The organism is Salegentibacter sp. T436 (assembly GCF_001932675.1).
Classification (GTDB): Bacteria; Bacteroidota; Bacteroidia; order Flavobacteriales; family Flavobacteriaceae; genus Salegentibacter; species Salegentibacter agarivorans.
This window is the reverse complement of sequence record NZ_CP012872.1, coordinates 1,381,302-1,438,972: the sequence shown is the minus strand read 5'-3', so window position 1 is coordinate 1,438,972 and position 57,671 is coordinate 1,381,302. Positions and strand designations below refer to the sequence as shown.

Below are 57,671 nucleotides of genomic sequence, written 5' to 3'. Positions count from 1 at the left end.
TCAAAGATTTTTAGAAGTTTAAATTTACAAAACATGAAAAATTATTTTTTGATCCTATTCATAGGGTTATCGACACTGTATAAAGTAGAAGCCCAGGGGCATGGCCCAATTTATGGATTACAAACCCCCACCCTGGCAAAAGGCGGTATAAACATGAACGCTTCCGGAATGAGTATAGCGACCGAAGACGAGGCCTCTTATATGCTTCGGTATACATTTTTCTATGGCATTACGGAAGATTTACAGGTTACCCTTACCACTCCTACTGTGATTGAGCGTCTGGAAAATGCTCCACGAACCCGTGGAAATAGCATGATGCCTTCCAATGGAGATATCGAGGCTGCTTTGTGGTATCGTTTTTTTTCAAATGCTTTTGGGGTAGGAAAGAGGTTTGAATCCACAGCAATTTTAGGTGTATCTGCCCCTACTGAGGATGTTCGCGGACAGGTGAATGTAGGGAACTCTATCCATGGGGCCATTTCTACGGGATATGCCTCACGTACCTGGTACGCCTGGTTAGGTGGCGGTTACCAATATTATTTTGAAAAGGACAACGAGCAATTAGGCGATTTACCCTATGCAAGCATGGTGATAGGTTATCGTCCCGATGTTTTTATGGGGGATTATCCTAAACCCGACTGGCGGATATTTGTAGAATCACTGGCCGAATTTCCCGGAGATAATAAAGTTAACGGACAATTTTTTTCTACAGATGAACGGAGTAAAAAAGTATTGGTTGGTCCTTCAATTTTAGGACTTACCGGTCCCTGGGGAATTTCCTTCGGGGCATTGTTCCCGGTATACCAGGATCTTATTCCGAATACGCCCCGTGAAAAATATAGGGTCTCACTGAACATAAGTTATTGGTTATAACAGATATTAAAGAAGAATTTTAAACATAAAAAAAGAGTAAAATGAAAAGAATAGCATTAATTATCGTAGTGACAGTGTTTGGAATCATAAGTTCCAACGCCCAAATCACCAAAGTAGATCAGGAAGTTTTTGGAATGGATTGCGCACCTTGTGCCTATGGCCTTGAACGCGGACTCAAAAAAATGGATGGTATAGAAAAGGTACAAGTAAGTCTGAATGAAGGCAAAGCTTATTTAGATCTGACTGCAAACAATAATTTAAGCTTGAAACAAATTCAGGAAGAAGTGAAAGTGAATGGTTTTTCAGCTAAGAATGCCGAAATAGTTATAAAGGGCAACTTCGTTGAGCAGGATGGCACTTATGCAATACAAACCGGGAAAGAAACTTTTAAGATAGCTGAAGCAACTTCTACCAACTTACGTTCCAGGTTAAAACCCGGAGTCCTTACAGTTAAAGGGATAGTTCAGGATGAAGAAGACGGGGAGCTAACCACTAAGTGGGAAATTGAGCTTACTGAAATCCTTTAATTAAATGAAGATTAAAAAATACAGCTTATTGGGCGCAAGTTTTCTTAGTGCAGGGGTTCCATTTTTATGTTGCTGGACCCCTGCTATATTAACTGGAGTAGCGGGAGTCACCGGTATTTCCTCTGGTTTTGAATGGTTACATCCAGTAAGACCGTATATGTATAGCATGTCTTTCTTATTCTTAGGTGTCGCTCATTATAGGGTGTATAAGGATACCAAATTCTCGACTTTAGAAAATAACAAAGATGAAAACGAATGTGGATGTAGTCAAAATCCTGAAAATTCAACAAAAAACAAATCGATATTATGGCTAACCACTTTTTTGGTCTTTTTTATGATGATAATAAACTACTTTCTGGAATGGTGAAGATTTCCGGGAAGAATATTATTATTACCTGCTTAATATTCATATTGGGTTTTAATATGAATGCTCAGGGCCCGCCTATTTTTACGGATACACCTATCATATTAGGTGTGCAGGGACGTGGAGTGCGTACTTTTGGCAATATAACTTCTAAGGAAAATGCCAAGGCTTACGCGCAGGTACTTATTGTTCCTTATAACATTACCAGTAAATGGCAGGTAGATGCGGTAATACCCTATGTCTCAATTTCGCCCGATGGCTTGGATTCCCAGTCGGGATTTGGAGATTTAAAAGTATTTACAAAATATCAACTCTTTCAAAAGGATGATAAAGGAGAGGCCTTAAGAAGTTTAATTAAATTAACCGAAACTTTTCCTACGGGAAATTCCAGTCAAATGCCTGCCCTGGGTGCCAGTGCTTTTCAAACTACCATAAGCCTTGTATTGACGCACAACCTTCCCGTTCCCCTGTAAAACCTTCCTAAAAGTTCGATTAACCACGATCTGATCACCGGGACATGATTCCAGGTATCCAGTATACCTTGTATATCAAGCTTTTCGCGGAACTGTGAAAGCAAATCTGTATCTTCGTCGATAGCCTGTAGCATACCAAATTCAATCCCATTGTGCACCAGCTTAGTAAAGTGACCTGCCGATGGAGGACCGGCATGTACATAACTCTACCAGTAGCAACAGAATAGCTGCCTTACGATAATCTTTCGCACATATTGTTCATTGAATCTCGAATGGTTTGTAATACTTCATGTGTATAGAATATGGTTATCCTTAAATGGGTATAATCCAAATCCCGCTAAATTACTTTCTTTCTTATTTTCAACAACAGTTGCGAGGTTAAAGCCAAAATTGGCAATTCAATTAAAGGACCTATAACTAATGACAATGCAACCAATGGTTCATAAGCAAATGCGGAAACTGCAATGGCCAATGAAATAGGTGAATTTCTTGCCATTGTTGTCAATGTGAGGCTTACCCTGTTTTGATAACTGAATTTAAAAAACCTGCTGACCAGCTGTGCCAGTAAAAAAGTAATGATAAAAAATATAATCACGGGAAATAGCAATTTGTAAATAACATCAGGATTTTCCAGTAGATTTCTTCCTTCTGAAGCAAACATTGCGACTACTGCCAATGATAAAAACAACACCTGGGATTTTACAAAAAAGCCGGTAAAAGACGTCCCTGAAGTATTGCTTCGGCTAACTATTTTTTTGGTAACTAATACTAATAAAAAAGGAATCAGGAGCACCAGAAGAATACTTTCAACCAGTGACCTGAATTCAACATTTCCTGATCTTCCAAAGAATAGTAACAAAAATATTGGAAGTAAAAGAATCTGCAATATCAGGTTGATTGGAAGAATAGAAGTAGATAGCGGCACATTTCCTTTTGCAACACCGGTAAACACCAGGTACCAATCTGTACAGGGAGTTACCATAAGCATCACAAACCCTATCTAGATGGCCAGCTCGTTATCCAGAAACAAGTATCCCAGCAAATAAGCAAACAGGGGAGTCCAGATAAAATTAATAACAAGGCTGCTAACTGAAAATTTGAGATTGAAGAAAGCACTTTTAAGCTCGCCGATGTTTATACTTAAGAATAAGCCGTAAAGCATTACCATAAGCAAGAGTACAATAAAGCTCGATGCATATCTCTCCAAAATAGCCAAATTCCCCAATAATAATCCCAGTACAACTGCCAATAAAATGACACCTGTTTGGTATTTATTGATTTTTTCCATTTACTCTTCTGTAACCAATTCTTGTGAGGACTTGTCTGCTTTTTGATTCAGATTCCTCCATTGGAAAAAAACTATAATACCAAGTACGAGGAGCTGCGCCAGGATAGACTGTAAATTCGGGTAAATCCCCAATAGTTCTATACGGGGAGCAAAATCTATGGGTGAAATGGGGATGTAACCTGCTTCCTGAAAGGCCATAATTCCTTTGCCTGTTAAAACAATTGCCAGGGCTGCTACCATATAGGAAGCCAATTTGAAGAATTTTCCTACAGGTAGTTCTTTAGTAAATTTCAGAAACACGATTGTTATAATGGCTATTATAATAACGGAAGTCAATAAGGCCCAGTTAATAGCAGAATTTGCGACATCGGGATTGCTCAGTTTCAGTGATGAAAGAAACAGAACCACTTCAAAAGCTTCCCTAAACACCACGATGAACGAGAAAATCAACAAACCTATCATATTTCCGGTTTCAGAAATGCGGTTTATTTTATTTTTTATGAAGTGTTTCCACTTCGATATCTCAGAATGGGAATGAAGCCAAATACCTGCAAAGAGCAATACCAGTACAGCCAGAATAGCTCCAACACCTTCCATCAATTCTCTTGACGCACCGCTTAAATTGATAAGTTTATCTACAAAAAACCAACTCACCACACCAGTTAGTACTGCGAAAATCCATCCGGAATGGACGGCTATCACTGCGCGTTTGATTTTCATAGGTCTTAGAACACGGAGAATAATGAGGATAATAAGCAACGCTTCCAAGGCCTCCCTGATAAGGATTGATAATGCAGCACCATATATAAATGCAAAGGAATAATCCTTTTCTGCTAAAACAGTTTTGGCAGAGGTTATTTTTTCTTTAAGGGCATTATAATAATTTTCCGCACCTATTTTGTTGTTGTTTTGAAGTGCTTTTCGGTAAGCAATCATATCCCGCTCAATACCCCTCACTAATGAAGGCGCAGATGCACCCAATATATTCTCCACCAGCTCAACGCCTTCAAGGTAGGATGTCAAGGCATATTTTTCGGCAATTTTATTATTGCCTTTTTGAAATTCCTGATATGAAAGATCAAGGTTGGTCATAGCAACATTTAGAGGTTCAGGCCTTTCAGGTTCATAATTCCGCACCTGGCCAACTGTTATATTGCTGAAAGATTTATTCAAAAAATGTTGCAATTCTTCATCGTTCCATTTGCTGATGCTGTCAAGATGCAAATTGGAAGGCAATGGAGCTCTTGAAATTTCTTCATTGTGCTTTAGTGACAGCACGTAAAAAGATAAGTCCCAAAGCTCTTCTTCTGTAAGACGGTTGTAAGAAGCCATCCCCGTGCCCTCAATCCCCAATTTGATGACATTGTAAGCCTGAAGTGGGGACAACTGGGCTTCGTGGAAATTGGTCGGTGCAGGATTTAAATTTCCGGCTAAAGCTCCGTTCCCATATCCTTTGCCTCCGTGGCAGGATACGCAATTATTCTGGTACAGGGTGGCTCCATTCTTTAACGAGGGATAACGATTAGGTGTAATTTTTAAAATTCCAAGATCGAGAATTTTGTTTTTGATATTTAAAGCAATTGTAGAAATCGCTTCTGGATTTTTTTTGTCCGCAACAGCTTGTTGCAATTCCCGCAGGGGTTCATCAAGCTTTTCAAACCTGGTATTATTAATTGTCGGCAATAGATCCTGCTGAAGTGCAATGGATTTTTTTGCAAACTCGCTCATTTCGGCGAATTCAAACTCATTGATTATTTCGCCATTCTCCACCGCTACTGGATAATCCTTGGAAATGTAATCCAGGAGAGTCACCAAAGTGCGCAAATCTGTGTCATTAGCCGTATTTTGCGAAAACGTATTTATTGAAATGAAAATGACAAAGAAGAAGAATACCCTATATTTATTCATACTAAATCTAAATAAGGGCAAATATACAGTTCTGTGATTTTATAAAAAAATTTATAATCACTAATACAGATTTTTTTTTTCGTTTAGCTCCAAAAGGATAATGGGATTCCTTTCGGTGCCTTAATCCGGTGGTACAAGATTTAATCCCTGGGGTTGTTAAAGAAAACTATCGGGTATTTCTTAATTTAAGTTATTGGTTATAGTATAAACAAACTTTAAAAAATTAACAGATGAAACATCCATGACAAGGGACTTGACACAAAGAAGAATGATTATTAACTTTGAGACAATTCCAAAGGGCGATTTTTACTGGAGGTTGAAATATCTTATTCAGGCCTTGAGCCATAGAAACCCCGAAGATGAAACTGCCCTCACACAGCTAAACACAAAGAAGTATTGCCTTGAGAAGGAACCTGAAATTTTCAAATTCTTAGCTGTATTTTTCTTACCAATTAGAGTTCCTGCTTTAGTGGGTAAGGGTACTTTTGTGATGGTTCCAGTTAGTAAAAATCCTACTTAATTGAAAAACTTCCGGATGGGAGTGTAATAATAGTTATTGTATTTGGAAGTTTTAGTTCCAATGCTCAGATTCAGAAAGTAGATCAGGAAGCGTTTGGAATGGACTGTGCCCCCTGTGCCTATGGTCTGGAACGCGGACTTAAAAATATGGAAGGTCTGGAAAGTGTAAAAGTGAGTCTTAATGACGGTAAAGCTTATTTAGATTTGGCAAAAAATAATGATTTGAGCCTTAGGCAGATCCAGGAAGAAGTGAATAAGAATGATTTTTCTGCTAAAAAAGCCGAAATTGTTATAAAAGGTACTCTCGTTGAACAGGATGGTAATTAAGCCAATTCAAACCGGGAAAGAAACTTTTACAATAGCTGAAGGAACTTCTACCAGCTTAAAACCCGGAATTGTAAAAGTGAAAGGAACAGTTCAGATGAAGAAGATGATAATTTGACTAATGAGTGGAAATTAAATATCATCCAGATTTATTAGCCACTAAAAACGTAGTAATAATGAACACTAATTAATGGCGGACTCCACATCGAGTCCGCCATATTTTTTTAAATTTTAGAAGTAGAATATTCTTTTCTGGTAACAATCTGATACACATAAAAGGAAAATATGTTTGGAAACTATAAAAACTAACGGATTACTAATCATTTACTTTATATGGCTATTTGTTATCATTTCTGAAAGTTAATTTAAATCATTAACCTAAATCTACCTGCCGGCTGGACAGGCTGGCTTTACTATTTCAGAGTTCAGTAAATCGATTATTAGTTATACGATACTCGGTAAATTACGCCATTGGTATCATCACTAACTAAAAGCGATCCATCGGGCAATTCTACCAAACCGGCTAACCTGGCGAATCGGGAAGTACCTTCCTCCATTAAAAAACCTTTTACAAAATCTTCAGCCTTTACAGGCTTCCCATTTTCGAAAGTTACTTTCATTATTTTGTGTCCGGAAGCTGGCCGTCTATTCCAGGATCCCCGAAAAGTTACCAGGGCAGTATTTTTATATTCCGAGGGAAACATTTTCCCTCTGTAAAACTTTAAATTCATTGGAGCGCTATGGGCTGTAAATAACATCTCCGGTTCTGTAGCTTTCTGCGCGTATTCTTTCCAGGTCATTTTTGGCGGTTCATCTGCCTTATTATATTTACCATCGTCGTAGATATACGGCCACCCATAATCAGCTCCCTCAGTGATACGATTTAATTCTTCTTTTTGTTCATCATCTCCCAGCCAGTCAATTCCGCTATCCATCCCAAAAAGTTCCCCCGTCTCAGGATGCCAGTCAAAACCAATGGTATTTCGCAGTCCCGATGCAAATATGGTTCTATTGCTCCCATCAGCATTAGTCCGTACTATAGTGGCATTTTCTTCCCGTGTTTCATCACAGGCGTTGCAGGTGCTTCCAATCGATATATATAGCATCCCATCTGGGCCAAAACCAATCGTGCGGTTGGGGTGCTGACCACCATCTGGTAGGTTCCCTATAATCTTTTCCAGTTCTCCAATAGTACCATCTTCTTTTAACTGTGCCCTGAAAACATCATTTACCGTAACAAGGTAAAACATATCTTCATGAAAAGCTACCCCATGCGCTCCTTCTTTAGTTACTACCGTTTGTTGATGGTCAGGTTTCCCGTCATCATTAGTATCCTTAAGCATCACTACGTCTCCCTCCCTTCGAGAAACATATATATTTCCCTGGGGGCTTACAGCCATCATTCTGGGTTCTCCCAGATTATCTGCGAATTTTTCTATTTTAAACCCCTGCGGTAATTGAAGTTGCGATATCCTCTCTTCGGTGGCCCCAACCATCTTAGGTTTATAAATATGTCCCGTAATATTTTCTGAAATAAGGCTATCCTTCTTTTGTGCCATGATTATACTCGTTGAAAGAAGGAGAAACAGTAAAGCTTTTTTCATAAGTGATTGATTTTCAAAATTTAAACTCATTAAAAATATAACATATGGTTTCGATGGATTGTTAATACATGGTTAAATGAAACTTATTTTTTTCATCATATAAGATTCTAATTGAGCTGTTCGACAGAGGAAAAAAAAATTTAAAACCAACTATATCCGCCTGTCCGGCTAGCAGTACCGTGGCGAAGCTATCGGGGAATTTTTAAGATTAAAAGTTTAAAAAAATTGAAACTAAACACCTGTTCGACGTTATCTTACCGTTCTAAAATAATAAAATCTGAGACCGGTAATAAATAATATTAGGGGGACAAACCCGGAGATAAAAACTAAAATTCTCCCCAGCATGCCTGCCATTTCTCCAATATGAATCGGATAAAATTGTGCTGCTATCTGTTCGCTAACCGGGTCGTCGTTAAAGGATGAGGAATAAATGGTATTACTATTATTATCTAATTTTAATTCCCTGGTTTTTCTTAGACCGGGGTTTATAAATCGGTTTTTGATATATCTAAATTGATACACTTCATTTCCATCTTGAGGAAAATAAATTGCCCGGAGTGCATATTGGTTGTCTGGAGTCTCCAATAAGTGCAGTATATCGATCCCGGTACCTGCTTCAATCTTTTTTTCAGGTTGTTTATTGCCTATAAAACCATCTATTAACTTCAAACCATCCTTATAGTAGCTGTTATAAGTAAAATATCCACCAGAAAAGGCCATTACAGCCAAAGGAAGGGAAAAAAATATTCCAAGTGACTTATGTACATCGTAGTTAAATCTTTTTCTATTTCGTTTCCATTTAATTTTAATTCCCTTTTTAAAATTTGATTTATACTTTTTCCACCATAGAAATAAACCGGAGGTAAGAAGAAACAAGAAAAATATAATAGCACTACTACCTACAATGTATTTGCCAATCTTAGGAATTCCAAGGCTTCGATGGATCTTCAACAAATCTTCAAACAATTTTATGGAAGCTGATTTTTTTCCTAAAGGTACTCCCGTCTCCGGGTGATAATAAAGGGTTTGACCATTCTTATAAATAATGGAAACCGTCTCCTGCTCTCGATAAGGTAGGAATATCTTTGCTATAGTATCTTTCTGACTCCTATAAAGTTCTGAGGAAGTTTTTAATAATGTCTTTTCCGAAAGAGTATTAGTAGATTCCCTTTGTAGTAAGCGTTGATTTAAGGCCGACGTTATTTCCGGCTGCCATACATACATGGAACCAGTAAGACCTGAAATGGATGCCAAAACCCCACATGTTATTCCTAAAAAAAGATGTACTTTCTTAACTATGTTTGAAAATGCTTTCAAGCAATAAATTTTAGTGTAAAATGGTAGTCGTTACTTCTGAATATCAATTCTTAATAACGACTACCACCCCTTTTAAAAATTATAAGTTACACCAAGACGGGCATTCGCTCCCTCCCCAGCTGTAGTAAAAGACCTTAATGGCGCCGCCCATTGAGATCTTGCCGGTAAATAATACTCATTAAGAAGGTTATTGATACCCAAGAAAACATCAATATTACTCTTAATTTGGTAGGTGGCCGTTAGATTTACCAGGGTATATCCATTTACAGGAAATTCCGTATGCCTAAAAGCATAATTTCCTTCCCCATCCTGAAAAGGAGAAAACCTGTTTCGATCTCCTAAACTCATAACATTCAATGAAGTATTAAACTGTTCTGTTGGCTTCCAGGTAACATAAGCCGTTAATTTTGGAGCAGAAATGACATCACCACCAACATAACTTAAATTATTTTCATCATCGTTTGGGTTTTTAAGCCCTTCCACATACGAATAAGAAGTCCCAATAAGTAGTTTATTGCTTGGGAGAGCATAATCTATTGCTACCTCTCCACCGAATATTTTCTGAGGTTGTTCAGAAGGTATAAACGAGTTTAGTTCATCACTAAATACAACACCAGTACCTAAATTAGAGGTACTGTAGTATCCTACAGCCTCTAAACGAAAATTATTAAATTTTGAAATAAACCCGAATTCATAGTTATTGGTAACTGCGGGCTCCAGTTGAATGTTGTCTATACTTTCAGCTCTTGCAGATCTTAAAATAGAACCTAAATCAGCTATGGAGAAACCCTGGGAATAACTAATGTAGGGAATGAATTCCTGATGTTCAATATACCGGACTCCCATATTAAATGCCAGATTATCGAACGCCAACTCTCCGCCCTGAACGGAGACCGAAGGATTAAAGTTACCATCTCCTTTAGGTGAATAGGGAAGTGTATTATAATTGGCAATATCCATTTTTAAATCATCGTATCGTAATCCAGCTTTAAAGGCCCATTTTTTATCTAGTTTTAAAGTGGTTTGTAAATACGGTGCTACGCTCATCAGTTCGATATTCGGCACCCAAAGCCTTCCATCTAACAGCCCCTGATTAGTCTTATCCCTTAAAAGATCCAGTCCATAGATCAGAGATATATTCATATCGCCATACAAATTGAACTGAGTATTAAAATTAGGTCTTAAGCCATACTTTTCTGAATTGATCACGGATTGCCCTCCGTCTTCGAATTTATCAGAATAAAAGAAAATACTTTTGGCTTTGGAATAATATAGATCGGTTTCAAAATCTGTGGTACCGGAGAAAATATTATTTAAATTGTATTTTAACCTCCCATTTATCAATTCGGAACCAGTTGGTTCCTGTCCAGGAATTGATCCTTCGATACCATAACCCGGTTCTAAAGAGTAATCCCCTTGGTCATTAAACACCTGAATATTTGCAAAAACCGGAATAAAAGGAGAATCCTGAAGTGATTTATAAAGATTCCCGTTAATGGTTATTTTTTGATTAGAAGAAAGGAGATATTCCAGTTTTCCATACGTGCTGTAAATATCGGTATTATCTAATCCATAAGTAGGAAGTAAGGGAATCCCTTCAGCATCGTATTTATTCCCGGTATGTTCTATACTTCCGCTTATATAGTAACTAAACTTATTAAATTGTCCGGAAAAGGATTGATATACCCCATATCCCAAGGCATCTTGGCTATTGGAAAGTTGGGAGGTTCCCCAAATATCAGTAGTGCCGCTCAATTTTTCTGAAGTGGTTGGATTTTTGGTGATATAATTGATAAAGCCTCCACTACCACCATTTCCAAATATTGAAGTAGCTCCTTTGATTACTTCAACTCTGCTTATATCGTTAGGATTAATACTTTTAATTCCCAATTGTCCATTACGTAGCGGGGTGGATTGAGGGATTCCATCTACCATAACGAGTAATGACCTACCTCTTAATGTTTGTCCCCAATTGGAAAATGTTCCTGTGCTTACAGCAAGACCGGGCACTGTATATGCTAGAATCTCGTTAATATTGGAGGAGATTTTAGTAAATTCCCGCAGCTTTTCTGAGTTCACCACAGTAACAGAAGCTGGAATTTCTGAAAGATATTCCGGGTTCCTGCTTGCAGAAATCACCACTTCATCCAAACTTCCATACGTATCCTGAAGGTTCACACTATAGGTTGTTAAGGAATCTCGTCCAATTTCTATAATTTGCTCTATAGTTTGATAACCCAACATTTTGACCGTTACCTTCCAGTTTCCAGGGGGAACCTCCTGGAGTTTATAAAACCCGTCAAAATTTGTAGTAGTTCCTTTTTGTAATTCCTCGATATAAATAGAGGCACCGGCAATAGGTTCATTTGTTTCATTTTTTATTTCCCCTTTTAATCCTGATTGGGAGAAAGCAGAGAGGCTTAAGGCCATTAAGGCGAGAAAAGTAATGTGTTTCATTATTCTTATTTAGATTTATTAAAAATAAATGCAAATATAGAAGCCTCTTTTAATTACACCAAGAAAATTTGATTTTTTTCAATGGAGTGGAGTGGAGTGATCACAGCCCTCTTGAAGATAATTGGTAGATTATTTTTTGATTTAATATAATGATTAAAAGCAATTTTTTACTCAAAAAGGATTGGCATAAAAAATATGATATTGGGAAACAACTAAAGTTACCATTCTATCCCTTTCTCAGTTTTTAATCGTTTCATTATGAAATGCTAAAATCCTATTATTTAACAATACCTGTTATCTGCGATGGATTTGTGGGCGGATGTATTTTTAATTATGATTTACAAATAGAGCAATTGGATTCTCCAATTAATTTGCCATCTTTATCAAACTCGTATTTACAACATTCATTGAATTTTTGTTTTAAAATATCTTTAGCTCTTCGTGTTCTAGCCTTGACATTTGTAAGACTTATTTCTAAGATTTCAGCCGCTTCCTTTTGTTTTAGTCCTTTGATATAAATCAATTCAATTATCTTTTTATAAATATCTGGTAGTTCATATACGAATTTATCAAAACAGCATATTGACTGATATTTTTCTAAAGCAGTTTCATTCTGTAAATTAACACTCGGTAAATAAACAGATTCTTTATTGAAGTAGTTTGCTATCTCGTTTCGAGCAATTTGAAAAATCCAGGCTCTTACTTTTTCATCATTCTCAAGTTGATGTAATTTTTTATGGATTTTTAAAAATGTATTTTGAAAAATATCATTTGTAGCACTTTCATTTTTTACTTTTTTGAGAATAAAGAAGAATAACTCTTCATTGAAATTGTGCCAAACTTTTTGAGTCTCCATAGTTCAAAAATAAATAAAGGTTAGCTTTTAAACCAACCTTTATTCAATTCAGCAACAATCGCATTTACCACATTCACATTTTGTACAAGGGCAATTGTTATCTAAACAATTTATGCAATTACATTTAGTGCAATCACAATTAGTACATTTACAATCATTCATACTTATAAATTTTATTGTTTACTACGGAGACCTTTAATTTTCTAAAAAGATACATTTAAATTGAATTTTCTTTTAAAATATGGCTGCAGACTCATGTTAAGCATTTTATTGACTAAGCTTTGCGCCTGGAACATTTTCTCCAACTTCTCTAAAAAACTGAGAAATTTTAAGCCTTCTGCTTCGTAATATTGTAATTATCCGAAAGATAAACTAATCATGCTACCCCGAGCAGCCCACTCCATTAGTTAAAAAAGCATATCATTCTTAAAAATAGGTGCTAAAACCTAGGTACCAGGTGGCCGTTTTTGTGGCTGGATTATTTAAAATGTCATTCTGCCACTGATAACGATAATTCAACCTTAAAACCGTTGCAGGTGACGGTCTAAAACTTATGGAAGGAGTAACCGCAATTAAATCATCCCCTATATTTGTATTAGTTTGAGTGAAGTTACCAATATTAAAATCAACATAATCTGTCCGAGCGGAGACGTTTAAGGATGCATTTTCCCAACCGAACATTTTCTTTTGCAACACTGGTTGAACTACATCCAGAAAAAATCCTGCTTGTTTATTTCCAAACTGTTGCGTAAATGTTTTTGGCACATCCACCCACACATAAGCGCCTTCTCCAACAATATAAGTGCCGGTTGATTCAATAGTAGTGCTAAGATCAATAGCGAAGACATCCACCCTCCTATTCTTTTCATCTATCTGTAGTCCATCTTCCATTACACGATTGTATGTACCGCCCATATAAGAAAAACCAACCTCACCTATATTTCTATTTCCTATAGCGAGTTTTGTAGTAATTAAAGGGTCACCGCTGAAATTTTCTTCAAAACGCTCTTCATTTTCTTTAACGGATGAAAGAGAGGTTCGATCTTTTGAATTATTAATTATACTATTGTCAAATCCATTTGAGAGGTATGCTTCATATCCGATAATCCAATCTCCAGTATTTGTTTTACCATACATTCCAAAACCTGCATTAGAAAAAGTGGCGGGTAGTAATTTTACTGCCACATCAGGTCTTTCTACAAACTCCCATTTAGGACCATCGTGATTTTGATTAAAAGCACCGATTGGATTCAAGATTATTCCACCTCGTAAATTGAGAAGAGGATCAAAGGAGATATCCATAGCAGCAAATTCTATGGCAATCTCTTTACCTCCCTCTTCAAACTCTACTTCCGTTAAAAATTTAATTCTTTTGTTAATTGAGGCAGACAGAAATAATGTTAAACGTCGTGCTTGAAAAGATAATCCTTCTGTCAATCCATCTTCCACTGCATATATCGAATTGGCTTCAAGATATCCCCCAATAGATACCGGAGCTTTATTTATTGTTAGAGCTGGTCGATTGTATACCGCATCCATGTTAAGTTGAGTATCTGTTGTATCTGACTTCGTTCTTTTAAGTATATCATCCTCGTTTTGGGCTATTAAATTTCCACTGAGGGTGAACAATATTAAGGTAATGATCAAATAATTAGGAGAATAAAATATAGATGTTTTCATCGTCTGTTTTCGTTGGAAATGTTTTTAGTTTTTGTTCAGCAGGTCCTTGTAATACGGTTCCTTCATTGGAAAATTGGCTTCCATGGCAAGGACAACTATAGATACCCCCACCAACATTAAGCTCGCACCCTCGATGAGTGCATTTTAGTAAGGAAGCTATATAGTCTTCACCAACTTTATATAGACAAATAGGGAATCTGTATTTGTTATTTTGTATAAGGACAAACTCTCTTTTAGACACCTTGTTATTTTTTTCAAGAATAAACTCATGCTTCGCTATGGTTAACTTATCTACCTCTTCCTTTGCTGTAGCATAGTAAATTCCACTGCATGAATGTAAAAAACCTAAACTTGGTATTGTTATAGCAACAGAGGAAAGGGTTTGGATAAATTTTTTTCTTTTCATCATAATGAATTTATAAATTCAAGTAGTTGCTTTTTTTCCTGATTCGATAGGGCATTGAACTCATCCCTTGAATTTTTGGCTTCACCGCCATGCATCAAAATGGCTTCCTCAATACTTCTTGCCCTGCCATCATGTAAAAGAAACAAACCTCCTCCTTGTGAGTTTTCAGAAAGGCCAATTCCCCATAGCGGAGGGGTTCTCCATTCGGATGTTTCAGCAAAACCTTCGGTATATCCATCGTCCAGACCAGGACCCATATCATGAAGTAGTAAATCTGTATAGGGATGAAATCCTTTATTAGATAGTGCTTCGATAGGCGAATATCCCGTTTTCATGCTTGGGGTATGGCAGGCAGCACATTGAATTCGGGAAAAAATTTGTTTGCCAGATACAACATCAGGATCATTTTGATTTCGAGGTATCGGAGCTTTTAAGGTTTTTAAATAAAAAACCACCTCGTTAACTACCTGAGTACTGATTTCCGGGTCCTCTTCCAGCCCGCTATAAGGATCTATAGGTTCAAATAATGATGTAATACCTATATCTTGATTATACGCACCTACTGTTTGATGCAATAAGTCATAACTAATTGCCTTTTTACCAAACCTAAAAATATATTTACCTCCACGTGAAATACTATTTGGCCGAATTTGAACATATTCAGGAGGATATGCGAAATGAGCTCTACCACTTATTCCGTCGCCATTCTCATCATAAGGATCGGCTAGAGAAAGTATACTTTCATCTGGAACAGCATCCAAAAAACCTAATCCTGTGACCGCAGGCGCAACCAAGGTTGTGAAGGGTGCTCCTGGAGGTAGCTTTTCAGGCTGAAACCCCTGAATTGCTTTATTCTGTAATTGATTTTTACCATCCCCAAAGTCTGCAAAAGGATTTCCTAAAGTATCACTTTGACCGAATCTTATAAATTGATTAAACGGGTGACCTTTACCATCCCCAGAATGACAACTAACACAGCTAGTACCTACGAAAACGGGGCCGAGTCCAGTTTCTGCGGTAAATACTTCATCATTGAACGCTATATCCCCATTCAAGAACTGAATCTGCTCTTCAACTGATAATCCTTCTACAGGGCCATCAAGAAGTTCATTTTCCTTTGGAGGAACAGGACCATATTCATCAGCTAATTTTTCACAGGATGTAAAAAAAGCGATAAAAATAATTAGACTTAACCATTCTATTTTCATTACCTAAAATATTATTTAGACAAATCTAAAATTTATTTTTTAATAATCTAAATATTGAAAGTTATTATCTTAAGAATATATTTTTAAAGTTGTAGGAATATATAGTATTAAGCTTCTTAAAAGATTTACCAACGGCGAAAACCTCGTTTGTACGTTTAAAGTTTCTAACTTGGAAGCTTTGTATTTACTCCTATGAGACAGCCTACCTATTAGGAGTATTATGAAGGTTCTCAATAATATGAGTATAATTCTGGTCGCCCCTCCTTTAGAAGTACTTGAATTGAAATACCAGAGAACTCCCGATTCCTTATATTACAGGGAATCGGTTTTTAATTGAAGTATTTTGTTTACAAAAGGTCAATTTTCTACGCCTCTTAAAACTTCAACTTTTAAAAAGAAAAATAATGAATTCCATAGAATCATTAGATTAAGAAAAAGTTGGTAGGTAAACATTTTTAAATAATCAGGGCTTATGAATAAAGTCTTTTAAGACAAAAAAATACAATAAAAATGATGCAATGACCAAAAGGATTAATGAAAAAATTCCAAAAAGCTTTTCTTTTTTAGTTATTTTATTCCGGGAAGATTTTTGACCCTTCTTCTTTCTTCTATTTCTCCTATATTTTGACATTTTTCTTCTACACTTTCTTTTGGGTAAATTGCAAACTTATCGCTTTAAAAAGGGTTTATTCCCTCTAATTAGATAAAAATTCATTGTACTGTAGTCTTACAATTGCCTTAATTTAGGGCACCTAGGATACCATAGGAATATTTCACAAATAATTCTGTGGTCTTACTGAAGGTATGAAGCTCAGGAATTCAGTTAATTTCTAAAAAATAGTGACTTCATAAACTTAAAAATGCAGATTTGTTTTCAATCCTACTATCATTTTAAAATAAGTACAGGAACTTCTGATTTGAAAATCATTTTCCGTCTCAGCCCCAGTTCAGTTAGTTTTTCTATAAAGGCATGTTTCCTGTAAAGTAGCGCCAAAATATCTATGGCATTATCTTTCAAAAAACCGGTTATTTTATCTTCAGTTTTCCCTTCGGAAAAAAGGTGAACAGAAATATTCTGTAGATTAAAAAACTCCTCATAATAGTTTTTTATCTCCTGTTCTTTAATAACTTCATCTTTACTTTTAGCAAAATGAAATATAAAAAGGCGCGCGTTAAATGCCTTTAATAGATCAGCCAGAACCTTTAGTTCCCTATCAGGTTTCAGATTATCTGAATCCAGCGCCAGACAAATTCTTTTTAAACCAAAAGTTTCTAAATCTTCAGGTACAACCAGCACAGGGCAGGGTACATCCTTGCTCACTTTTTCACTGGTAGTTCCTGCAAGGTAACCTTCTACCTCACCTGCACCTTCTGTCCCCATAATTATCAAACCTGCTTTTTCTTCTGTTGCTAATTGATAAATTATATCTGAAGGTCTTCCTGGGGCTACCATACTCTTATATTTTATTGTCGCCAGACGTGGAAAATTTTCGAGAAATTCCAGCATTTTTTCTTTGTACAATTTCTGATAAGAACTAAAGTTGTCGGGAACCGGATAAACTATAGCCCCGTATCCGGCATATTGATAACCTTCAGAATAGGCATGAACAAAGATAATTTCTGAATTTAAAGATTCGGCCACCTTTATGGCATACTCAACTCCAATTTTGGAACTTTGACTAAAATCAATCGGAACTATTATTTTCATGGTTTTTTAATTTTAATTATACATTCAGTTTTTCAATTAATTGTTTAAATAAAAGCTTTATTGTTTAATCCACTTTTTGGCAATCTCCTTTTCCTCTAAGTCAAAATATTTTACTTCAGCATTGGTAAAAGGTTTCATGAACTTTGTAATCCAGTCCTGCCATTTTTTATCACCTACCATGGCGATTTTTTCATAATCTTTTGCGTGGGCAGTATCCATTTTTAGATCTTCCCACAGGCCTGGAAAATCCCAGCCGGTAAAATTCTCCATTTCAAAATACCAGCGTACGTTTAATCCTTTGTCCAAAATAGCATGAATAATGGGATGTACCTTCTCAATATCCATTTCGGATAAATCTCCCGATGCTCTGGTTGCAATAATATTATCTCCTGAAATCTCTATAATTTGTAACATATCTATTTTTATTAATTATTAACCGCCTAAATCGTAAAACCATTCTTCAGCTTTCATAATTCCTTCTTTTATGGCATTTCCCTTAGTATAATTCTTTTCTATAACCAGACTTTTAGCAATTTCCAGGGCTTTTTGCTTCACTGCAGGATGGAGGCCATCCAAACTGGTTTTAAATTCTTCAAAGGTCCATTCCATAGCTTCATTTTAATGGTTGAACAGTTCTTTTTCTTTTTCGGGATCCATCTCATTCTTTGACTTTTTGTCCAAAAAATAATCCAGCACGATGCCCACTATAATTGCTCCCACAAAAGCAACATACACCTGCCAGTTAAACTGAACTACCAGAGACAGGCTAATAATTATGGCCAAAATGGGTAGGATAGGTACTTTCCCTATGGAAAGGGGAACTTTAAAAGGTCTTTCTTTGTCAGGTGCTTTATAACGCAAAACGATGAGTGCAATATTCACAGCTACAAAAACGAGTAACGCCCCTAAAGAGGACATTCCTGCGACAATTTTAATATCTCCCAATAACAAAAATGCCGCTACCGCAGCCATAACCACCAGTGTAGTTACCCAGGGTACTTTCTGTGCATTGGTCTTGGTCATAAATTTTGGAAGCTCGCCCACGCTTGCCATACCGAAAAGCAACCTGCTAATGGAAATAATGCCACTAAAAGCCGCATTAGCCGTAGCAAAAAGTGCCGCAACTGCCAGGGCTACGGGCAACCAGGAATTTAAATTTGAAGCGGCCAGCGACAATGGGGAATTTACCTTTGCTATTTCTGCGGGGTCACTTATATTGAGTACCGTAAAAGATATTAGTAGGTATATAATTGTGGTAAACACCATTGTCAATAAAAATGCCCTCGGAATCGTCTTGCCCGGATTTTTTACCTCGGAACCCAATGCTGCCATATGCTCAAAGCCGGTATAAACAAAAAATAAGGTAGCAGTCGCTGCCAGGGTGCCGGAAAAGGACTCCACTTTAAAAAATTCTGATTTTGGTGGTCCTGTTTCCAAAAGTCCGACCGCAATAAGAATAAACAATCCCAATAGCTGAATACTGACCATAATGATATTGGCGGTAGATGATTTTTTGATGCCCGTAATGCTTATAAATGCAAGAATCAGTAGCACAGCATAGCTAACCAGTAAGGAAGGGATGTTAAAAAACGTATTGAAATACCCTGAAAAAGCAAGTAGCACCGCGGCGATGGTGGCCGAACTGTGAAATGCAATCGTCCAACCTGTTAGAAAAGATGGAATGTCGATTTTTGGAAAAGCTTTCCGTACAAAAATGAATTCTGCACCGGCATTAGGATAGGTAGAGGACAGCTCTGCATACGACATTGCCGAGACACTGGCCGCAATGGCGGCAAAAATAAAACTCAACCAAAGGTCTGTTCCCGCCTGTCCAGCGGCTGCACCAATTACAGTATATATTCCAGCACCAACAATGGTACCTACACCATAAAAAGTAAGGCGAAGAGTACCCAGAGATTTTTTTAATTCTGCCATAATACTATTAGTAATATATTATCCATTTCTATCTAAATTCCTTTTTTCCATCTCTGCCTTTACGATGCCACGCTCAATAGCCTCTTCTTTTGAACAATTTTTGTTCAAATAGAAATCCCTTGCATATTTTAATGCTACTGCTCTAATATTTTCATCCAGCACATTAAGCCTCTCCTGGTAATCCTTAAATAAATCCTCCTTCATTTTTTAAAATAGTTTTAGAACAAAAAACACCATAGTTAAAAGATATACAATATACGCTGCATCGAAAACGAATATCTGCCATCTGCTGAACCCGTGAAGTTCCTTGCTTTGATGGACAAATACTGAATATAAAAGCGGCATCAGTCCTACAAAAGCCAGGTTGACCCAAAACAACTGGAAATCTTCGATTGGGGTCGTTACCAGTGCCAGGGGGAAAAATGCCACTGTCATGGTAACGGCATTATCTGCAATCACACTGGTGGTACCCGCAGTCACTTCACCTCCCTTTACCACACTCCATGTTTTGAATATTTCAGGGGCGGTAGTCATAATTCCGGTGATAAACAACCCTCCAACAATTTCGGAAATATTCAGTGCCGAAACAATATTTTCGGTAGCTTTTACAATAAAAAAAGCCCCCACGGCTATGGCCAGGGCCCCTGCAACCGAAAGCCATATTTTCTTTTTATCCCATTCTACCTTCTGACCCTTTTCCCTGCCTTTTATAATGGCATGCGTTAAAAAAGCCGCATAGGCAGCCAGCATGATCCACCCATCAATGGGTTGTAATCCACGCCAGGCTTTGGGAAGCGTTAATATAGCCACCAACCCGATAATTACCAGATAGGGGATAGATAATACCGAGACGGAACGTTTGTTCAGGGCCAGCAGGTTGGCATCCAAATGTTTTTGATGCTCCTTATTGTTTTTAAACTTTCTTCTGGAAGCAAAGTATGCAATGGTTACCATGAGCGGAATGGAAATGATATTGGAACCAAGCAAATTCCCCAACCCGATATCAGATACCCCACGGGCGGCGCTCGTAATATTTATCGCCACTTCAGGGCTCGCTGTTACAATAGCCAGGAAAGCTGCCCCTGCAGAAGCAGTAAGCCCCCATTGTTTGCGCAGCATCTTTAAAGGGGTAAGGAGTTGATCAGCACCCCAATGGGCAGCCCAAGCTGCCAATCCCAATACTACTACCCAAAGCCAAGCGTTCATAACTAATCGATTTTTATAATTGTCCTGTTACTTTCAGTATATTTCAACTTTTTCTTATCCGATATTTTCTGGTCTTTTTTTTGTTGGCTTTGAAAGATCAGGAGTAAAATCACTCCCGTGCTAATCCAAACATCTGCGGTATTGAATACAGGGTCGAAAAAAGTAAATTCATTACCTCCCCATAATGGCAGCCATTCCGGAAGCCTTGTATCAATAATAGGGAAGTACCACATATCCACCACATTGCCATTTAAAAATCCGGCATAACCACCGCCTGAGGAGAATATTTCTGCAATATTGCGAAGTGCGGGATCACTTTTTTCAAAAATCAGTCCGTAAAATGCACCGTCAATCAAATTGCCCAATGCACCTGCGTATATAAATGCGGCACAGATTATAAAGACTTTTGCATATCCTTCACGTATCATCTTTTTGATATAAAAGGTCCCCCAAATAACGGCTACGAAGCGAAATAGTATTAAAACAAATTTGGCCAGATAACCTTCGCCAAATTTAAAGCCCCAGGCCATGCCGGCATTCTCCAAAAAATGTAAGCGAAACCAATCCAGGCCAAACACAAAATATTCCTCGCCATAATAAAAATGGGTCTTCACATAAATCTTTATGGCCTGGTCTATTACCAACAACAGTAAAATTAATAATGCTACACTACTTTTATTCATAATTTCCTTATTCTTGCCCAACGTCTTGTGCAACATATATTTGCATTATTTAGATAATTTTAAAATTCTTATGGCGCCCCGCATTACAAACGTGAAAACGATGCCGCCAATTACCAAATCGGGCCATTTGCTATCCAGAAAATAGACCAGCACCCCGGCCAGTATCACCCCGCCGTTTACGATGATATCATTGGACGTAAAAATAGCACTGGCCTGCATATGCGCCTCCTTACTTTTGGCCTTATTTATCAACCAGAGCGAAATAAGGTTCCCCAGTAAGGCTAAAATGGAAACTATGATCATCCATTCGAACATTGGTGTTTCACTACTTGTAAAAAACCTTCTTAATACCTCTGCAAAACCAAGTGTTGCCAATGCAATTTGAAAGTAGCCGCTGAATTTTGCCACCTTCTTTTTTCTGGAAATGGCACCACCTACTGCAAATAAACTTAGCGCATATACTATCGAATCTGCCAGCATATCCAAAGAATCTGCAATTAGGCCCATAGAAGAAGAAATCCACCCCGTGGTCATTTCGATAATGAAAAAGCCGAAATTTATCCCCAGGACCCACCAAAGGATTGTTTTCTGTTTGGATTGGTCTTCTATTACGGGAGGCTCGGCTTCTTCGGTCCCCATAAATTTATCACCTAATTTTAATTCTGAAATCGAGGCTTTGATTTCCTCATTCCCTTCAAGGTGATATACTTCAAGTTTTCGATTGGGTATATCAAAATCCAAATATTTCACTTGAGCATAAGATTCCAATTTCATCCGGATCATCTGTTCTTCTGAAGGACAGTCCATTTGACTTACTATAAAAGTACTTTTGTTCATTTCTCCCATATCACTTAACTATATTTTTCCTTCCTTTATTGGAAGTTAATAAGAGAATTACCGCACCGCCAATAGCTGCAAGTAATGAAGCTATCAAAATGCTTATTTTCGAAATTTTAATCAATTCCTGATCATTAAATGCGAGATTGGTAATAAAAAGGGACATGGTAAAGCCAATTCCCGCGATCATACCAATTCCAATTATATGTTTCCAGTTTAGTGTAATATGTAATTCGGAAACTCCAAGTTTTTGCCCGATCAATGTAAAAATACCAATCCCTGTTACTTTCCCAATAGCTAATCCCAAAAGGATCCCCAGCCCTAAAGAACCGGAAACAACCTCAATTAAATTTACATCGAGCTTTACTCCCGCATTCGCGACTGCAAAAATTGGAATGATAAAGAAAGCATTGAAATCAACAAGGGAATTTTCCAGTTTGAGCAAAGGAGGCCTTGAATTCTCAGTATCTGTTTTAATAGCTTTTAAAATTATTTGTTGTTTTTTATCCTGAAGAGGATTTAATTTTTCCAGCTCTGTTTTCTCAAGATTAGTAACGTTTGTGGCGGTCCTTTCTTTTAATATTTTACTGTCTAATTTGGGCACTATTGGAATGGTAATGGCAAAAAGTACTCCCGCAATAGTTGGATGGATCCCCGAATTAAGGAAGCAATACCATAAGATGATCCCAATAATAATATACCAAATCAAATTTTTGATCCCAGTCCAATTCATTAATAATAATAACCCAAATGCCCCCATGCCCGATCCAAGGTATATCCAGCTCAACTCGTTGCTATAAAACAATGCTATCACCAATATGGCACCTATATCGTCAGCAATAGCGAGGGCTATTAAAAATGTTTTTAACTGCCTGGGGACATTTTTTCCCAGTAGGCCAATAATCCCTAGTGAATATGCGATATCGGTAGCCATAGGGATGCCCCAACCCTTTATATTTTCAGTGCCTAAATTTAGGCTAATAAAAATGAGGGCCGGAACTGCCATGCCACCTAAAGCTGCCAACAATGGGGCTGAGGCTTTTTTAATTGAAGATAATTCCCCCACCATAACCTCCCTCTTCAATTCAAGGCCGGCAACCAAAAAGAAAATTGCCATTAGGCCATCATTGATCCATTCTTCAATTGTTAGCCCAAAACTAAGATGCTCGGAAAATTCAAAAAGCAATTCATCGCCAAGAAAATGATGATAGGCACCTGCCCACTTTGAATTAGCTAAAAGAAGGGCAACTATAGTAGCAATTATTAAAAAAATCCCCCCAGCTGTTTCCCTGTCGAGGAACTTTGTTGCCGTTTCCCTGATATACCCAATAGTGGATTGATTTCGAACTGATTGCCCCATTTTATCTTATCTGTTTTTTGAGTTCATTACTTAAACCTTAATATTTCAAAAAGCTCAGTAGCGTCTTAATTTTTAAGAACTTACTGTTAGGTCAACTTTAAATATGCAACGCCCTGTCTTCGGTAGCTGCCAGACAGGCCTCCTTAAAGGTCTCGGAAAATGTGGGGTGACCGTGTGACATTCTTGCAATATCCTCGGCAGCCGCCCTAAATTCCATCGCTACCACCGCTTCGGTATAACTGTCTGCTATGCGAGGGCCTATCATATGCACGCCCAATATCTCATCGGTTTCCTTATCTGCGATTACCTTGATAAAACCATCCGTATCCATACTTATCTTCGCCCGTGCGTTTGCCTTATAGGGAAAAGAGCCCGTTTTTATACTTCTATTGGTCTTCTTCAGTTCTTCTTCCGTCAAGCCTACACCGGCGACCTCAGGCTGGGTGTACACGATATTTGGGATAAGGGAATAATTGATATGTGGCTTTTGACCTGCTATGCTTTCGGCTACAAAAACGCCTTCTTCACTGGCTTTATGGGCAAGCATTGCCCCCCGGATTACATCCCCAATGGCATACACACCCTTGACATTGGTTTCAAGGTTTTTATCTACCGTTATCTGTCCTTTCTCATTGGTTTCCACTCCTATATTTTCAAGCCCTAAACTGGCGGTGTATGGTTTTCGGCCAATGGCCATAAGACAGTAATCGCCATCTAAACTCATTTCTTCTTTATCGGAAAGATTTTCCGCTTTCAATTCTACTTTATCCTCAGTTGCCGTTGCGTTTGTCACCTTATGTTCCAAATAAAAATCAATTCCCTGTTTTCTAAGGGAACGGTGCAATTGATGTCCCAGTGCGCCGTCCATAGTGGCGATAAGGCTATCAAAATATTCTACTATGGAAACCTTTGAACCCAGGCGGGCGAATACGGAACCTATCTCAACACCGATAACGCCACCCCCAACGACCATTAAGTGCTTGGGGATTTCCTGTAGGGCAAGGGCTTCGGTGGAAGAGATGATACGCTTTTTGTCTATTTTAATATTGGGCAGTGAAGCGGGTTTGGACCCTGTGGCAATGATGATTTTATCGGTTGTTATGGTTTCCGTTTTGTCCCCGCCCTTAATCTCAATCGTGTTTTTGTCCTTGATGGTGCCGTGGCCTTGATAGACGGCAACCTTGTTCTTTTTCATCAGATAATCAACACCATTGATGATTTCCTGTACCACATCCTGAACCCTTTGGTTCATTTTCAGGATATCGACATTGGCCTCTTTAACATCAATCCCAAAATTTTCGAATTGATGCTTGAGTTTGTAATAATGCTCAGAGGCTTCCAACCAGGCTTTTGACGGGATACAGCCCACGTTAAGGCAGGTGCCGCCAAGCGTGTTGTACCTTTCAATAATGGCTACTTTTAATCCTAATTGGGCGCAACGGATCGCACTTACATACCCGCCCGGGCCAGATCCTATTATAGTTACATCAAATTTTTCCATATTCACATTTTTTTAAGTTAGTTACGGTGGAAAAAACCTTAAGCTTGACCATTGGGGGCTGGGATTCAGGCTTAAGGCACTCCCACCTATTATTTTTTACTACAGTTTTTACATATCCCTTTTAAAACTAGGTTCACATCGTTCACCTCATACTGGTTTGGCAAACTCTCTTCCGATATTTTATTTGGTAAACAGATTGTTTTCTTACAATTGGTACAATGAAAGTGCATATGTAAATCTGTACTGTGTTTACCTTTGGCGTTTTCATCGGAAATCGCATATTTTGCAAAAGCAGTTCCATCGTCAATTTGGTGCACCATGCTTTTTTTCTCAAAGAGCTTTATCGCCCTGTAGAAAGTGGTCTTATTGGCTGTTTTGATATTTTTATTGATAAAGACTTTTTGCATTTCATTTAAACTTACTGCATAAGTTTTCCTTTTGAGGTATTTGTAAATTTTCAACCTCATTTCAGTGGGACGTATCCCTTTTGACGATAATTTTTTTTCCGTTTTTGTCATTTTATATTCTTTCGAAAAACAGTCTAAGTCCGGATCTAATCTTTTTTATAAGCCAAAAGCCTTAACGCATTAAAAACCACCAGAAGCGTCGAACCTTCATGGATTACTACCGCCACTCCAATATTTGCCAAGCCGAATATGGTTGAAGGTATAAGCAGGGCCACAATACCAAGGCTAACCCAAAGGTTTTGCCTGATAATCGCCTTTGCCTTCCTGCTTAAACCTATGGCAAAGGGCAGGGTTTCCAACTTATCGGCCATTAGCGCAATATCCGCCGTTTCCAGGGCTACATCACTTCCCGCAGCACCCATAGCTATTCCTACAGTGCTGTTTGCCATGGCAGGGGCATCATTAACGCCATCGCCCACCATTGCCACCTTGGATTCCTTTTCTTTTAATTCTTTTATAGCATCCACTTTTTCTTCCGGTAATAAACTACCCCAGGCATCGGTCAATCCTATTTCTTCTGCTACTGCGTCTGCTACCTTCTGGTTATCACCAGTAAGCATGATCATTCGTTTAATTCCTATTTCTTTTAATTTTTTAAGGGTTCCCTTGGCGGCTTCACGAGGGGTATCCATTAATGCAATGATGCCTATATATTCTTCATTTTTTCGTATAAGCATTGTTGTATTTCCACCACCTTCAAGACCACGCACTTTCGTAGCTATTTTTTCGGAAGGTGTACTCTCATCAAGCCCTTCGTACAGGTCGAGGTTACCTATATAGATTTTATCATTGCCAAATGATGCTTTAATCCCTTTACCCAGAACTGCCTCTAAATTAGAGGCATTTGGGATTTCCTCGCCTTCCAGACGCTCTTTTCCATCACGAACTACAGCTTTGGCCAGGGGGTGATCACTAAGACCTTCCACGGCTACTGCTATTTTGAGAAGTTCATTGTCTGAAATATCCCCAAGTGGCACCACTTGGGTAAGTTTTGGCTTTCCTTCCGTTAGAGTTCCGGTTTTATCAAAGGCTAGGGCGGTAATAACCCCCAGGTCCTCCAGAGGGCGCCCTCCTTTAATTAATACCCCGCCACGGGCAGCTCTGGCCACTCCACTTAATACAGCACTTGGGGTCGAGATTGCCAACGCACAGGGACTTGCAGCTACTAATACGGCCATCGCCCTGTAAAAGCTGGCGCTAAAGGGTTCGTCAATAACTAAAAAAGCAAACAAAAGAATCCCGACCAAAATAAGGACGGACGGCACAAAATATTTTTCAAATTTATCGGTGAGCAACTGGGTAGGCGATTTTTGAGTCTGAGCTTCGTTAACCAGTTTCACCAATCGGGAAAGCGTTGAATCTTTGGCTGCTTTGATAACTTTAATCTCCAAAGTATTGTTCCCATTGATCGTTCCGGCAAAAACGCGGTTTTCATCTTTAATATCATCTACCTCTGAGTAATCCTTCTCAACATCTTCTACGGGAACTTTATCTACCGGTACACTCTCCCCGGTTATTGGAGCCTGGTTAACACTACTCTGCCCATCTACCACTACGCCATCTGCAGATATTTTACTATTTGGTTTCACCACAATGATATCCCCAATATTGAGTTTTTCGATACCAACTTCTTCCGTTTTACCATTTTTCTTAACCAAAGCTGTTTTTGGCGCCAGTTCTGCCAGTGCAGCTATAGATTTTCGTGCTTTGTTCATTGCATAATGCTCCAAGGCATGCCCCAGGCTAAAGAGAAATAATAACAAAGCTCCTTCAGCCCATTCCCCAAGAATAGCTGCTCCTATAGCTGCGACCAACATGAGAAAATCAATTTCAAATCCACCTTTGGCTACGGTCTGTATGGCTTCTTTTGCTGTAAAGTAACCTCCAAAAAAGTAGGCACCTATGTATAGGGATAAGCTGACCCATTCCGGTATTGATGTTACGTAGGACAAACCAAAACCAATACCCAAAAGAGCACCACAAATAATAGCAAAAATAAGTTCGGTGTTTTTCCCAAAAATACCTCCGTGGGCGTGGGAATGTTCTTCCCCGGCCCCGTGGCTATCCGCTTCTCTATGATTCTGGAGATCAGTATCTTTATGCTTTTGTTCTTCTATATCCCTTACCTTTTCTTTATTTAAATTTTGAGGATTCTTTTCGGCAGATTTAAAGCCCTTATTCTCAGCAGAGGAGCTTTTTTTAACTTGTAGGTTTTCTTTTTCGAGCTTTGTAGTTATCTCATCAAAACTTGTTTCCCGTTTATCATATTCTAAACGGATCATTCCTCCGGCATTGGCGGAAGCTTCCAAAACACCATTGATATTCAACAGACTCTTTTCTATAGTCCTTGCATGCCGGGTATGTCTAATCCCCTCAACCTCTATAAGCAAATGTCCATATTTCGCGGTAATTTCAGCCCCGGTTCTTTCTGCCAATGATTGAATGCGGTCAATAGAAATTATATCCGGATCGTAATGAAAGCACAATTGTGGCACCGTATCTTCCTGATCATCCGCTATGTGGACTTTTTCAAGGCCATTTTCGGCTTCCAGTTCCTTAATTAGCCTTTCCACACAAGCGTCTTTTTCATTAGGTACCTGTGGAAGGATTACGGGAATTTTGATTTTTAGTTTTTTCATATCCTTAGTTATTTGTATCCAGTTTTTTGCTTGTTCCTTATCCTGAAGGTCAAAATATTTGACTTCTGAACCGGTAAAGAAATGAGTAGCTTTAACGACCCATTCCTGCTATTTTTTTCGCCTACAAATTTTATGACTTTTTTCGATGATATTGTGGATTAGCGGATGGGTTTTTTATATCCTTCTTCGTGATTCTACCATTGATTTTAGCAGCAATCAAGTTTTCTTTTTCTATGTCCAATACCTATATCATTTTTTCAATTTTATAGGGTTTATATTAATTTAAGTGTATCTCCAAATACTCCAGAGCCTCAGGCATATCCAACTCGCGGGTTCCGTTCCCGGTTCTGATAAAGAAATGCGAACGATCGCCCAAATTCAAATACACAGGTTTTTGTGATTTGTGAACCCTTACATAACAGATATCCTTTTCTTCGAATTGGTAAAAGGCCACTTTAACCAAAGGGCAAAAATGAGTGCCGAACTTGAGGGACACCAATTGCATTATATATTGCTCAAACCCGTCCTTGCCAGGTTTTTTTAAAGTACCGCAATCCTGTTCCAGCCCCAGAATACTACCTTCATCATCAATTCCGATAATTAAATGCCCTTCTTGGGTGTTCATAAACCCGGCAATTGTTTTTGCTATTACGTCCTCCAAAGCCTTATTCGGTTTAAACTGCCTCAAATCCCATCTCAAGGTAGATTTAAATTCTACTTGCTGGTTTTCTCCTGCCGCAATCAGCTCCCTGATCTCCTCCAGCTTATCTCTTCTTCCGGTCAATTGAAATATTCTTTGCCTGACCATAAACATAAGCGACAAGGCAATGCCCAGCAGTCCAAATAGCAATTTGATGATGGCTTGATCCAAATCCCATGAACTAACTTCCTGCTGATATGAAGCAAGCAGAGATTTCCACCATTCGCCATTACCTCCCTGCATGTCATACATGTGGAGTGAAATAACCAGGGGCTGTATTATAAATAAGCCAAGGGCTAATCCAATGAATATAAAAACAAATACTTTGCGTTTTTTCATTTTTACCTTCTTTTATAAGCCATAGGTGCCATCGCTTTCGATGCCTGTGCCTTATAACTACTTCTTCTTATCCTGAAGGACTTTCTTCTTTTGTTCAAATTCCTCATCGCTTATCTCGCCCCGGGCGTATCGTTCTCTCAGGGCTTCCATAGCCTTATCCTTCCGTCTATTTTGTCCCGGGGTGGGATAAGGAATTAAGAATATCCAAAAGATGAGGATTATCCAAAGCCCCCACCATATCCAGTGCATTCCCCCAAAATTCCAGTTGTCCATCATAATCTTTCTGTTTAAATTTATTTAACTTTTTTAATGATTTCCTTTCTCCATCCATTCCTTGGCCAAATGTTTTTCTTCAAGGCTAAAGAATTTAATATGTGCCTTTGTAAAGGGTATCAAAACTTCGGTAAACTGTTCCTGCCATTTTGTAATTCCCACCAATGCAACCTTTTTAACGCGTTCTTCATTCGGAAGTTTCAGTTCAATGCCCTTCCAATACGCACTTGCAGTCCACCCCTCAAAATTTTCCATTTCAATATACCAGTATACTTTATGGTTTGCCTGTATATGGTTTTTTAATTGAGATATCAAATTGTCATAATCGGTAGCATCCAATCTATTTTGAGCTACCATATATACCTTGTTTTCTTTTTTATAAATTTTCATCATTGTTCCAATTTTTTAAATCAAAAAACTTAATCCAAGTCATTGCTACATTTCTCACAGACTCCCTTAGCCACCAGATTAATATCCTCTGCCACGTAACCTTCGGGCAGATTTATCTGAGGGATTTTATGTTCTGTAAGGCACACGGTTTCCCCGCAACTATTGCAATGAAAATGTAAGTGAAGGTCGTTACCCACCTCGCATTCACAATTGTCTTCACACAGGGCATATTTAATGATGCCGGTGCCATCCTCAATTTGATGCACAATTCCTTTTTCTTCAAATGTCTTCATAGTACGGAAAAGCGTACTCCTTTCCGAGCTTTCGAAATCTTTCCCAAGGTCGCCTAAACTAATGGCCACATTCAATTGTGCCAACCGTTTATAGGTCATCAGGCGCATTGCCGTAGGGCGGATGCCTTTGCTTTCTAACTTTTTTACTATTTTTTCCATTGGGCGTAAAAGGGTTTAGAAAATTTAACGCTTTAAGGATTCCCCGGTTTTTATCTTGAAAGCATCTTCAATGTCAGACAAATAAATGATGCCATCACCTGGATCCGGTGTTTTCCCGTTTTCCAGGATGATATTGATAGCCGATTGTGCTTCTTCATTTTGACATACCAGTTCTAACTTTACCACCGGGCTGTCGGTTACACGGAAATCTAAAGAAGGTGATGCGCCTTTTGCTTTAAATGCTCCGGTACCTTCCCCCTGAGACAGCGTCATACTTTTGAATCCGCTTTCGCTAAGGGATTCTATCACTATTTGAACCCGTTTTGGCTTTATAAATGCTTTTATTTCTTTCATTACTGTGGTTTTAATTTAGTATTAAGGATGAACCCTCTGGAATTTTAATCAAGACAAACATTTAACAGAGAGTCCATCCATCTATTTTTTTTAATTTAATGACCATGGGAAGTCTGGCTTTTCTGCATTTCAGAGACCAGATAATAGGCATTATTATAAGCAACCAAAGTACCTTCAGGCAGAGGCTCCAGCAGTTTAATTTCAACCCAACCATCTTCAGTTATTCCCGTTCTTACCTGCACCGGTTTCAATTCCCACTCGGTTTCACCATCTTCCTGGTGTTTTTGGGCCGTAAAGATGTAGGGATTTCCTTCTTCTTCAATTATTGCTTCTTCCGGTAAGGCAGGAACAGCTTCTTCACCCGTCCTGATTTTTCCGTTTATATACATCCCCGGAATTAGAAAATCTTCTTTATTATCGATTTCTGCATGCACATGTACCGCTTTGGGGTTTTGTTCAAATTGTTTCCCCACTGAATAAATTTCCCCGGTTAAATTACTGCCTGGAACCGATTCCAGTGTAAACGCAATCTTTTGGCCTTCTTTCACCTTATAAATATCTTTTTCAAAAACCATTAGATCGGCATGAACATGTTCATTATCAACTACCATAAACATGCTGGTTTGCGGCTCCACATACTGTCCTATCTGCACCAGTACTTTTTCTATATAACCTCCAATTGGGCTTACTACCGGAATATATTCATATAATTCACCGTCTCTAACCTGGGAAGCATTTAGGTTTAACTGGCGTAATTGTGATTCGTACCCCCGTACTTCACCTTGTACAGACTGGTAATCGGATTGGGTCTGTTGAAAAGTTTTTCCAGATCCTACCTCTGCTTCATATAAACGTTTCTGTCTTTCAAATTCCTTTTCCAAAAATTGCATCCTACTATATGCATTAATATAATCAGACTGCATTCTGGTTAAATTTGGGTGAGAAAGATAAGCCAACACCTGACCTTTATTTACCTTATCCCCCTCAATAACCTTTATAGAAGTTATATTACCGCCTAAAATTGCCGTAACGGTAGCTTCATATTGTGGCGGCACTTCTAACTGGCCATTGGCTTCCACAATACCGGACAAAGCTTTTTTAGGTAAGGTATCTACTTTGATGCCCAAACTATTGAATTTCATCTCTGAAAGATGTACTGAACGCATCCCGCCTTCTTCTTCACCGTGTTCTTCATCTCCTTCCTCACCGTGATTTTCACCTTCTTCGGTATTAGTAGTTGCAGTTTCACTGGAAGCGTCATCCCCTTCCTCAGGATTTTCTTTACATCCAAAGAATATGCTGAGCGTTAAGGCAAGCATTAAAATATTTATTGATCTTGTATTCATATCGATTTTCTTATTTTAATTTTTAATTTGAATTCTTAAGGTAATATTCCAGTTGGTAACGGCTGTCGAGATAATCGTTAAAAGCACTCCAGGCATTTACTTCGATTCTAATGGCATCTCTTATATTTTGAAGGAAGGTTACGTAATCTATAGCACCTTCCTTAAATGCTAATACCGACCCATCCTGTTGTTCCTGTGCTAAAGGAAGCGCTTCATCCCTATAATAATTCCATGAGTTTCTCCATTTGATGTAGTCTTCCCGCATATTTTTATAGGCGATTTCCAGTTCGAGTTTATCCTGGTAAAAGTTTTGCTCTGCAATCTTTCGATTCACTTGTGCTTCCTGGGTACGGCCTAATTCCGGCCCAAAAAACAGTGGAATTTGAATTCCTATTTGATATTGAAAGAAACCCGATTGCCCGGCTATTTCCTGCCTACCGTATTGACCCTGAAATTTGGGCAAAAATTCAGATTTTCGTTCTCTGGTAACCGCTTTTGCCACGTCAATTCTTTGTTCTGAAACCTGTAGTAAGGGATGATTTTCAAGAGACTCTACCAGAAAGTTTAAAGGTTCATCCAATGCTTCAGCAGGCAAATCTGGTACATCGTAAATTGTGTCACTAACAAACCATAGGTTTAAGCGCTGTATTGATTTCAGATAATCTCGATAAGCTTGTTCTAACTGTATTTTCACCTCATTCCCCTGATTTGAGGTGGCAAGATATTCCAGTTTAGAGGTAGCTTCTGTCTCATACCTGATTCTAGCCGCCCTTTCAATATCTTCGAAAATAGAATCCATTTTCTTATATACCTGATACCTCTTTTTACTTGTATAAACAGATGTCCAGGCCCTGCTTACTTCACGTTCAATTTCAATAGTAGATAGCTCTAAGGCATTTTCAGCAAGTGCCACCCTTTCTTTCTGTAGTTTTAACCGGGGCACTATTCCGAAAATATCGATGCCTTGTTGTTGGACGCCAATTTGGGTATAGATCCCATCAGAGCCATTTCCTACTTCTTCTTTTCCTGTAAAGATTTGGGTGTTTCCAAAATCAAAGGCGGTTTTGCGCAATACTTCCTCACTTTCAATTTCGAGCTGGGCAGCTTGGAGCTGTGGAAAATTTTTGATTGCCATTTCTTTTGCATCCTCCAAACTAATTGTTTGTAAAGAATCCTGTTGTGAATATTCAGATGACATTGCATCAGATTGTGCATTTACAGAAAAGGTTCCGCCTAAAACTAAGCCAATTATCAAAATCGTAGCTAAAGATCGCGAATTGGAAGAACCTAGTTTATTCTGTTCTTTTTTCTCTCGTTTTCTTTCTACAAGGGTATATAGTACTGGTAATACAACCAGCGTAAGCAGTGTAGCTGTAAGCATCCCACCTATAACCACCGTAGCAAGTGGTTGTTGAACTTCTGCACCGGCTGATGTGGAAAATGCCATTGGTAAAAAACCGAAAATATCTGTTGTTGCTGTTAACATAATAGGTCGTATTCGTTCTTTGGTTCCTGTAAAAATTCTATCTTTTATACTGGTTACTCCTTCTTCTTTTAAAGAATTGAATCTATTTATTAGTACCAGCCCGTTTAAAACTGCAACCCCGAATAATACAATAAAACCTACCCCAGCAGAAATACTGAATGGCATTCCCCGCAACCAAAGGGCAAAAACACCTCCAATGGCAGCGAGGGGTATGGCTATATAGATCATGACAGATTGGGAAAACGATTTTAGGGCAAAATATAGAAGAACAAATATCAAGAAAAGGGCAATGGGTACAACAATTATCAAGCGGTCCTTAGCACTCTGAAGATTTTCGAATTCCCCCCCATAAGTTATATAATACCCGGGAGGTAATTCTAATTCTTCATCTAATCTTTGCTGAATATCATTAACGACTGACTCTACATCCCTTCCCCGGGCATTTACACCCACATAGGTTCTTCTGTAGGTATCATCTCTCGAAATTTGCATAGGGCCCGGAACATATTCGATATCTGCTATTTCTTTTATCGGTACCTGAGTTCCGTCGGGAAGATCGATATACATTCCACGCAAGTCATCAATATTCTTTCTATGTTCTTCATCAAATCTTACTACTAAATCGAATCGCTTTTCTCCTTCAAAAATGACTCCTGCGGTTCCTCCCGCAAAAGCAGTACTTATATAATCATTTGCTTTTTGGATATCCAGGCCATATTGAGCAATTTTATCACGGTTAAATTTCACGGTCATTTGTGGCAGCCCAGATGTTCGTTCAGGATTAACATCTCCTGCTCCAGGTACGGTCTGGATAATATTAGCCATTTCCTGTACCTTTTCCGACAACACCCCCAGGTCCTCTCCATATAGTTTAACCGCAATATCTTCTCTAACCCCCTCTAATAATTCGTTGAACCTTAATTCTACAGGTTGCGTAAACACAAGGTTTACCCCAGTAAGTTCTTTATTGAGTTTTTCCTTGATTTGCGCTATAAGTCCTTCTTTAGTTTCAGCGGTTGTCCAATTATCCTTATCTTTTTCAAGAATCAGGTACATATCTGCGATATCCATCGGCATTGGATCTGTTGGGATGTCCGCTACTCCAATTCTTGCTGTTGCTGTTTTAATTTCAGGAAAATTTTCTAGAAGGATATTTTCTATTTTTTTGGAAACTTCAATAGACTCTGTTAATGAACTTCCTGGTCTGATTAAAGCCTGCATTGCAATATCCCCTTCATCCAGTTGAGGCACAAATTCTCCTCCCATTCTGGAAAAAAGGAAACCGGCTAATACAAGTAGAACAGCAGCAGCACCTACAACAATGAGCTTCAGTTTTAATGCCCCTTTCAGTAAAGGCATATATACCCTTTGTATTCCACCAATTATCTTATCACTTATCCTTTCCAGCCAGCGTTCAAACCTTCCAAACCAGTTCTTTTTATTCTGAATGGGTTTCATAAATAGGGCAGACATCATAGGGACATAGGTAAGGCATAAGAAAATAGCACCTATCATGGCAAAACCGAAAGTGTACGCCATCGGCTTAAACATTTTACCTTCTACCCCCGTAAGAAAAAGTATAGGCGTGAATACAATAAGAATTATAATCTGTCCAAAAAATGCGGAACTCATCATCGTGCTCCCAGCATCATAGGCTACTTCATCCATTTTAGCCTGATTGAATTTCACCTTGCCAGATCTTATCCGTTTTTGTATTTCATACACGGTTCCCTCGATGATAATCACTGCACCGTCTATAATGATTCCAAAGTCAATAGCGCCCAAACTCATTAGATTGGCCCAGACATTGAATTGTTTCATTAAAATAAAAGCAAAAAGCAGTGATAAGGGAATAGTGGTAGCAGTAATAAGTCCACCTCTTAGACTACCTAATAACAATACCAGGGCAAAAATCACTATCAATGCACCTTCCAGTAAATTTGTTTTAACAGTATCGGTTGTTCGTGCTATTAATTCACTCCGATCAATAATTGGCTCTATGGTCAAACCTTCAGGAAGTGACTTTTCAACTTCTGCCATCCTATCTTTAACATCCTGAATTACGGCATTGGGATTGGCGCCTTTTAACATCATTATTATCCCGCCTACGGCTTCCTCTCCGTCTTGAGTGAAAGCTCCGTAGCGTACCTGATTTCCAAACTGAACATCTTCCGCAACATCTCCAATAGTTATCGGAATAGAATTTTCGGTAGTAATAGCAATTTTCCTTATATCCTCCAGTGAACGGATTAAACCTTCACCTCTAATAAAATTTGACATTTTATTTTTCTCAATATAAGCTCCACCGGTATTCACATTGTTTCGGGCCAGCGCCTCATAAACCTCAGAGATACTTATACCCATACTGTTTAATTTCTCAGGATTGATTGCTACCTCATATTGTTTTATGGAGCCTCCAAAAGAATTTACTTCCACCACACCTTCCAGCAAGGTAAGTTGTCGCTTGATTATCCAGTCCTGAATAGTTCGTAGTTCCATGGGAGAATATTCAGTTTCGTATCCCTCCTTTGGCTTTATGGTATACTCATAAATTTGACCCAATCCGGTTGAAATAGGTCCCATAGCAGGACTTCCAAATTTATCGGGAATGGTTTCTCCCAATTCATTAAGTTTTTCCTGTACTAGTTGACGAGGGAGATAAGTTCCCATATCATCTTTAAAAACAATAGTAACTACCGAAAGTCCAAACCGTGAAATAGAGCGAATCTCTGTAACTCCAGGTAAATTACCCATCGAAAGTTCTACGGGATAGGTTACAAATTGTTCAATATCTTCTGTGGCAAGATTTGGCGACTGGGTGATCACCTGAACCTGATTGTTAGTAATATCTGGCACCGATCCCAGGTTGACGGTCATCATGGACCAAATACCCGTCCCTATCAGCGCTAAGGTAAGTAGTCCAATAATAAATTTATTATTAATGGAAAATGCGATTATCTTATTAATCATATAAATAAAAATTTAATTCAGTTAAAATTCTTGATAATAATTTTGTGCCTAACAAAATCTATCAATAGGACCAAGGATCTAGTATGAGAACCAGGATTTGGTCAAAAAAGGATATAATTATCCTTTAAAAAAACTGAATTAAACTTTTGGAGGATCTAAAAAGGAAAGAATAGGTTCTTCCACTGAGCTGTCAAAATGGACAAAGGCTTTTGATGGAATTTCAATAATCAAAGCCTTGAAATTTGAAGAACCGAAATCTACTGTATGCACATGGCAGCAATGGCAACTACAAAAAGGAGGGCATAAATCTGCTACTTTATCATGTGAATAGTCGATATCTAAATTCTGCGTAGCAACCACTGTTACTTCTGAATCAGAAATCACTTGTGAAGTGTCACTATCATTACAGGCTAATAAGTTAAGCCCGAATATATATAGAGATAATATGACAGCGATAATTTTCACACTACAAAGATAAAAAAAAATCAATGCACAGATTGTGCAAAAAGAATAGGAACAGATTTCAAAAGGTTTATCACATAATTTGATAATAATTTCAATTAAAAAATTACCAAGATCTTATACTGAAGAATTAGAACATTGTTTTTTAATAAGCTATTTAATGAAATAGAGAATTATACAAATCCTTCAAATTACTAAGTTACACTTCGAATGAGATAGGAAATATCCCCAAATAATGTTAATTAACATTATTTTCTATTCAAATTTGGCTTTCCAAAAATGTTGTACCTATGTTGTACCCAGTCCATAAAAAAAGGCCTTACATTTCTGTAAAGCCTTGTCATTGCTAGTAGCGGGAACTGGACTCGAACCAGTGACCTTCGGGTTATGAGCCCGACGAGCTACCTACTGCTCTATCCCGCGATATCGACTGCAAATATACAGTCATTTTTTGTTTCTCCAAAGCTTTTTTCAATTAAATCATTACCCAATTCATAGCCTTCATTCTCTCCTTTTTTTTAAACGCTTCTACATCTGCCGGAACAATAAAATCTTTTATTTTCATAGATTTCTTAAACATCTTATCATCAGTAACAATAGCTATTTTTTTTAGATCTTCAGGATGTGAAAAATGAAATTTTACTGCCTTAAAAAAACCTCCCAGTGAGATTCCTTCATCAGATTCATCCTCTAAATAAAGACATATTGGCCTTATTTTTTCTAAACGATTTTCTATTTTTGAAAGGATGTCTTTCATTTTTTTGTGATCAATTTCTTCTTTAATCATGAAACCGACAACATGATCGGCAAACTCAAAAGTTTTTTCCATTGGGCTATAGAATGGTTAGTATATTCCCTAAGTTAAAAAAAGAAAATGAATTTGGAAGTGGATGAAAAGTAATTTAGAAGCTTACTGTTCAATATTCACGGCCTCATAAGATGTTAATTCTCCATTCTCAAAAGAGACACGTATTTCTATAGGGTTACAGCAATTCTCGCAGTCTTCAATATAGGTTTGACTGCTAACCGATGGATCTAGAAGTACAGAAATTTCTTCCCAGCAATAGGGACATTGAAAAAAGTGTTCAAACATAAATTACAATTCAATATTCAACAATTGGCCGGTGAGCTGTAGTAACTCCAATTCAGCAATCTTTGCATCATATTTTGCGAGATTAAGACTCGTTCTTGCATCCAGTAAATTCACCTGGGCCTGTCTAAATTCAATAGAAGTAATTCTTCCAAGGTTAAATTGTTCCTGGGAACGTTCAAAATTATCCTGGTTTGTAGCTACGTTTTCTTCCTGAACCCTTAAAATATATAACCGGTTTTCATAATTTCCCAGAGCATTAGCAATATCCCTCCTAATTCCCAGAGCTACCTGTTTCTTTTGCAACTCCTGGTTCTCGTGGGTTATTTTAGCATTCTGAATTTGCACAGAAGTAGTACCACCATCAAAAAGATCCCAGGTTAAACTTACACCTCCAGAAATACCATCAGTAGTTTGGCGGCTTCCGGGAAAGAAAGCTGTTGCAGCACTTCTATTAAAATTCCACCCATAAGAGCCGTTAAGATCTATAGTAGGCAAATAACCAGATTTGCTAATTTTAATATCGTATTCTGTAATAGCCAAATTTTTATCCAGCTGAAGCAAGGAAACGTTATTCGTTTCGGCTTCATCAATATAGGCTTCTAATTGTAATTTTGGAATAAAAGTAACCGTGGTATCTACCTCAAAATCCTTGTTCATTATTTGTCTATCTACCAAAACATTTAAATCTCGTTTGGTGTTATCCAGTTGTTGACGGGTTTGCAGCAGGTTCACACTATCGTTATTTACATCTACCCTGGCATTAAGCACCGCCAGGTTATTACTCTGCCCGTAATCGAACTGGTATTGTGCCCTTGTTACACGATCTTTTGAAGTTTCCAGAACATCTTTTAATACTTCAACATTCTCGCTTAGACGTGCAATTTCATAGTAAACGGTTAACAACTGAAGCATAGTATTTTCTATGGTTTCCCGCGCCTGTAGTTTAGACAAATCGTATTGTTCTTTTAAACTTTTGTAGTTGTAAAACCTACCCAAACCATCAAACAAAGTGTAATCTAAATTTATAGATGCATTATAAGAATTGCTTTCTATACCTTGTTGATCTAGGGGTTCACCTTCTTCAGGCTCAGTAAGCCTGTTGTTAAGATCGTACCCGGCACCTGCTCGCCCGGTTACCGATGGTAAATAGCCAGAATTAAGGATTCCCTGATTGTTTTCGGAGATTTCCACATCGTTATTAGCCATTTTAATACCGTAATTACGCTCTAACGCGAGTGCTATAGCTTCTTCCTTGGTTAAGACATTTTCTTCCTGGGCAACCATACTACCCATACAAAAAATAGCGACCACAAGTATTAAATTAACCGATCTCCCCATGTGCTTTTTCTTCTTTTTGTTCTTTAATAGCTCTTTCTACTTCTTCGTGTGTCACTCTGTTTCCGCTGGCGAGCCATTTTCCACTCACTTTAATATTATTACTGATAGATAGAAGTAATGGCAAAAGCAGTAAGGTTAGTATTGTAGCAATAGCGATTCCATAAGAAATAGAAATTGCCATCGGTTTTAAGAATTGCGCCTGCCTGCTTTTTTCAAGTAGTAATGGTGCCATTCCCGCAATAGTGGTAAGCGAGGTTAGAAAAATAGCCCTAAATCTTGCCCGGCCGGCTTCGTAAAGTGCATCGTTAAACTTCATCCCGTCTCGCAGGTTTCCGTTAAACTTACTTATAAGTACCAGCCCATCATTCACCATAATTCCTACTAAAGCAATAATTCCTAGAGCTGAAAGTACATTTACCGGAAAATCGTGAATCCAGTGTCCCCACGCAACCCCAATAATACTAAAGGGAATCATTATCATTAATAATAAGGGCTGGCTGTAACTTCTAAAAGTAAAAGCGATTACTGCATAAATAAGGAATAACACCACCGGTAATACTCCCTTAGCGGAATCGGTTAGCTTGTTGGCTTCCCTGTTTTGACCTTCATAAGAAACCGATAAACTGGGATATTTTGCAAGTAAATCGGGCATTACGTTACTTCTGATGTCTGCTAAAATTTCAGTAGAACTTCCGTTGGGATCTTCCATATCTGCACTCACCCTTATTTCCCGAAGTCCGTCCAAATGGCTTATAGATTCGGTACCGCGCACAATATCATAATTTGCAATTTCATTAAACGGTACACGCGCGCCATCTGGTGTTGTTAATCGCATATCGTCTAGATCGTTTATAGAGGAACGATTCTCAAGATCGTAGCGAACCCAAACCCTAATCTCATCCTGGCCCCGCTGAAAACGCTGCACCGGAGTTCCGAAAAAACCGTTTCTCACCTGGCGCATCACTTCACTAAGATCCAGGCCAAGAGCATAAGCGTTTTCTTTCAGTTTAATATTAATCTCTTTTATACCCTGCGGATCGTTATCCTTAACATCTTTTAAAAGCGCATTATTTTCAAAATTATCCTTTAGTTCCTCTTTTGCTGCTTCCAGTTCCTGGAGGTTATTCCCCAATAAAGACACCGAAACCGGATCTCCTCCAAAATTACCACCAGAGCCAAAAGTAAGGTTCTCTACACCAAAAACAGGCCCTACTTCATCCCTAATAGCATTTGTAATTTCTGGCGATCCAATGTCTCTTTCTTCTCCGGGCAGTAAATTTACCTGTAGAGAAGCTTTATTATTTCCGGGGCCAACTCTTTTTATAGTATTTTCTACAACTTGTTTATTTCCGCTTTGGCGGCTGCTAAAATCTTCATTTACGCGCCAGGCAGCTGCTTCAACCATAGAAATAATGGAGTCTGTTTTTTCGGGATTCACTCCTTCAGCCATTAAAAGATCTATACTCACCCTGTCACTGGCGATACTTGGGAATAAGGTTATCCTAATCCAGTTGCCACCAATTGCTCCAATGGTTAGAATTAAAACAGCAACCAAAATTCCTAAAGAAAGCATTTGTTGTTTAAGCACAAATTTTAATACGGGGCTATAAGATTTATCTCTTAAATAGCTCATAACCTTATCCCCGGTGCGGTTTACTACCCGCATTTTAACAAAGAACTTAGCCAGGCCAGTTTTCTTGTTATCTTCTTCAACATTCCGGGCTTGTAATGCTTTTGAATGAGCAATGTGGGCCGGTAAGATAATAAGTGCTTCTACCAATGAAACCACTAAGGTAAGGATGACCACTGTAGAGACTTCGCCAAAAAATTCACCAATTCTACTGTCTAAAAATAAGAATGTTGAAAAGGCTAATACCGTAGTTAAAATAGCAGAAATAATAGGAGGAATAACTTCCATGGTACCATCTAAAGCTGCCTGAACGGGAGTTTTCCCCATTTCGTAATGCTGATAAATGTTTTCACCAATTACAATTCCATCATCTACCAGGATCCCAATTACGATAATCATCCCGAATAAAGAAAGTACGTTTATAGTTACCCCAAACTGGCCAGCAAACATAAACATTCCCAAAAATGCAATAGGAAGCCCAAAAGCCACCCAAAATGCCAGCCTTGTATTTAGAAAAATCGAGAGGAATAATAATACGAGAAATATTCCCATTGCTCCATTTTCCAGAAGTAGCTGGGTTCTTTGCCCTAATGTAATTGAAGAATCTGATACTACATCCAGACGAATATTACTGCTTTTCGCATTATAATCTTTTACGTATTCTTTTACCTTTTTTGCAGCCGATAAAAGGTCTTCATTATTGGTATTGCTTATCGCAACATTTACAGCAATATTACCATTGAAATATGAAGAGTTAGAAGTTTCACCAAACTGATCCCTAACTTCGGCCACATCGCTTAAGCGGGTAGTTTGACCGGTAGCTGAAGATCTTATAACCAAATCGTTTAAAGCATCAGCATAATAACTACGGCTGTTTGCCCTAATTAAATAATCTTCTGCTTCGGTTTTAATAGTTCCGCCGGTACTTAAGATATTTGCTGCACCAACGGTTCTGGCAACTTCTTCAAAAGTTAGGTTATAAGCTAAAAGATCGTCCTGGCTAACTGCAATTTCAATTTCTTCTTCGGGAAATCCAGAAATTTCTATTTGCGAAATTCCGTCAAGCTGCCTTAAATCGTTCTCTACTTGCTCGCTAATACGTTTCAGCGTGACTAGCGGCACGCCATCGCCGCTAATAGCAAAACTAATAGATGGGCGCACTCTTTCTTCTTTAGAAACCACTAAAGGCTCCATTCCGCCAGGAAAAGTAGGCACGCGGTCTACCGCGTTTTTTACTTCGGTGAGCATGACATCTATATCTTCGTCCTGCTCTATTTCTACTGTGATAGAACCGCCACTCTCCCTTGCTGTAGAAGTTACTCGTTCTATACCTACCAGGCCTTTAAGATTATCTTCAATTTTGAGAATAATCCCTTCTTCAATCTCCTCTGGAGCTGAACCCGGATAATTTACACTAATATTGATGATGCGCGATTCTTCTAAAGGGAAAAAGGAAGAATTTAAGCTGAATACGCCTACCAGGCCAAAAATTACAAAAGCGAGGATTACCACATTAACGGCTACCTCATATTTTATAAAATAACTAATTAATTTTCTCAAAATTCCTCGGCTTTAGCAGTATCTTTCTCTTCCTGTATTTGCACTTTCATTCCAGGATGTGCGCCGGGAACAGGGGCCGAAACAAGCTTATCGCCATCTTCAAGGCCTTTTATCACCACTTTATTGCTTGAAAAATAAACAGGATTAATTTCTTCTAAAACCATCACACTATCTTTTACCACGTAAACTTTAGACCGGTCTACCAACAACTCTCTGGCAATCTCAATGGCATTATCTTCATCACGAGCATCTAATTTTGCTTCCAGGTACATTCCTTCCCGAATATCTGGATCTTCAATTCTTATAAAAACCTGGATGGTTTGTGAGGCGCGGTCTACCCTGGCATTTATCCTGCTTACAGTACCTGTGTAAGTTTGATTCCCGTCAAGATCCTGGAGCGCTACATTTTCTCCGATTTTTAATAAATCTGAAAACTTTTTCCCAACAGCAACTTCAAGTTCGTAAACCGAAGGATCTATAAATTCGCCAAGTTTTTGACCGGGTCTTACCAAAGTTCCCGGGTTAACGGAAGCTTCAGTTAAAACTCCATTAAATGGGGCAACTATATTGAATTTTCTAAGGCGTTCTTCCAGGTTCTTTATTTCGTAATAAGCCGATTGGATTCCGCGGCCGGTAATAAAATATTTTTCTTTATCTGAATCTGGCTCAGGCAAAGGTTTGGTTGTACTGTTTACATCAAAATTATTCAGGTAATTTTGCCATTTCTGAAAAGAATCTGGATAATCCATTCTAAGATCGGGCATAATGGAAGTGATATTATTGAATAATTCACTTTTAGCCGAACGCACACTTGCAGCATATTCTTCTGAATTAATACTTAATAGCACCTGGCCTTTATTATAACGCTGCCCGGGTCTAAAATCTTTACTGCTGTACTGGAAAATTCCTTCTACTTCAGAAAAAAGCTCCATTTTTTTAAGCGCGGTAACATTACCATTGGCGGGAACTATTATGGGAACCCTTCGGTTTTCAACAGTTTCTACAAATACATTTTTTACCACTTTGGTAGTCTCGGGAACTTCTTTCACATTACTATCAATAATTGCTTTTGCGCCAAAAACTGCTAAAACAATAAGTAACACTCCAAGTATAGAAAGTATAATTTTGCGTTTATCCATGTGTGTAAGACACCTATTTGCCCAATTGGTTTAATTTAAACTTGAAATTATAAGAATTGTTTATGCTAAACTATCCAGGCTTTCCTGAATTTCTTCCCATTCTTTCATAAGAGAGTTTAGCTCTTTTTTCTTTGTTTTATACTTCTCCAAATATCCTGGTTTCGCTGCAACTTCCTCGTAATTTGTAGCTAATTCCATATCACGCGTTTCGAGTTCTTTTTCTAACTTAGTGATTTTAGATTCGGTATTGCTTAGTTTATTTTTTAAGGATTTTACCTTTTTCTGGTCTTTGTAGGCTTTTTTGTTGTTAGAACCGGCAGCATCCTTTTGCACTTTGGCTGCTTTATCTTTTTTCTCTACACTACGCATATCTTCAAGCTTACGCTGCTCTAAAAAGTAATTGATATCGCCCAGATATTCCTTTATTTTGGTATCCTTAAACTCATAAACTTTATTAGAAAGTCCTTGAAGAAAATCCCTGTCGTGAGAAACAATTATTAATGTTCCCTCAAACCTATTCAAAGCTTCTTTTAATACGTTCTTAGATTTAATATCAAGATGGTTGGTAGGCTCATCCATAATAAGCACGTTAAAGGGCTGTAGCATTAATTTGCAAAGCGCCAAACGGTTTCTTTCACCACCAGAGAGTACTTTTACCTTTTTCTCTACTTCATCTCCTCTAAAGAGGAAGGAGCCCAACATATCCCGAACTTTGCTTCGGTTTTTTTCGTTAGCAGCATCAATCATAATATCGTGAACGGTTTTCTCACCGTCCAGGTAATCGGCTTGATTTTGCGCAAAATATCCTAACTGAACATTGTGACCCAGTTTTAAATGTCCTTCATAAGGAATTTCATCAATAATAATTTTGGCAAGCGTAGTTTTACCCTGCCCGTTTTGACCAACAAAGGCAATTTTGCTTCCTCGTTCTATTAAAAGGTCAATATCTTTTAAAACCTGATTATTACCATAAGCTTTGCCAATTCCCTCTGCTTCTATAACCACTTTCCCAGGTTGAATAGAAATAGGGAAACTCACATTCATCACCGCGTTATCATCTTCATCTACCTCAATCCGATCTATTTTATCAAGTTTTTTGATAAGCGACTGTGCCATTGAAGCTTTTGAAGCTTTCGCCCTAAATTTATCGATGAGTTTTTCGGTTTGCTCAATTTCACGTTGCTGATTTTTCTGTGCGGCCAGTTGTTGCTCTCTTAATTCCTCTCTAAGCACCAGGTATTTTGAATACGGCTTATTGAAATCGTAAATCTGGCCAAGCGAAATTTCTATGGTTCTATTGGTAACATTATCCAGGAACATTTTATCGTGCGAAACAATAATCACACAACCTGAATAATTATTAAGGAAATTCTCCAACCAGATAATACTCTCAATATCCAGGTGGTTGGTAGGCTCATCCAGTAACAGAATATCGTTATTTTGAAGTAAAAGTTTAGCGAGTTCTATTCGCATTCTCCAACCTCCCGAAAAAGTTTCGGTAAGTTTACCAAATTGTTCCCGTTGAAAACCAAGCCCAAGTAATACTTTTTCGGTATCACCTTCGTAATTATACCCGCCAATTATTTCGTAAGTATGTGTAATCTCACTTAAATCCTGAATAAGCTGTGTGTAAGATTCACTTTCGTAATCGGTTCTGGTTGCTAATTGATGGTTAATTTCATCAATTTGCTTTTCAAGTTTCTTTATTTCAACAAAAGCTTGTTGCGCTTCTTCTAAAACACTGCGACCCTGTTCAAAATCTATATCCTGCTTTAAAAAACCAATATTCAGTTCTTTATCACGCGCAATCTGCCCACCATCGTATTCCTGCTCGCCGGCAAGAATTTTAAGCATTGTAGATTTTCCGGCACCATTCTTTCCTATTAAACCAACGCGATCTCCCGCGCCCAGTCTAAAGGTTATTTCTTCAAAAAGATATTCTCCGCCAAAAGAAACAGAGAGATTATGAATATTAAGCATTTGTTGATTTTATTTTTGCAAATATGCCTAAATTTACAACGTGAAAAAAATATGTTTACTCCCAATCTAAAGCCACAACGAAACTTATAACCCCTTGATTATCAATTATGGAATTTTTAAAAGGAACCAAGCTTTACAGTATACTTACAGGAACCTGCCCTGTTTGTCACGAAGAGAGTATGTATGTTGAAAACAATCCTTATAAATTAGGACGTATTTTTGAAATGCACGAGCACTGTTCTAACTGCGGAACAAAATATAAAATAGAGCCTTCTTTCTTTTTTGGAGCTATGTATGTAAGCTATGCGGTAGGCATCGCATTTTCTGTAGCTGCATTTGTGATTGCCTATTTCTTTTTTGGAGGTGGATTAATGACCTCTTTTTGGGCCATAATAGGAACGCTTGTGGTATTTATGCCTATTATTATAAGGCTTTCCAGAAATATCTGGATTAATTTCTTTCTTAACTACAAACCCAATGCGGGAAAACGCTAAGCCTCATAATATTTCTTATTGAATCTTTGTAAATCTATTTCCTGCGGAAGCTGAACATTTTCTTCAATAAAACTGATTAATTGTTCTGAAACCATTGGGGAAATAAGCACGCCTCTACTGCCAAATCCATTGCAGCAATACAGGTTTTTATATTCAGGATGCCTTCCCAACATTGGTTTGCGGTCTTTGCTGGCCGGTCTAATTCCTGCCGACTGGTCTACAACTTCAAACTTACAGGTAATTAACTTTTTAATTTTATTTTCCAGGTCTTCCCGCGCAGTTTTACTGGGTTGCGGATCTGTATCCTTGTTGTTATAAGTGGCCCCAACTTTATATAAATTATTCCCTAGCGGAATAATAAAAACCGAAGACTTTACTGCTTCTTCCAGTTTTAATTCTTCTGAATAAATAGTGATATATTCCCCCTTATTTCCGCGTAGCGGAAGGTAATTAAAGAAAGGATTATGTTGCATTCCAAATCCTTCACAAAAAACGATTTGTTTGGCTGAAACTCCATTATAGTTAACGGAATCTTCATTAACCTGAAGCGCCGAATAATCAAATCTTTCAAATTGAATTTTGTTATTATTTTTTAAATAATTTCGGTATTCTTTTATGAGCACATCGGTATCAATTACCCCGGTTTGCCGAACCCTTCCAAATGAGTATTCCGAAGGAATGCAAGGATTAATATTTTTAACCAGTTTTGTATCTAAATATTCGGAAAGTAAAGGTTTATCTGCCGCTTCAAACCAGTTATTTTGCTCTTCAGCTGAAAAGAATTTTCTATAAATTTCTACAGGATAAACGATCTTAGCCTGTAATTTTGTTTCCATTTCTTTATAAAACGGAAGTGCGATTTTCATTTGCTCATTCGCATTCCAGGCCAGGGTAAAACGTTTAAGAATTACCGGGTTAAACAGCCCACCGGCAACCAGGGAAGATTTTTGAGAATTATCTTCAAAAACTACAAACTTCTTATTTCTGTCTTCCAGCCTTTGACTTATTGCAATTCCGCTTAGGCCTAAACCAACTACTATATAATCTAACATAGTTTAAAATTAAAAATTTATAGTTAACCTCCCTATTAAAAATGAAAAAGCGCTCCATAAGGAACGCTTTTCTAATAAATTTTGAAGCTTTTTAAGGAATTAGTAATTCCACATATCCAGCTCAAAGTTTCTTATTTGCTCTTTAATACGCTGGGCTTCTAAAAGTTCCATAAACGCATTATCTACAATGTATTCATCAATTTCACGATCTCCATAAACGTTATCTTCTTTATAGATCATCCCATCAAATCTTCTGGAATTCAGTAAATGATCAAAGGTGACGGTTTGCGCCGAACTACTGCCGGTAAAGGCTTTATTATCATGCAAAACCTGCCTGGCATCGGGAAACCAAACCCAAAATAATTCTACCAGATCGGTTTGACCAGAATCTATAAAGTTTACATCGGGAGCTACGGGAGCTATACCGAGTATTCTATACTTCAATTCTGCCTGGCGTTTATCAAAATACCACATTCCACGAATATGATATTCTGCGATATCAGCGGCACTTAAATCCCGCCTATCTATAAATTGTTCCTCAACCTGTTCCCCGGCATTATACTGCTCAATTCCAAGATCTGTAGTATCTACTTTAGATAAGGTTGCTTCAATATCCTTAAGGGTTCTCTTTTCTTTAAAGTAAGAATCGGCATAAATGTTTTGAATTTTACCACTTTTAATAGCAGAAACCAAAACATCGTACAGGGCCCTACGGTTATTCCCAATATTATTAGTATCTATTGGGTAATACAATGGGAAATTAACCCTTTCATCAAGATCTATTTTTTCCCATACGTTTTTAGACCATAATACATCACGATCTTCAATGTATCCATATTCAAGTGGTTTATCATTTATATCACTTTGAATCTGGGCTTCGGTTTTCCTGCCAATATCTTCAGGGTCTTTAGCGTTTAAAATATTCGCCTGCCCAAAAGATGTTATTGTGAAAGAAAACACCAAAGCATTCAATAAAAATCCTCTCCAATTCATCTTCTAAATTTTATTAATTTGTTAACTCTATAACAACCGGAGAAACTTTCTTCAGTTTATATCCAGAGTTACCAGAGATACCCGCTTGAATATCAAAAATTTGCACAGATTCTCCTCGTCCTGCTCTTCTTAGAGCAGCTTTTGCTCTATCGTCTAACCTACTACCATTAACCTGAATAGTTGGTTGTCCCGGTACTTTAAAACTAAATCCTGTTACGTTTAGATCAAGATTGAAATCAAAATCTGGAAGTGTTGCACCAATAGTAGAAACTTCTAAACTATTACGTTGCATTTGCACCGATCCATCTTCTCCCCTAACCGTACCTGCTGGTCTTGGAATATCTTTAATTCTAAATGTTTTGCTATCTGAAACGGTTTCTCCACCGGGAAGCTTACCACTTACATTAATTGCTACTTCTCTAGCCTGTAAATTAGTAACGTTCATCACGTATTGTCCCGCACCACCAGCTGGTGAAAGTCCTGGAGCCTGAGCACTAATACTACCTACACCAGGAATAGAAATCGTCATTGGGTTTTGAACCCCACGATAAAGTACATTCATTTTATCGGCAGAAATAACTGCTGAATTAGGCTTTGGAATAACAGCATAAGAACTATTAATAGGGATTCTCACAATTGAGTCACCTTCTTTAAACTGAAGCTCTCCGTTAATTTCTTTTTCACCTACATTACCTGCAGGGAAGTCTAACATAACCTGTCCCGCCTGTGTGCTTTCTACCTTATTGCCGTTTATAGTAACATTTTCAAACTTTAAAGTAGGATCTACACGACCTAAAACTACTTTACCTTTAAAGTTTTCACCACTAAAAAAGGCAGTTTTGTCTGGCACTACTATGGCCTGATAATTAGTTAAGGAAACGTCACTTTGCAATTGCCCTTCAAGCATTGAAGACAAAATATCGTTTTCTGTTGTTCTAACATCAGATTGTATCTGAGTTAATTTTGTAAGAGAAGCAATTAACGGAAATCCCTGATAGTTATACATCAACCAGGGTTGAGTTACATTCTCGTTATTAGTTACTTCTTCCGTAGAAAAATCGTTAGCTACTTTACTTCTAATCTGCGGAAAACCATCTCCCAGAATATTAAGTACTTCATTTCTATAATTATCTATTGCAGCCACAAATTCTTCTCCCCTGGGAGTTACTCTACCACTTGCAAAAAACAAGTTATTTAGTTTATCTGCGCGATCCATAGACTCATAATTGGTCCTTTCCTCACCTTCATAATCGGCTAATAATTCATCTTTAAGATTACCTACCGTATTGTATAAATTATCTGAAAGCACACCAATTTGTTCGGCTTTAGCTTTTAATTCTTCATATTTTGCAGGTTGTTCTTCGGCTTTGGCGGCTAAACCGGCCATTGCCATATCATTACGTTGAGATGTAGTAGCATTAGATTCCTCAAGGTCTTCATTCATTTGACCAAAGGCTGTCAATACTTCCTTAGACATATTTAGTGCCATCATTGCGATGAACACCAGATACATCAGGTTAATCATCTTCTGTCTTGGGGTTTGTTTTCCAGACGCCATGTGCTAATTAGTTTTGTTCTTTAATAATTTAAGTTTTCAGGGGTAATAAATTCACTAATTAGTTGGCACACCACTGCGGGTACCGTTCATAGCTGTAAGCATACCTCCATAAACTCCGTTTAAAGAAGAAAGGTTAGCTGCAAGAGATCCCATTTCCTGGTTTAATTTACCGGCATTTTCTGCAACCTCCTGGTTGATTTCTGCCTGGCGTGAAGCTGATTCTACCTGAGCTTTATAAATATTATTTAAGGTTTCCATTTGCGTAGCTGCAGTAGTAAGCTCTTCGCTGTATTTCTTTTGAGAAGCCATAGCATCTACAGTAGGAGCAATTCCTTTTGCCGCTCCTTCAAAATTACGGATACTGTCTCCAAGACTGCTCATTAGATTAGCATCTATCTTAGCTTCTTTAAGCATTTCATCTAATTTCTTAGAAAGTTGGCCCTGAGTTTCTTTGTCTTCCTCAATTACTGTTGCGCTACGTCGAGTTCCTTGTCCACCGGCTAATTCAGGGTAAACTAAAGACCAGTCAAGGTCGTCATCTGTAGGTTCAAATGCTGAATATGCGAATACAAGAGCTTCTACAATAAGCCCTGCAATAAGCATTGGGTTTGCTCCAGGCCAGTGCATAATTTTAAAAAGTGCACCTAATATTACAACTGATGCACCTAAACCGTACACCATGTTTGTTATTCTCTTACTTGTATTTGATTTTGCCATAATAATAAAATAGATTTAGATTTTCTACTGGTTAAATAGGTTGTTAATTATCTGTTTGGTTGATTTAGGGTAACATCTGTTCCGAGGTAATCCTGAACTGTTCTAAAGCCAATATAGCTTCTTGCAGAATCTGCATATTCATAATCTCTTGAACTTACCTGAAGGAAATAAGCTACATCTTTCCAGGAACCTCCCCGAACTACTTTTCGCATATCGTCGGGATTATTAACCGTTGGGTTCATTGAAGACATATATTCATAAGAAGCGGGATCGTAAGACGAATCTACCCACTCTGCCACGTTTCCGGCCATATTATACAAACCGTAATCATTTGGATCGTAAGATTGGGCTTCAACAGTATAAAGCGCCTGATCTGCGGCGTAATCCCCTCTTAATGGCTTAAAGTTGGCCATAAAACAACCACGGTCGTTTTTGGCGTAAGGACCTCCCCACGGGTAAGTAGCTCCTTCTAAACCACCACGAGCTGCGTATTCCCATTCACCCTCGGTTGGTAAACGGTATGAAGGCACGTTGTGCTCACCTTTTTCTCTTCGGTAATAATTATGATATAAGGTTCTCCATTGAGTAAAAGCCCTTGCCTGTTTCCAGGTAACTCCTACTACAGGATAATCGTCAAAAGCACTATGCCAGAAATAATCATTATGCATAGGCTCATTATATGAATAGTTGAAATCTCTTATCCAAACTGTAGTATCGGGATAAATTTGAATTTCTTCTCTTTTTATATAATCACTTCTATTTCCTTGCTTTTTAGCTGCACCCTGCACATCCATCCAGGTATAAGTGAACTTTAATTTTTCTACATCTATGGTACGCTGGCCGTTATAAACTTCTTCCATGGGGATATACATCATATCCATAACCTCCGCATAATATACATCTGGATAATCTTCTGTATCCCAAATAATATCAATATCCTTATTTAAACGGCGGTTCTCGTAGGTGTCAGATGGGCCACCCTGGCCGTAGGTATTCAGCATATATTCTTCATAAGGCGTCATGTCACCTTCATCGGCATCCATAAAAGCGTAATCTCCAATTCCGCCTGAGCCTTCTGCTTCGCCCATGTTTTCAGCCATAATTGCTAATTCGGTTCTAACAATAGAATCCTTTACATCATTAACAAATTGACGGTATTCGGCATTGGTAATTTCGGTTTCATCCATATAGAAAGAACGCACGGTCACCGTTTTAGGCGGGGCATTACGTTGGCCTGCGATATCATCATCAGACTTTCCCATTATAAATGAACCTCCAGGAATTAATGTCATCCCAAGTGGTTTCTCCGGATTCCACTTCTCCCCTTTCGCACCAACCAGCTGTCCACGATCTCCACGCCCACAGCTTGAAAGCAAGGCCAGAACAGCTATTAGCGAAATAAATTTCTTCATAGTTTCTCTTAGGTTAAGACATCTCAATTTACGGCAGTAAACCTATCTAATTATTTTTTAAAAAACAATATTTTAGGTAAAAATACAGTAAATACCAAGAATGCCTGAAATTATTTTAAACTTCGTTTTTTCTTTTTGCTTTATACCATCTTTCTGGAATTACCTGATTACAAGCTTCCAGGTAATCTTCCTCACTGCAAGGTAATAACGTACTCCTTTTTAATTTAGTATCTACATGTTCAAGAAACGGAATCTCTATCCACCACCTCCCGCTAACAGGACTTTTGTAGAACACTAAAACCTCATCATCTATAGGAACCTGATACTTTATAAACTCTTTTTTTGCCGAAATAGTATTTTCGTTAGTCCGGTAATTTACCCCTTCGGCAAAATACCACATCATTTGTGCCATTAACATGGCGCCCAAATTCCCGAATTTTAAATTATCATATTCATAAATCCCGAAAGAGCTTACTTTGTCGCTAATCCCCGCATATCGTGAAAGCGCACAAATTTCCTTCCCATCAAATCCATTAGGGGAAGCAATATCACGAGAACCCGATGAAGGTGCACTTACAGCTGCTAAATCTATAGCCACCATATTTGCATCTCGCATTACCGGTTCTACTAATTTTATATTATTACTAACTTCTCCTAAACGATAAGCGTCAAAAAACAGGCGCTCCATTAATTCTATTTCATCTTGCGAATTAAAATAGGTTTGATAGCCAATATTGGAATAATTAAATAAATTATAAGGCTGATTAACCACTATCTTACCCACGTAAGAGCGATTGCCTATAGGGTTTTCGGCATCCCCTAAATCAAAACGGCTATCTATATTTACAAGATTCACCATTTGATCTAAAGTATCGTAAGCCCGGTATTGTGCGTAAACCAAATCCTGACTTCCGCCTAAAAGCACGGGAATCAAATCTTTTTTCACTAATTGCGCCACCAGGGTTTGCACTGCAAAATAAGTATCTTCTACAGTCTCGCCTTTTTCAATATCCCCCAAATCGGCAATATTAATGTGCCAGTTTCCCGGGAATAAACTATAAAAAGCCTTTCTTACATCTACAAAATCAAGAAAGTCTATTTCTTCTCCCAGCCGGTTTTCTTTAATACCCACCACTGCCATTTGTACGCCATCTAAATCTGGCAAACCGTGAGAGGCGGTATGTTTTTTTACTGAATTTCCCAGGGAATGTTCACCAAAACCGGCAATTTCCCTAAGCAACTCTTCAGAAAGGGGACTCAGAAAATCTAAATCCATATATTACTTCTTCTTTTTTGTAGTGGTTTTCTTTTTTGCCGTGCTCTTCTTAGCAGTCGTTTTTTTAGCCGGAGCTTTCTTTTTAGTAGTCTTTTTTTTCTTTTTAGATTTCTCTTCAAGAATTTCTTTTACTTCCTCCAAACTTAAGTTTTCGGCATCTGTGGTTTTTGGCAACTCAATTTTAGTCTTGCCTTTTATAATATTAAACCTTCCCCAACGTGCTTTTTCAACCCTAATTCCTTCTTCTTCCCAGTTGTGGATCAACTTCTCACGCTCTTTACGCTTTTTATCTTCAATTAGGGTTTCAATATCTTCAATAGAAAGATTATCAAAATCGTATTTTTTATTTACGTTAATGAAAATACCATTCCATTTTAAGAAAGGACCAAAACGGCCTACACCTTTTTGCACCGGCATATCTTCGTAGTGGTGAATTGGAGCATCCGCCTTTTCTTTTTCCTTGATCAGCTCCATTGCGCGATCAAAATCTACGTTTAATGGGTCTTCGCCTTTTTCAAGCGAAACATATTTCTTGCCAAATTTCACATAAGGACCAAAACGGCCATTATTTACCTCAACTTTTTCATCTTTATACTCTCCTAATTCCTTCGGAAGCTGGAAAAGATCCATCGCTTCTTCGTAAGTAACCGAATCTAAAGTTTGGTCTGGACCAAGACTGGCGAATTTTGGTTTTTCATCATCTTCTACGGAACCAATTTGAACCATAGGCCCAAATTTTCCTAACCTTACACTTACAGGCTTGCCGGTTTCAGGATCTTCACCTAAAATTCTTTCTCCAACCTCTCGGTCGGCATTTTTGGCTACATCTACAACCTGCGGATGAAAGTCTTCATAGAATTCTTTCATCATATGCGTCCATTCTTCATTTCCTTCCGCGATATCATCAAAACTTTGCTCAACTCTCGCGGTAAAATTATAATCAAGAATGTTTGAAAAATGATTCACAAGAAAATCGTTCACCACCATACCTACGGCAGTTGGCACTAATTTTCCTTTATCACTTCCTACGGTTTCAGTTAATTTATTCTCTTTGATGTCAGAACCTTTCAATACAAATTGCAAATACTCGCGCTCTGTACCTTCAACCGACCCTTTTTCTATATAATTCCTATTCTGAATAGTAGAAATTGTAGGTGCGTAAGTAGAAGGACGTCCAATTCCCAATTCTTCCAGTTTTTTCACTAAAGAAGCTTCAGTATATCTATATGGCGGTCTTGTAAATCTTTCTGTTGCGGTAATATATTTGTTATTAAGCGGCTGATTTTCCTTTAAAGCCGGTAACATTCCGTTTTGCTCTTCTGCATCTTCATCATCATCGGTACTTTCCAGGTAAACTTTCAGGAAACCGTCAAATTTCAAAACTTCTCCATTTGCAGTAAACTGCTTATCGTGTTTAGAAGCTTCAATTTTTACATTAGTACGTTCCAATTGGGCTTCACTCATTTGTGAAGCGATAGCTCGCTTCCAGATCAACTCATATAAGCGTTGTTCGTCCCGATCTGCCCTTACCGAGTGGCTGGCAAAATTTGTTGGGCGAATTGCTTCGTGAGCTTCCTGAGCGCCTTTAGTTTTTCCTTTAAATTGTCTTGATTTTGCGTATTTATCTCCGTAAGCCTTTAAAATTTCTTCATTAGCTCCTTTTCGTGCATCTTCTGAAAGGTTTACCGAATCTGTTCTCATATAAGTAATATGACCTGCTTCGTATAAACGTTGCGCCATAGTCATGGTCTTACTTACTGAAAAATACAACTTCCTGGCAGCTTCCTGTTGCAAAGTTGAAGTGGTAAACGGTGGTGCAGGAGATTTTTTTGCAGGCTTGGTAGTAAGTTCTGCTACTTTAAAATCTGATCCTAAGTTTTGCTGAAGAAATGCTTCGGCTTCTTTACGGGTATCAAAATTTTTCGGGATTTTTGCTTTAAAAGATTTACCGTCTTCTGTAGTGAATTCGGCGTCTATTCTAAAGGAAGCTTCCGCAGTAAAATTTTGAATTTCTCTTTCTCTTTCTACAATAAGTCTCACTGAAACAGATTGTACTCTCCCGGCAGAAAGACCTCCTTTAACTTTTCGCCATAAAACCGGCGAAAGTTCGTAACCTACCAACCTGTCTAAAACCCTACGGGCCTGCTGGGCATTTACCAGGTTATAATTAATATCCCTGGGATTGTCAATAGCTTTAAGAATAGCCGATTTAGTGATCTCGTGAAAAACAATCCTTTTGGTTTTATCACTTTTAAGATTAAGCTCTTCGGCAAGGTGCCAGGCTATAGCTTCTCCCTCCCGGTCTTCATCACTTGCCAGCCATACCATATCAGCATCTTTTGCAAAACCTTTTAGTTTTCTAACTACATCTTTTTTGTCTTTAGAAACTATATATTTTGGTTTAAAATTACCTTCGGTATCAACACCTAATTCTTTTGTAGGCAGGTCGGCAATATGTCCAAAACTGGAAGCCACCTTATAATCTTTTCCTAAAAATTTTTCGATGGTTTTCGCCTTGGCAGGGGACTCTACAATCACTAAATTCTTTGCCATAACTCTCTTTTTTCTAGCTGCAAAAGTATATCAATTTTTTTTTAACATCCTAAATGATTTTACAAAACAAGTAGAAATAGCTTGTAAAACAGCCACATTCACGGCTTCACGTATAAAAAAATTCTTTTCTCAATAATTTATAATCAAGTAGGGTGAAGATAATAAATATTTGAGCATTTATTATCTTCATCCCTCTTCCAGAACCGTGCATACGGGTCTCGTACACGGCTCATGTTAAATCTTATTCAGTACTGTTTGATAGTACTGATGCAAAGTATTCCCTTCAACTGTGTCCATTGCGTACAACCCTAATTCTGAGAAGTACTTATTGGGCAGGGCATAGTGTATTAAATTGGTGGAGGAGTTTCTCCATCGGGTTACCGATATCTTAAGAAAATTCCCCTTATAGCCCATACGCCTTAGTTGTCGGTGAAGAGGTTTCCAGCTTTTCCAGCTTTTCATCACCATCATTCGTAACCTTCTCCTGATCCAGCTTAAAAGATCCTGGAACAGCTTTTTGGTCAAGCCTATTCGGAAGTAATTGGCAAAACCCCTTAATAGCGGGTTCAGTTCTTTAATATAGAAAGCTATACTTTGCCCTTTAGTTCGAGGGGTTAGTAATTTTACTTTCTTTTTGAACCTCTTGATGCTTTTGTGGGATACCACTACTCCATAGGGCTTTATCACCACACCTAAATAGTGGATGCCTTCTTCAAGGTTTGTCAGACTGCTCTTGTTTTTATTCACTTCTAACCGAAGCTCTTTTTCCAGATAACTCGTGGCTTTAGCCATGTATTTTCCAGCTTGAGCTTTGGTTGGTGCAAACAACAGCACGTCATCAGCAAACCTCACCATTCGTATGCCTGAATTTTTCATATGCTGGTCGAATGCGTCCAGATAGATATTCATCAGAAGCGGTGAGATAATTCCCCCTTGTGGGCTCCCCTTCTTTGTAGGTGTGAAGCGCGCTCCATCAAGTGCGCCGGATTCTAAAAAGCTCCCTATCAGTTTAAGTATCTTTCCATCGCTTACCCGTTTGCCCACGCTTTGCACTATCAGCCGATGGTCTAGAGTATCAAAACATTTGGATAAATCCATGTCTGCTACATGATCCAGACCATAGTACCGACTAAAGCGCTCTGCTTTGGCAATGGCATGATGAGCACTTCGTTTAGGACGATACCCATAACTGGAGGGATGGAATTCGGGATCGAAGATAGGTTGCAACACATTAAGCAGCGATTGTTGTACAATGCGGTCTTTGATGGTTGGGATACCCAATCCTCTCTTGCTCCCGTCTGGTTTATCGATATAGACCCGCCTTACCGGCTGTGGCCTATATCTCCCCTCTTTCAGTTCCCTGGAGAGTTGGCACAAATTCTCCTCTAAAGCTGAACTAAAATCAGCTATACTTTGGTTATCCACTCCCTTGGCTCTGGAACCTTTGTTTTTCCTTACCTCACGGTAGGCTTGTTCCAGCCTCGGTAATGCATATACCTTGTCTATAAGACTGTACCATTTTCGCATAATGAAACTTTCTCTTCTTTGCAGTACGGTTTATTTCTTTAGGCAGAATTAGACAGATTGTTTGTTCATAAGGTATACTGTTGTCTTTAGCACTGTGGCAATCTATAACAGTAAAAGAAAATCTTACTACTCAATACTCGCGCGGATTAACAGCCAGAGTTAGCTCGTCACTCCTCTTTGCTGCAATTCCTCAGAATGTTTCAATTCCGATTGTCTTCGCTTATGGCTAATTCCTTTAAAGAACTTCCTGTACTTAATTTAACTTCGTCCCTTCGCATCCGCCACAGTTAATCTGTGACAGTCATTGCAACCGATTATGCGATTCTTGTGCAATGTCATTTGGGTTTTCTCCTCCACACTGTCACCAGTGCTTCTCAGGCCTAAATTTTCTCACTACTACGGACTCATCTGCCACCTGATTTTCCATAACAAATCCT

General features: G+C 38.2%; 52 protein-coding genes and 1 tRNA gene (1 of these 53 only partly in view). 7 read left to right on the top strand and 46 right to left on the bottom strand.

The features are described from left to right. The 4 genes from AO058_RS06415 to AO058_RS06395 all read left to right on the top strand — a co-directional run. Nucleotides 1-22, top strand: the 3' end of a protein-coding gene (locus AO058_RS06415) for a hypothetical protein (protein WP_013073423.1). 377 nt of this gene lie to the left of the window's left edge; 22 of the gene's 399 nt are visible here — the last part of the coding sequence; the start codon falls outside the window, past its left edge; it ends in the stop codon at nt 20-22. Nucleotides 23-33: 11 nt separating this feature from the next. Then, on the top strand, nt 34-873 hold the full coding sequence (locus AO058_RS06410; protein WP_013073424.1) for a hypothetical protein: 840 nt from the start codon (nt 34-36) through the stop codon (nt 871-873). A 41-nt stretch (nt 874-914) separates the two neighbouring features. Further along, complete coding sequence (locus tag AO058_RS06405; RefSeq protein WP_041579141.1) at nt 915-1,400, top strand: heavy-metal-associated domain-containing protein; 486 nt, start codon at nt 915-917, stop codon at nt 1,398-1,400. A gap of 306 nt (nt 1,401-1,706) precedes the next feature. Beyond that, on the top strand, nt 1,707-2,237 hold the full coding sequence (locus tag AO058_RS06395; protein WP_013073426.1) for a hypothetical protein: 531 nt from the start codon (nt 1,707-1,709) through the stop codon (nt 2,235-2,237). On the opposite strand, the gene AO058_RS18915 is transcribed toward AO058_RS06395, so the two are convergent. The 4 genes from AO058_RS18915 to AO058_RS06380 all read right to left on the bottom strand — a co-directional run bounded on the left by AO058_RS18915 (nt 2,186) and on the right by AO058_RS06380 (nt 5,433). Beyond that, nucleotides 2,186-2,371: a hypothetical protein gene (locus tag AO058_RS18915; RefSeq protein WP_083482231.1), complete on the bottom strand. Its 186-nt coding sequence runs from the start codon at nt 2,369-2,371 to the stop codon at nt 2,186-2,188. The genes AO058_RS06395 and AO058_RS18915 overlap by 52 nt on opposite strands. 203 nt (nt 2,372-2,574) lie before the next feature. Further along, complete coding sequence (locus tag AO058_RS06385; protein WP_013073427.1) at nt 2,575-3,225, bottom strand: arsenic resistance protein; 651 nt, start codon at nt 3,223-3,225, stop codon at nt 2,575-2,577. 12 nt (nt 3,226-3,237) lie between these two features. Next, entirely contained in the window at nt 3,238-3,525 is a 288-nt protein-coding gene (locus AO058_RS18505) for a sodium/bile acid symporter family protein (RefSeq protein ID WP_013073428.1), read from the bottom strand. Further along, nucleotides 3,526-5,433, bottom strand: a complete 1,908-nt coding sequence (locus AO058_RS06380) for a cytochrome c/FTR1 family iron permease (protein ID WP_057482991.1) — start codon at nt 5,431-5,433, stop codon at nt 3,526-3,528. A gap of 268 nt (nt 5,434-5,701) precedes the next feature. On the opposite strand from AO058_RS06380, the gene AO058_RS06375 reads away from it, so the two are divergent. Together AO058_RS06375 and AO058_RS18635 are read left to right on the top strand one after the other, a co-directional pair. Further along, nucleotides 5,702-5,953: a hypothetical protein gene (locus AO058_RS06375; RefSeq protein ID WP_133546766.1), complete on the top strand. Its 252-nt coding sequence runs from the start codon at nt 5,702-5,704 to the stop codon at nt 5,951-5,953. 98 nt (nt 5,954-6,051) lie between these two features. Then, complete coding sequence (locus AO058_RS18635) at nt 6,052-6,279, top strand: heavy-metal-associated domain-containing protein (protein WP_229792205.1); 228 nt, start codon at nt 6,052-6,054, stop codon at nt 6,277-6,279. A 437-nt stretch (nt 6,280-6,716) separates the two neighbouring features. Here the strand turns inward: AO058_RS18635 and AO058_RS06365 are convergent, their stop codons facing one another. The 34 genes from AO058_RS06365 to AO058_RS06205 all read right to left on the bottom strand — a co-directional run bounded on the left by AO058_RS06365 (nt 6,717) and on the right by AO058_RS06205 (nt 45,652). Then, entirely contained in the window at nt 6,717-7,880 is a 1,164-nt protein-coding gene (locus tag AO058_RS06365; RefSeq protein ID WP_198036139.1) for a PQQ-dependent sugar dehydrogenase, read from the bottom strand. Between the two features lie 249 nt (nt 7,881-8,129). Beyond that, a complete protein-coding gene (locus AO058_RS06360) occupies nt 8,130-9,134 on the bottom strand; it encodes a PepSY-associated TM helix domain-containing protein (RefSeq protein WP_229792206.1) in 1,005 nt (334 codons plus the stop codon). Between the two features lie 135 nt (nt 9,135-9,269). Next, nucleotides 9,270-11,654 carry a TonB-dependent receptor gene (locus AO058_RS06355; RefSeq protein WP_041579150.1) on the bottom strand — a complete coding sequence of 795 codons (2,385 nt, stop codon included), beginning with the start codon at nt 11,652-11,654 and terminating at the stop codon, nt 9,270-9,272. A gap of 331 nt (nt 11,655-11,985) precedes the next feature. Continuing rightward, nucleotides 11,986-12,510: a sigma-70 family RNA polymerase sigma factor gene (locus tag AO058_RS06350; protein ID WP_013073435.1), complete on the bottom strand. Its 525-nt coding sequence runs from the start codon at nt 12,508-12,510 to the stop codon at nt 11,986-11,988. A gap of 426 nt (nt 12,511-12,936) precedes the next feature. Further along, nucleotides 12,937-14,190: a hypothetical protein gene (locus tag AO058_RS06345; RefSeq protein WP_037317188.1), complete on the bottom strand. Its 1,254-nt coding sequence runs from the start codon at nt 14,188-14,190 to the stop codon at nt 12,937-12,939. Then, nucleotides 14,162-14,599: a QcrA and Rieske domain-containing protein gene (locus tag AO058_RS06340; RefSeq protein WP_013073437.1), complete on the bottom strand. Its 438-nt coding sequence runs from the start codon at nt 14,597-14,599 to the stop codon at nt 14,162-14,164. The genes AO058_RS06345 and AO058_RS06340 overlap by 29 nt, the downstream gene beginning before the upstream one ends. Then, complete coding sequence (locus AO058_RS06335) at nt 14,596-15,804, bottom strand: di-heme oxidoredictase family protein (protein ID WP_013073438.1); 1,209 nt, start codon at nt 15,802-15,804, stop codon at nt 14,596-14,598. Before AO058_RS06335 ends, AO058_RS06340 begins: the two co-directional genes overlap by 4 nt. A gap of 886 nt (nt 15,805-16,690) precedes the next feature. Next, nucleotides 16,691-17,512: a universal stress protein gene (locus AO058_RS06330; protein ID WP_013073440.1), complete on the bottom strand. Its 822-nt coding sequence runs from the start codon at nt 17,510-17,512 to the stop codon at nt 16,691-16,693. Nucleotides 17,513-17,569: 57 nt separating this feature from the next. Next, entirely contained in the window at nt 17,570-17,926 is a 357-nt protein-coding gene (locus tag AO058_RS06325; protein WP_008615606.1) for an STAS/SEC14 domain-containing protein, read from the bottom strand. An 18-nt stretch (nt 17,927-17,944) separates the two neighbouring features. Continuing rightward, on the bottom strand, nt 17,945-18,121 hold the full coding sequence (locus tag AO058_RS18500; protein WP_013073441.1) for a hypothetical protein: 177 nt from the start codon (nt 18,119-18,121) through the stop codon (nt 17,945-17,947). A gap of 9 nt (nt 18,122-18,130) precedes the next feature. After that, entirely contained in the window at nt 18,131-19,447 is a 1,317-nt protein-coding gene (locus AO058_RS06320; RefSeq protein ID WP_013073442.1) for an APC family permease, read from the bottom strand. An 18-nt stretch (nt 19,448-19,465) separates the two neighbouring features. Beyond that, the gene (locus AO058_RS06315; protein ID WP_013073443.1) at nt 19,466-19,651 is read right to left on the bottom strand and encodes a hypothetical protein; all 186 of its coding nucleotides are present in this window, start codon (nt 19,649-19,651) and stop codon (nt 19,466-19,468) included. A 3-nt stretch (nt 19,652-19,654) separates the two neighbouring features. Beyond that, complete coding sequence (locus AO058_RS06310) at nt 19,655-20,653, bottom strand: sodium:calcium antiporter (RefSeq protein WP_013073444.1); 999 nt, start codon at nt 20,651-20,653, stop codon at nt 19,655-19,657. A gap of 2 nt (nt 20,654-20,655) precedes the next feature. Beyond that, nucleotides 20,656-21,336 carry a lipoprotein signal peptidase gene (locus AO058_RS06305; protein ID WP_041579156.1) on the bottom strand — a complete coding sequence of 227 codons (681 nt, stop codon included), beginning with the start codon at nt 21,334-21,336 and terminating at the stop codon, nt 20,656-20,658. Nucleotides 21,337-21,381: 45 nt separating this feature from the next. After that, nucleotides 21,382-22,173, bottom strand: a complete 792-nt coding sequence (locus AO058_RS06300; protein WP_217806691.1) for a cation transporter — start codon at nt 22,171-22,173, stop codon at nt 21,382-21,384. A 10-nt stretch (nt 22,174-22,183) separates the two neighbouring features. Then, nucleotides 22,184-23,533: a Na+/H+ antiporter NhaA gene (nhaA, locus tag AO058_RS06295; RefSeq protein WP_057482990.1), complete on the bottom strand. Its 1,350-nt coding sequence runs from the start codon at nt 23,531-23,533 to the stop codon at nt 22,184-22,186. A 97-nt stretch (nt 23,534-23,630) separates the two neighbouring features. Then, a complete protein-coding gene (lpdA, locus tag AO058_RS06290; protein WP_057482989.1) occupies nt 23,631-25,034 on the bottom strand; it encodes a dihydrolipoyl dehydrogenase in 1,404 nt (467 codons plus the stop codon). A gap of 89 nt (nt 25,035-25,123) precedes the next feature. Further along, complete coding sequence (locus AO058_RS06285) at nt 25,124-25,552, bottom strand: Fur family transcriptional regulator (RefSeq protein ID WP_057482988.1); 429 nt, start codon at nt 25,550-25,552, stop codon at nt 25,124-25,126. 35 nt (nt 25,553-25,587) lie between these two features. Beyond that, the gene (locus tag AO058_RS06280) at nt 25,588-28,140 is read right to left on the bottom strand and encodes a heavy metal translocating P-type ATPase (protein ID WP_057482987.1); all 2,553 of its coding nucleotides are present in this window, start codon (nt 28,138-28,140) and stop codon (nt 25,588-25,590) included. Between the two features lie 277 nt (nt 28,141-28,417). Then, nucleotides 28,418-29,179, bottom strand: a complete 762-nt coding sequence (locus AO058_RS06275; RefSeq protein WP_057482986.1) for an AlbA family DNA-binding domain-containing protein — start codon at nt 29,177-29,179, stop codon at nt 28,418-28,420. A 57-nt stretch (nt 29,180-29,236) separates the two neighbouring features. Next, nucleotides 29,237-29,455 (bottom strand): SHOCT domain-containing protein, encoded by a 219-nt coding sequence (locus AO058_RS06270; RefSeq protein ID WP_008615618.1) that lies wholly within the window; start codon nt 29,453-29,455, stop codon nt 29,237-29,239. 30 nt (nt 29,456-29,485) lie between these two features. After that, nucleotides 29,486-29,845, bottom strand: a complete 360-nt coding sequence (locus AO058_RS06265) for an STAS/SEC14 domain-containing protein (protein ID WP_057482985.1) — start codon at nt 29,843-29,845, stop codon at nt 29,486-29,488. A 26-nt stretch (nt 29,846-29,871) separates the two neighbouring features. After that, entirely contained in the window at nt 29,872-30,294 is a 423-nt protein-coding gene (locus AO058_RS06260; RefSeq protein WP_057482984.1) for a Fur family transcriptional regulator, read from the bottom strand. A 24-nt stretch (nt 30,295-30,318) separates the two neighbouring features. Continuing rightward, nucleotides 30,319-30,648 (bottom strand): P-II family nitrogen regulator, encoded by a 330-nt coding sequence (locus tag AO058_RS06255; RefSeq protein ID WP_057482983.1) that lies wholly within the window; start codon nt 30,646-30,648, stop codon nt 30,319-30,321. 95 nt (nt 30,649-30,743) lie between these two features. Continuing rightward, entirely contained in the window at nt 30,744-31,994 is a 1,251-nt protein-coding gene (locus tag AO058_RS06250; RefSeq protein ID WP_173636774.1) for an efflux RND transporter periplasmic adaptor subunit, read from the bottom strand. A gap of 22 nt (nt 31,995-32,016) precedes the next feature. Further along, entirely contained in the window at nt 32,017-36,450 is a 4,434-nt protein-coding gene (locus AO058_RS06245; RefSeq protein WP_075325750.1) for a CusA/CzcA family heavy metal efflux RND transporter, read from the bottom strand. Between the two features lie 138 nt (nt 36,451-36,588). Further along, on the bottom strand, nt 36,589-36,915 hold the full coding sequence (locus tag AO058_RS06240; RefSeq protein WP_225573949.1) for a DUF6660 family protein: 327 nt from the start codon (nt 36,913-36,915) through the stop codon (nt 36,589-36,591). 347 nt (nt 36,916-37,262) lie between these two features. Next, nucleotides 37,263-37,335: transfer RNA gene (locus AO058_RS06235), tRNA-Met, on the bottom strand. A gap of 52 nt (nt 37,336-37,387) precedes the next feature. Further along, nucleotides 37,388-37,741 (bottom strand): STAS/SEC14 domain-containing protein, encoded by a 354-nt coding sequence (locus AO058_RS06230; RefSeq protein ID WP_075325749.1) that lies wholly within the window; start codon nt 37,739-37,741, stop codon nt 37,388-37,390. Between the two features lie 81 nt (nt 37,742-37,822). Next, entirely contained in the window at nt 37,823-38,005 is a 183-nt protein-coding gene (locus AO058_RS06225) for a CPXCG motif-containing cysteine-rich protein (protein ID WP_075325748.1), read from the bottom strand. A gap of 3 nt (nt 38,006-38,008) precedes the next feature. Further along, complete coding sequence (locus AO058_RS06220) at nt 38,009-39,343, bottom strand: TolC family protein (protein WP_075325747.1); 1,335 nt, start codon at nt 39,341-39,343, stop codon at nt 38,009-38,011. Next, nucleotides 39,327-42,533 (bottom strand): efflux RND transporter permease subunit, encoded by a 3,207-nt coding sequence (locus tag AO058_RS06215; RefSeq protein ID WP_075325746.1) that lies wholly within the window; start codon nt 42,531-42,533, stop codon nt 39,327-39,329. The genes AO058_RS06220 and AO058_RS06215 overlap by 17 nt, the downstream gene beginning before the upstream one ends. Then, a complete protein-coding gene (locus AO058_RS06210) occupies nt 42,530-43,672 on the bottom strand; it encodes an efflux RND transporter periplasmic adaptor subunit (RefSeq protein WP_075325745.1) in 1,143 nt (380 codons plus the stop codon). Before AO058_RS06210 ends, AO058_RS06215 begins: the two co-directional genes overlap by 4 nt. Nucleotides 43,673-43,732: 60 nt before the next feature. Further along, entirely contained in the window at nt 43,733-45,652 is a 1,920-nt protein-coding gene (locus AO058_RS06205) for an ABC-F family ATP-binding cassette domain-containing protein (protein WP_075325744.1), read from the bottom strand. 107 nt (nt 45,653-45,759) lie between these two features. Here AO058_RS06205 and AO058_RS06200 point away from each other — a divergent pair, with 107 nt between their 5' ends. Next, nucleotides 45,760-46,146 carry a DUF983 domain-containing protein gene (locus AO058_RS06200; RefSeq protein ID WP_075325743.1) on the top strand — a complete coding sequence of 129 codons (387 nt, stop codon included), beginning with the start codon at nt 45,760-45,762 and terminating at the stop codon, nt 46,144-46,146. Here AO058_RS06200 and AO058_RS06195 read toward each other — a convergent pair. The 8 genes from AO058_RS06195 to ltrA form a co-directional block, all read right to left on the bottom strand. Beyond that, nucleotides 46,143-47,198 carry an NAD(P)/FAD-dependent oxidoreductase gene (locus AO058_RS06195; protein ID WP_075325742.1) on the bottom strand — a complete coding sequence of 352 codons (1,056 nt, stop codon included), beginning with the start codon at nt 47,196-47,198 and terminating at the stop codon, nt 46,143-46,145. The genes AO058_RS06200 and AO058_RS06195 overlap by 4 nt on opposite strands. Before the next feature lie 99 nt (nt 47,199-47,297). Then, a complete protein-coding gene (gldN, locus tag AO058_RS06190) occupies nt 47,298-48,191 on the bottom strand; it encodes a type IX secretion system ring protein PorN/GldN (RefSeq protein ID WP_075325741.1) in 894 nt (297 codons plus the stop codon). Nucleotides 48,192-48,204: 13 nt separating this feature from the next. Then, nucleotides 48,205-49,749 (bottom strand): type IX secretion system motor protein PorM/GldM, encoded by a 1,545-nt coding sequence (gene gldM, locus AO058_RS06185; RefSeq protein WP_075325740.1) that lies wholly within the window; start codon nt 49,747-49,749, stop codon nt 48,205-48,207. Nucleotides 49,750-49,803: 54 nt separating this feature from the next. Continuing rightward, nucleotides 49,804-50,466 (bottom strand): type IX secretion system motor protein PorL/GldL, encoded by a 663-nt coding sequence (gene gldL, locus AO058_RS06180; RefSeq protein ID WP_075325739.1) that lies wholly within the window; start codon nt 50,464-50,466, stop codon nt 49,804-49,806. A gap of 47 nt (nt 50,467-50,513) precedes the next feature. Next, nucleotides 50,514-51,878, bottom strand: a complete 1,365-nt coding sequence (gldK, locus tag AO058_RS06175; RefSeq protein ID WP_075325738.1) for a type IX secretion system lipoprotein PorK/GldK — start codon at nt 51,876-51,878, stop codon at nt 50,514-50,516. Nucleotides 51,879-51,993: 115 nt separating this feature from the next. Further along, entirely contained in the window at nt 51,994-53,154 is a 1,161-nt protein-coding gene (locus AO058_RS06170; RefSeq protein ID WP_075325737.1) for a formimidoylglutamase, read from the bottom strand. A gap of 3 nt (nt 53,155-53,157) precedes the next feature. Then, the gene (gene topA / locus AO058_RS06165; protein WP_075325736.1) at nt 53,158-55,707 is read right to left on the bottom strand and encodes a type I DNA topoisomerase; all 2,550 of its coding nucleotides are present in this window, start codon (nt 55,705-55,707) and stop codon (nt 53,158-53,160) included. Nucleotides 55,708-55,941: 234 nt separating this feature from the next. Next, complete coding sequence (gene ltrA, locus AO058_RS06160) at nt 55,942-57,234, bottom strand: group II intron reverse transcriptase/maturase (RefSeq protein WP_075325137.1); 1,293 nt, start codon at nt 57,232-57,234, stop codon at nt 55,942-55,944. Nucleotides 57,235-57,671: the final 437 nt, after the last annotated feature.

Coding starts and splice junctions, on each gene's coding strand:
- AO058_RS06405 (WP_041579141.1), top strand. CDS start 915: ATGAAAAGAATAGCATTAATTATCGTAGTGACAGTGTTTGGAATCATA.
- AO058_RS06255 (WP_057482983.1), bottom strand. CDS start 30,648: ATGAAAGAAATAAAAGCATTTATAAAGCCAAAACGGGTTCAAATAGTG.
- AO058_RS06335 (WP_013073438.1), bottom strand. CDS start 15,804: ATGAAAATAGAATGGTTAAGTCTAATTATTTTTATCGCTTTTTTTACA.
- AO058_RS06210 (WP_075325745.1), bottom strand. CDS start 43,672: ATGGATAAACGCAAAATTATACTTTCTATACTTGGAGTGTTACTTATT.
- AO058_RS06410 (WP_013073424.1), top strand. CDS start 34: ATGAAAAATTATTTTTTGATCCTATTCATAGGGTTATCGACACTGTAT.
- AO058_RS06375 (WP_133546766.1), top strand. CDS start 5,702: ATGATTATTAACTTTGAGACAATTCCAAAGGGCGATTTTTACTGGAGG.
- AO058_RS18505 (WP_013073428.1), bottom strand. CDS start 3,525: ATGGAAAAAATCAATAAATACCAAACAGGTGTCATTTTATTGGCAGTT.
- AO058_RS06305 (WP_041579156.1), bottom strand. CDS start 21,336: ATGAATAAAAGTAGTGTAGCATTATTAATTTTACTGTTGTTGGTAATA.
- AO058_RS06265 (WP_057482985.1), bottom strand. CDS start 29,845: ATGATGAAAATTTATAAAAAAGAAAACAAGGTATATATGGTAGCTCAA.
- AO058_RS06280 (WP_057482987.1), bottom strand. CDS start 28,140: ATGAAAAAACTAAAAATCAAAATTCCCGTAATCCTTCCACAGGTACCT.
- AO058_RS06315 (WP_013073443.1), bottom strand. CDS start 19,651: ATGAAGGAGGATTTATTTAAGGATTACCAGGAGAGGCTTAATGTGCTG.
- AO058_RS06170 (WP_075325737.1), bottom strand. CDS start 53,154: ATGGATTTAGATTTTCTGAGTCCCCTTTCTGAAGAGTTGCTTAGGGAA.
- gldM (WP_075325740.1), bottom strand. CDS start 49,749: ATGGCGTCTGGAAAACAAACCCCAAGACAGAAGATGATTAACCTGATG.
- AO058_RS06325 (WP_008615606.1), bottom strand. CDS start 17,926: ATGTTACAAATTATAGAGATTTCAGGAGATAATATTATTGCAACCAGA.
- AO058_RS06225 (WP_075325748.1), bottom strand. CDS start 38,005: ATGTTTGAACACTTTTTTCAATGTCCCTATTGCTGGGAAGAAATTTCT.
- lpdA (WP_057482989.1), bottom strand. CDS start 25,034: ATGGAAAAATTTGATGTAACTATAATAGGATCTGGCCCGGGCGGGTAT.
- AO058_RS06300 (WP_217806691.1), bottom strand. CDS start 22,173: ATGAACAAAAGTACTTTTATAGTAAGTCAAATGGACTGTCCTTCAGAA.
- gldL (WP_075325739.1), bottom strand. CDS start 50,466: ATGGCAAAATCAAATACAAGTAAGAGAATAACAAACATGGTGTACGGT.
- AO058_RS06350 (WP_013073435.1), bottom strand. CDS start 12,510: ATGGAGACTCAAAAAGTTTGGCACAATTTCAATGAAGAGTTATTCTTC.
- AO058_RS06285 (WP_057482988.1), bottom strand. CDS start 25,552: ATGACAAAAACGGAAAAAAAATTATCGTCAAAAGGGATACGTCCCACT.
- AO058_RS06270 (WP_008615618.1), bottom strand. CDS start 29,455: ATGATGGACAACTGGAATTTTGGGGGAATGCACTGGATATGGTGGGGG.
- AO058_RS06245 (WP_075325750.1), bottom strand. CDS start 36,450: ATGATTAATAAGATAATCGCATTTTCCATTAATAATAAATTTATTATT.
- nhaA (WP_057482990.1), bottom strand. CDS start 23,533: ATGGGGCAATCAGTTCGAAATCAATCCACTATTGGGTATATCAGGGAA.
- AO058_RS06340 (WP_013073437.1), bottom strand. CDS start 14,599: ATGATGAAAAGAAAAAAATTTATCCAAACCCTTTCCTCTGTTGCTATA.
- AO058_RS06205 (WP_075325744.1), bottom strand. CDS start 45,652: ATGCTTAATATTCATAATCTCTCTGTTTCTTTTGGCGGAGAATATCTT.
- topA (WP_075325736.1), bottom strand. CDS start 55,707: ATGGCAAAGAATTTAGTGATTGTAGAGTCCCCTGCCAAGGCGAAAACC.
- AO058_RS06275 (WP_057482986.1), bottom strand. CDS start 29,179: ATGAAAAAACGCAAAGTATTTGTTTTTATATTCATTGGATTAGCCCTT.
- AO058_RS06355 (WP_041579150.1), bottom strand. CDS start 11,654: ATGAAACACATTACTTTTCTCGCCTTAATGGCCTTAAGCCTCTCTGCT.
- AO058_RS06345 (WP_037317188.1), bottom strand. CDS start 14,190: ATGAAAACATCTATATTTTATTCTCCTAATTATTTGATCATTACCTTA.
- ltrA (WP_075325137.1), bottom strand. CDS start 57,234: ATGCGAAAATGGTACAGTCTTATAGACAAGGTATATGCATTACCGAGG.
- AO058_RS06260 (WP_057482984.1), bottom strand. CDS start 30,294: ATGGAAAAAATAGTAAAAAAGTTAGAAAGCAAAGGCATCCGCCCTACG.
- AO058_RS06395 (WP_013073426.1), top strand. CDS start 1,707: ATGGCTAACCACTTTTTTGGTCTTTTTTATGATGATAATAAACTACTT.
- AO058_RS06220 (WP_075325747.1), bottom strand. CDS start 39,343: ATGGGGAGATCGGTTAATTTAATACTTGTGGTCGCTATTTTTTGTATG.
- AO058_RS06330 (WP_013073440.1), bottom strand. CDS start 17,512: ATGAAAATAATAGTTCCGATTGATTTTAGTCAAAGTTCCAAAATTGGA.
- AO058_RS06200 (WP_075325743.1), top strand. CDS start 45,760: ATGGAATTTTTAAAAGGAACCAAGCTTTACAGTATACTTACAGGAACC.
- AO058_RS18500 (WP_013073441.1), bottom strand. CDS start 18,121: ATGGAATGGACCTTTGAAGAATTTAAAACCAGTTTGGATGGCCTCCAT.
- AO058_RS18915 (WP_083482231.1), bottom strand. CDS start 2,371: ATGCTACAGGCTATCGACGAAGATACAGATTTGCTTTCACAGTTCCGC.
- gldN (WP_075325741.1), bottom strand. CDS start 48,191: ATGAATTGGAGAGGATTTTTATTGAATGCTTTGGTGTTTTCTTTCACA.
- AO058_RS06385 (WP_013073427.1), bottom strand. CDS start 3,225: ATGCTTATGGTAACTCCCTGTACAGATTGGTACCTGGTGTTTACCGGT.
- gldK (WP_075325738.1), bottom strand. CDS start 51,878: ATGAAGAAATTTATTTCGCTAATAGCTGTTCTGGCCTTGCTTTCAAGC.
- AO058_RS06380 (WP_057482991.1), bottom strand. CDS start 5,433: ATGAATAAATATAGGGTATTCTTCTTCTTTGTCATTTTCATTTCAATA.
- AO058_RS06320 (WP_013073442.1), bottom strand. CDS start 19,447: ATGGCAGAATTAAAAAAATCTCTGGGTACTCTTCGCCTTACTTTTTAT.
- AO058_RS06365 (WP_198036139.1), bottom strand. CDS start 7,880: ATGAAAAAAGCTTTACTGTTTCTCCTTCTTTCAACGAGTATAATCATG.
- AO058_RS06230 (WP_075325749.1), bottom strand. CDS start 37,741: ATGGAAAAAACTTTTGAGTTTGCCGATCATGTTGTCGGTTTCATGATT.
- AO058_RS06250 (WP_173636774.1), bottom strand. CDS start 31,994: ATGAATACAAGATCAATAAATATTTTAATGCTTGCCTTAACGCTCAGC.
- AO058_RS18635 (WP_229792205.1), top strand. CDS start 6,052: ATGGACTGTGCCCCCTGTGCCTATGGTCTGGAACGCGGACTTAAAAAT.
- AO058_RS06310 (WP_013073444.1), bottom strand. CDS start 20,653: ATGAACGCTTGGCTTTGGGTAGTAGTATTGGGATTGGCAGCTTGGGCT.
- AO058_RS06195 (WP_075325742.1), bottom strand. CDS start 47,198: ATGTTAGATTATATAGTAGTTGGTTTAGGCCTAAGCGGAATTGCAATA.